Origin of the sequence: Cellulosilyticum sp. I15G10I2 (genome assembly GCF_900095725.1) — a bacterium.
In the GTDB taxonomy this organism is placed as follows: Bacteria; Bacillota; Clostridia; order Lachnospirales; family Cellulosilyticaceae; genus FMMP01.
The window spans coordinates 288358-346028 of the sequence record NZ_FMMP01000006.1 but is presented as its reverse complement, the minus strand read 5'-3'; the positions used below and the strand labels follow the sequence as shown (position 1 = coordinate 346028).

Sequence of the window (57671 nt, the reverse complement as noted above, 5' to 3'; positions counted from 1 at the left end):
TCTCATGTGCCTCTTTAGCTATTGTATAGGCCTTCCCTATCATTGACAAGTTATCCGAAGGGTGATATGAACGTATTCTCTTTATCAACTTATCATAAATTTCATCCAACATCGTCACCCCCTTATTATAGTAAACTTATAATTATTTTATATTATAGACATATTAATATAAAAATTCAATGGTAATATACATAATCTTATAGCATATATCATATTTTACCAAAAATTTCTTCAATCTTTTAATTTAAATAATAAATAAGCAAAGCAGTACTGCTTTGCTTATTTATTATTTAATATTTTAATAAAGATGCAATTTCATAGCCTTTTAAGACTTCTCTTCCTGGAAGTGCTTCAAGTTCAATTAAATAAACTATTTTTGCTATTTCTCCACCAAGTTGCTCAATAAGGTCAATCATCGCTTTTGTTGTTCCGCCTGTTGCTAAAAGATCATCTACAATGACTACCTTCTGTCCTTTTTTTATAGCATCTATATGCATTTCGATTGTTGATGTGCCATATTCTAAATCATAAGTTTGTGCGATATGTTCATAAGGTAATTTCCCCGGCTTTCTAACAGGCACAAAACCTTTATTCATCTTATAAGCAACTGGCACCCCAAATATAAAGCCTCTGGACTCAGGTCCTACTATTAAATCAAAATCCACATCTTGTAAAACTTCTGCAATACGATCTATTGATTCTTTTAAACCATTTGGATCCTGAAGCAGAGGGGTGATATCTCTAAATAATATACCTTCTGTCGGAAAATCTTTTATGTCACGAATAAGAGCATATAAATCCATTATAATTCCTCCTTGAAACCTCATTTTAGTTTATTTGTAGGATACTTCCAAAAAAATTTTGTAAATTTCTATACCTTAAAGAGTTTTCTAATCTTGTTTTATCTGAAGCTATAAGATCATAACTAATGCTATCATCCATAAATGTATATTCTAAAAGACCAAGTTCCTTAAATATCTCTAAGATTTGAAATAACTTATACTCGGTCATATTGTAAAAACTCAAACTTACAACAGCCTTATGTATAGTTATATATTCTAAAAGATGATTTTTCAAAAGCTTATACACTGCAATACAGTCCTTATGACTCGGAATCATCTTCGGCAACTGATTTTTATGATGTATAAATGCGTTATCATATACAGCCATAGTCTCGTCTATTGTATAATAATCCCATTCATAATAAACACAGTCCGGAGATGCTTGAAGTGGATTAACTAAAATAGTTACTTCACTATTTTTTAAACAATCTTTATTATAACATATTTTAAAACCTAAGTTAACATTTTTCGAGTTATTTTTAAACTTTCCATAAACTTTTCTAAGTCCTTCTTCAGTATAGACATTAATTATTTTTGCACGTTCCAAAGATGTGCTGTCTTTTATAAGCTTTACATGCGTGCCTTTTATTTTACCAGGATCTTTTAAGTAATAATATAGACTTGTATAGTATCTGCTCTTTAACATATCTTCCTCTGTTGATTGTATATCCTTTAATCTTAACTGTACACTTACTTTATTATTCCATACATTCTTAATAACCTCACAAGCAACAACAACCTCTTCTCCTATAGTTAGATACTCCTCAAGATAGCCCTTATAAAACCCAACAGCTTGGAGCGCATTATTGTCTTGTTCAACTGTTAGTCTTAAATGCTGATCACTTTGCCCCATAGTCTGGATATATTGAATCTTGCCTCTTACACAAAAAAGAGGCACCGGATTATAAGCCCCAAATGGCTCAAGTTTCTCAAGCATTTCACAAAAATCAAGTCCAACTTCTTTTGCACTTAACTCAAGATCTATTGCTATAGAAGGTATTAACATCTCCTCATCAATCAAATCATCAGCATATTGATTAATTAACTTGCGAAATATCTCTAGATTCTCTGCTTGTAAGGAAAGCCCCGCTGCCATTTCATGTCCCCCAAACCTTAATAAATACGCTTGAGTACCGTGGATAACTTCAAAAATATTAAAACCTTCTATACTTCTTGCCGATCCTGAAAGCACCCCATCTTCTTCTGTTAGTACAATTGTAGGACGATAATATTTAGACATAATCTTTGAGGCAACAATACCTATCACGCCATGATGCCATTCTTTTCCCACTACTATAACTATTTTTTCACGGGAAATGTCAATATTATTTTTAATATATTCCTCTGCTTGTTCAATGATACAAGCTTCCATATCCTGTCTTCTTTTATTTTCTTCATTTAATAGTCTGGCAAGAGATTTAGCACGCTCTTCATCTTCAGTTGTAAGAAGTTCTACACCTATTTTAGCGTCACTTAATCTTCCTACTGCATTTATTCTAGGAGCAATTTGATAGGCAATCATATTAGATGAAATCTTTTCTTTTATATCACCTTCACGGGTCACTTTAATAAGTTCACGAAGGCCTATATTGCGTGTATTTTGCATCGCCTCAAATCCAAGATAAGTAATCACGCGATTTTCATGAATAAGCGGTACAACGTCTGCAATCGTGCCTAAAGCAACAAGATCTATATATTCCCATATTTCCTCTTCAATATGATCATAAATAGCTAGTGCATGAATAAGTTTAAACGTTACGCCAACCCCAGCTAAAGCATCAAACGGATAAGTACTATCTTTGCGCTTAGGATTAATAATACAATATCCCTTTGGAAGATCATCCTGGCATTCATGATGATCCGTTATAATGACATCAATGCCTATTGTATTCGCAAATGCCAGTTCTTCTACTGCAGCTATTCCTGTATCCACAGTAATAATAAGATCAGCATACTCGCTTATTTTTGCAATGGCATCTTTATTAAGCCCGTAACCTTCTGTCTGTCTATTTGGAATATAGTACGATACGTCATACTGCGCTTTTTTTAAAAACATATATAAAATAGATGTACTTGTTATACCATCTACATCATAATCACCATAAATAACAATATGTTTATGATCTTGTCTGCACTGCACAATGCGCTCTACTGCCTTTGTCATATCATTTAATAAATAAGGAGAATGCAGTCCCTCTGATGTTGGATTCAAAAATTTCCGAATCTGATCCTCCCCACATATTCCTCTATTGTTTAGTATCTTCTCAATTAAATTTACACCTGTATAGTCTGAATCAATTTTCCATTTATAGGTGCTAGGCAACATATTCATTCACCTCCCTTGAAGTCTTTACTATTATAGCATACTTTATAATAATATTTGACGAATTATTTTGCAAATCACTATACACTAGGATTAGAACTATGCTATAATGTAGAAGTTATTTATTTTAATAGGAGTGTTGTCATGTCGGAAAAATTTCAAGTAGGTCAAATTATTGAAGGAACTGTGACAGGTATTAAGCCTTTCGGAGCGTTTGTTTCATTAGATGAAACAACACAAGGCCTAGTTCATATTTCACATATTACGCATGGATATTTAACCAATATTAATGATGCGATCAAAGTAGGTGAACAGGTCAAAGTTAAAATTTTATCCATCGATGGAGAAAAAGGTAAAATTTCTCTCTCCATTAAAGAAGCAAAAGAAAATAAGCCTACATCTTTTAAAACTCCAAAGAAAGAAAATACGCTTGAAGGTTTCGAAAATCTTATGAAAGATTTTCTTAAGGTTTCAAATGATCGTCAAGCTGATCTGAATAAGCGTCTAAATCGTTAATTTAAGGCACCATCCTATAGGATGGTGCCTTTTTGTTAAGTCTTATATTGCAACACCCATTTTTTTAATTTCTGACATATTTAATGGGATAATAGTATTATTTTCGCACATTTCTATATCTAGAGCATGTTTAAGAACGACTTGTTCTTCAAAAAAAGCTTGATATTTTTGTTCTTCTTCATAGTAATCAATGCGGTGAATATTCCCCTTCTCTATGATCTGTTTTTCTCTTGGATCATAAAGCAGATAGCAGACACCATATAATCCAACATCTTTAATGAGTCTCATGGCATAGCTTGTTTTAATATCAAAGCTAAAGCGCTCTTTTTCCCCATTCTCCTTATTGGCTAGCAGTAAATAACATCTCATTATTTCATCCTCCCTCTAGTTTCTAGACCCTTACCTTTTGTATTGCATAAAGGTTGTCTATAAAACTATATGTGAGGATGACTTAATGTATAACTAAATAAGTAGGATTATTTTTTTTCATCATATCCTATAATATCTTTGATGACTTCACCTGCAAGAATGAGTCCTGCTACCGCTGGCACAAATGCTACTGATCCAGGGATATGTCTTCGTTCGACGCAAGTTCTTTCTTTATTAGTGCAAATGCACTCAGTCTTACATCCTCCGCCAAGTTCTATGGGTTTAATAGGTTTTTCTTTAGAATAAACAACTTTTAATTTCTTGATATCTCTTTTTTTAAGTTCGTGTCTCATAACTTTAGCTAAAGGGCACATACTCGTTTTATAAATATCAGTTACTTCAAGTTGTGTAGGATCAAGCTTATTAGCTGCCCCCATAGCACTTATAATAGGAATTCCCATCGCTTGGCATCTTTGTATCATATCGATTTTAGAAGTCACCATATCGATGGCATCCACAACATACGAATAATCTGCACTTAATAACCTTCCTGCACTTTCAGCATTATAAAGTTCTCTAAAAGCAAGCACTTCTGCTTTAGGGTTAATTTCTAAAACCCTTTCTTTCATCACTTCAACTTTAGGCTTACCTACAGTTTTTCTTGTCGCATGGAGCTGTCTGTTAATGTTAGTCAGACACACATCATCGTCATCTACTAATATCAATCGTCCTACCCCGCTTCTTACAAGAGCTTCAACAGTATAAGTCCCTACCCCACCAATTCCAAATACAGCTACAGAACTTTGTTTTAATTGATTTAACCCCTCTGTACCTATAAGCATCTCAGTTCTCGAAAACGCATGTAACATTTTATATACTCCTTTTAAATTAGTATTAATATAACAAGTATGTTATTCTATTTCTCACATCGCATCAAATGCTATGTAGTCTAGGTCCTATTCTATAATATGGCGTATTAATCGTTTTTTATCCAATCAGTCTACAAAGCCTAATATACAACATGTTTTCAAATACTATAATATAGTAGAAACTCTTAATATAAGAATTAACTCAAATATAAAGCCGCATATTATTATAATGCATTTTATCACTTCATACAATAATATGTATTCATTTTTATACTTATTGCATATCACAAGCTTTGCTTGTCATACTGCCATAAATGAAAAGTTGAGAGCGTTTTTCTTTCAGCCTTATTGTCTTGCCAAACAATACATATTCTTTATAAAAAGGGTTATCTTAAATAGGTATATAATATCAATAACTAGAGGTATACCATGAATCAGAAAAATAACTTTATAACACTAATCCCCATTATTTCATTAACTCTCATTATACTAGTTTGTTTGCCACTCTCTGCGTCTTCAAGAACATTATCAAACACACTATTAACTTCCACGTCTTTTTCTGCAACTACTCATCAACAAACGATATCACGCTTTATTGATGAGATAAAAACAATACAAAACAGGACGCTTCAATTAATGCAACTTGCATTGGAAAATCCAATTAAGGATCTATCTGACTTTAAGCGAAATATTAACTTAGTTAATAACAGCGCCACTATTCTCCGCCGAGACATATTAGAGTACCAAAGAACAATACCAACTGATAGCATTGAATATAGGGATATATTACTTATCTTAAATGCTCTTAATTATAGTAAAAATGCACTATACTATCTGGACCTATTCTCTCAAACAACTCTTAGTTTTGAAAAATCTAAATTATTAGAGATTTTTTATCAATCTAGGCTACAAAGTATTGATGCACTAAATACAATTGAAAATTTAATTTTATAATACAAAAAAGTCGCTGCACAAGTGCAAACGACCTCCTAGCAAGCCTTATACAGACTTTATTTGTTCACTTATTTTGTGGTGGCAACTTAGTGGGTATAAACCTCACTTGTCACTTTTCACAAAAATCATGAGCCATCTGGGACTCGAACCCAGGACCCTCAGATTAAGAGTCTGATGCTCTACCAACTAAGCTAATGACCCTGATTAACAAAACTTACCTTTTAGACTACAAAAAATATTATATCACACTATTGTCTCTTGTCAACTCTATAAAGCTTATTTTTATTATTTTAAAAAATATAGCTTTTATTTCTAATACACTTTTACCATATTTTTTAAAATACAATTGTTAAAAATATAAAAACAAAATAGGCTATACCATTGTGCATATAATGATATAGCCTATTTAAATAAAAGATTAAGTTGTTTTAGGTTTTGTAGTTTTGTTACTATGTCTTTTAAGTTTTCTAAGCTCATACCACAAAGGACTAGCTATAAAGATTGAAGAATAGGTTCCTGCTGCAATTCCTATAATAAGTGGAAAAGCAAATTGCTTAACCGACTGCACACCTAAAATATACAGAAGTACAATCATAATCAATGTCGTAATAGATGTGTTAATAGAACGTGTTAAAGTCTGGTTAACACTTTCATCTATTATTTTAGCATCATCCGCATGCATTTTCCCTTTGTTCTCTCTAATACGGTCAAAAACAATAATCGTATCATTAATAGAATACCCTACAATAGTAAGCATACCTGCTATAAATGAGTTGTTAAGTGGAATACGAAATACCGCATAAACCGCGAGCATTATTAGAACATCATGTACCAATGCCGCAACTGCACTCATCCCAAATCTATAATCTTTAAAACGATAAGTGATGTATATTAATATCAGGATAATACCTACTACAACAGCCTGAAGTGCACCAAGTTTAATCTCATCGCTAATTGAAGCAGATACATCTGAATCCGCCAGTGGAATCTCATCTGATAAACTATACTTTTCTTTTATTGTATCAAATAATTTTTTTCGAGCGGCAACCTCAGCGCGTTTAGTTGTAATAATGACCCCTGTATCTCCTGCCGCTGTAATACGCGGCGCAGTATCACCAGTTATTTCTGTCACAATTTCAGCTAATTCATTTCTTAGCTCTGGTGTTAATTTGCGCTCCATATTAATTTGTACAATTGAACCACCAGTAAACTCTATATCTTGGTTAAAAGCACCTTTTTGTGTTATAGCATTATAACACATAGTAAGTAGCCCAATAAGTATAACTGCTGCTGATAAAATAAAGAACTTCTTTCTATTTTCAATAAACTTCATGATCTAGGCCCTCCTTACTCTGTTTTTTTAACAGCTGTATATAATGCTGGATTTTTTATTTTCATACCTACAAAAGATTTAAGAATAAGTCGTGTCACAACAAGTGCTGTAAACATTGAGATCACAATACCAATTCCTAAAGTCGTTGCAAAACTCTTAATAAGTCCTGTTCCAAAAATATAAAGTACAACAGCTGCAATAAGTGTCGTCACATTACCATCTAGAATAGCACTAAATGCCTTGCTAAAGCCAGCATCTACTGCTGCTGGTACACTACGGCCTAGAGTGAGTTCTTCTCTAATACGTCCAAAAATAATAACATTTGCATCTACTGCCATACCAACTGAAAGCAAAATCCCTGCAATCCCTGGTAAAGTCAGCGTTGCACCCATACCACTTAAAACTAAAATAACAAGTCCAATATAAAGAATAAGTGCGATATCTGCTGCAAGTCCACATATTCTGTACATAACAAGCATGAAAATGAGGATTAATATAAATCCAAACATTCCTGCCTTAAGGCTCGTATTAAGTGATTCCATACCTAATTTAGCACCTATACCACTAGAATTAATGGGTTCAAGCGTAAATGGCAGTGCCCCGGCATTAATACCATCAGCAAGATCTTTTGCAGCATCTGGCGTAAAGTTCCCTGTAATACTACCTTTACCATCTGCAATATGTGCCTGTATAGTAGCATAACTTAACAAAGATTCATCAAGCATAATAAAAATAGGATTTCCTATATTGTTCTTTGTAAACTCTGAGAATAGAGCTGTTCCTTCTTTATCCATTTCAACGCTAACTACTATTTCTGTCTGACTGGCTTGTGGTGTAGCCTTAACTACATTTTTACCTGTAACTATTTCATTGCCCTCTTGGTCTAAAAATCTAAGCATCCCTGCTGCTCCAATTTCTTCTATAGCCTTTTGAGGATCTGCTACACCTGGAATATCTACTCTTATCCTATCATTTCCTTCAAGAGAAACTTCAGCTTCCGTATAGCCTTTAGCATCTAATCTCTTTTGAATCATTGTACGAGCAGCTGTCATCTCATCTTCTGTAGGTCTTCTATCAAGTTTAGGCTCATAAACAATGTTAACCCCTCCTTGAAGATCTAATCCTAATTTTATCGACTTATTAGGAGATATTTGGCTTTCACTCGTATCAGTTTCAGCTTCTTCTGCTATTTCAGCTTGTCCCTCTTCACTTTCCTCTACTGCTTCTTCTGTTTCTACTTCTTCTGTTTCTACTTCTTCTGTTCTTTCAACTTGAGCTTTTTGTTGGCTCTTCCCTACATTCATAGATGCGTTATAGGCTGCATAACTAACTCCTCCTACTATAACTAACATCAGTATGAAAGAAAAAAGGCCTTTAAGCTTAGCGTTTTTGCCCTTCATTGTCTTTCCTCCTTAAACTCCTCTTTAAGCTTACAATAAGTTGATTATATAATTACTACAAAATATAGTCAATTAAAAAGAATAATTATATCATCTTTTCTTTTATTTTATCATATAAGTTGTTCAGCCCTCATGCCAATTGCACATTCCAGCCTTTTCTTTTGAAGATCACAGCCGATATCATAAACTGCATGAATATCGCCATGAAAATTATAGGAATTTGCAGCACACCCACCGCTACAATGGAGCTTTGCCCAACATTTTTTACATGCATCTTTGCTATATACATTACATTTTTCAAACTTGGCTCTAAGATCTAATGCGGTAACCCCGTCAGCAACATGTCCCATTTTAAACTCAGGCAAACCTACAAACTGATGGCATGGATACAAGTCCCCATTTGGTGTAACTGCTAAATACTCTGTTCCTGCCCCACATCCTGCAAGCCTTTTATGCACGCAAGGCCCATCTTCTAGATTGATCATAAAGTGAAAGAAATTAAAAGATTCACCTGATCTAGCAAGATTAAGCATATGTTTTGCTAGCACTTCATATTCACTGCATATTCTCTCTACATCAGCTTCTTGCAAGGCATAATGCATGCTAGTTGGTGCAACCACTGGTTCAATAGAAACTTCTTTAAAGCCTGCCTCAGTAATATGTTTAACATCTTCTGCAAAATCAAGATTATGATGGGTATAAGTCCCTCTTACATAATACTGTTTACCCTTTCTTTTTTCCACAAGCTTTTTAAATTTTGGCAGAATGATCTCATAACTTCCTTTGCCGTTAGGGGTCGGACGCATAAGGTCATTCACCTCTGGCCTGCCGTCTAAACTCAAAACAACATTGTACATATTCTCATTAAGATACTCTATAATCTCATCATTTAAGAGTACCCCATTTGTTGTCATAGTAAACCTAAAATGTTTTCCTGTTTCTTTTTCCCGAAGTCTTGCATACTCTACGACCCCTTTTACAACTTCAAAATTCATAAGGGGTTCACCACCAAAGAAATCTATTTCTATATTATTTCGGTGCTTAGAATTTTCAATAATAAAATCTACTGCCTTTTTTCCTACTTCAAGACTCATCATACCGCGTTCCCCATGATATTCTCCCTCTCCTGCAAAACAATACTTGCAAGCTAGGTTACAATCATGTGCTACATGAAGACAAAGCGCCTTAACCACAGGCTCTCTTTCTAAAAACGCAGGCACAAACTGCTCATAAGAATCTTTAGTATAGAGCATTTCATGATCTTTAAGCTCAGTCAATTCTTCTATAGCTTCTTCAATTTCTTTTTCACTAAAAATCTCTTTATATTTCTCTATGATAGCGTGCTTAGACAAAATAGGTAAGTCATCCACTATTTCATACGCTATATCATCTAGTATGTGAATACTTCCGCTATGTATATCCATAACAATATTAGAATTTTCGAATTTAAACTTATGGATCATGCCATCATCCTTTCTCTTTATAGATCACATTTACTATAGCAACATCCTTGTAAAGAAGGTATATTTTGCAAGTTATTTATACTTTTATACGCTTCTTTGCCAAAATAAAAGCAGCGACCAGAAGTCACTGCTGCATGCAAAATTATTTTTCGCAAGCTTGATTTCCTACAGTACAAGATGTTTTACAAGCTGATTGGCATGATGTTTGACATTCTCCGCATCCACCTTTTTTTGCACTGCATGGTAAATTTTTAGTGTTTAATGTTTTAATGTGTTTCATAGTGATATTCTCCCTCCTGATTACAAACCTGTTTTATTATAACATATGTTAATAGGTTTGCAAACAACTTAAAGAGCTATTTTCCATAATTCACTGAAATCATTCCCGCTATAGTACTGCTAATAAGAATAGTGAGTGCTATTGTGAAAATAACGGATGGTGCCAGTCCTTTGAGTTCTTTAACCATTGTACCTAATATTAGAAATAAAATAAAGTATAATACACCACCTAAAGCTCCCCACTTATAGCCATTTCTTGTATCTACTTTTGCAGTATCAAACCCTGCTAAAAAAGCCGATAAAATAATACCAATAAGTACAATCCAATTCTCAACAGCTGCCGAGGCATTTGTGTATGTAAGAACAATAGAACCTAATAGAATAAAAATTGCAGTTACAACATATGCCATTACATTTGCTTTAAGCATCGCCATAACTGCTTTTGGCATATCAAGCGTTTGTTTGCTTTTTGATTTATGTTTAACCATCTGCTTCCCCTCCTTTATCATTAAAGCTACTAATATTTTACGTGCATTTAAGCATAAGTATGATAAAATAATACTATAAAGGAGGAAAATCTATGAAACTAATTGATTTGCACGTTCATTCAAATATTTCTGATGGTACACTCTCTCCAACGGATCTTGCTATTTATGCAAAGGCTAAGGGATTAAGTGCCATAGCACTTACAGATCATGATACTATTTCTGGGATTGAAGCGTGTGCGCTTAAAGGATTAGAAATTGACCTTACAGTAGTCCCTGGCATAGAATTTTCAGCTGAATATAAATCCGGAGAAATTCACATTCTAGGTTATTATATTGATCACCATAGTGATATTCTTGAAGAAAAACTAAAATCTATTATACAGAACCGTGTACAAAGAAATGCTAAAATGGTCGAAAAACTTAACACCTTAGGACTTATTATTACGGAAGCTGATCTACTGGGTGATAATCCCCCTGAAACCATCTTAACACGTGCCCATGTTGCAACTGCGCTTTATAAAAAAGGTTATGTTAAAACCCGTAGTGAAGCTTTTGATAAATATATTGGGCATGACAAACCCGCCTACATACCGCGGGTTAGAGTAACGCCTGAAGAATGTATCAAAACCATTCATCTTGCTGGCGGACTTGCAGTCCTTGCACATCCAAATTTATATGGACTTACGTCTTTTGATAAAGAGCTTCTGTTAAAGGAACTTATTACACTAGGTTTAGATGGTGTAGAAACACACTATTCTACGCATACTAAAGAAGATGTCCAAGAGCTTTCAGCTTTATGTTTAAAATATAAATTATTGCCCACTGGGGGCAGTGATTTTCATGGTGAAAACAAACCTGGACTTGATATCGGCATAGGTTACGGGGATCTCAAAATTCCTTATGATATCCTAGATGCGATGCATAATAGACTAGGATCAGCACATAAATAAGGAGGTTTTTATGGTTAAAGATGTTGTGTTTGAACCGCACTATGACTTTTTTATAGATAAAACTGAGAAAAGAACTTTTTATAATATGGATTTTTTTCATATGCATAAAAAATATGAAATTTACTATCTTCTTGAAGGTTCACGAAAATATTTTATTGATGATTCCATTTACTTGGTAAACTCCGGAAACCTTGTTCTTATTGATGCTGATGCTGTACATAAAACAGCTAATATGGGGGATATTCCGCATAGTCGTATTGTCATCAACTTTAGTCAAAGCTTTATTGATGACTTTTCAATTCATCTTAAGTCTATGGATTTAACTTCTATTTTTAAAACAAAATTTACAGTTCTGCCGCTTTCTTTTAAGTATAAGCTTATTATTGAAGGTATATTAAATAGACTTGTAGAAGTGGGTATTGAAAAACCTGATGATCATAAAGTTTTGCTGCAACTTCTTCTATCGGAGCTTCTCATTATGACTAAAGAGTATATTGAAATACTTAAAGAAAAAGAATATGATTCTCATCAAATTGTTAATACTAAAGTTGATAAAATTTTAAAATATATAAGTGCAAATTATAGCGATGAGCTTACCCTAACTTCTATAGCTGAAAAATTTTATATAAGTCCTTTTTATTTAAGTAAAATATTTAAAAAATCGACTAACCTCTCTATCGTGGAGTATATCAACAGCTTAAGAATTAGGGAAGCAAAAGAACTACTTGAACGTTCCTCCGTAAAAATCGCTGATATAGCTGAGAAGGTTGGTTTTTCAAGTAGTTCTCACTTTAGTAGAACTTTTAAATTAGTTACAGGACTTTCGCCTCAACAATATAGAAAATACTACTCTACTAAATAATCTTCAATATTTTCTAGTTGTAAGGCTTCTCCTAATGGATTGACCAGACTAACATTATTAAGTCTTAATTTAAGTATATTTTTAAATATAAAGCCAGATCTCACAAGTTTATCCTGAAAACTTAACATTTCTGGATAATCTGCTTGAGCATCTTCCTTATAATTTATATGTATATTACTAAAAGAAAGACTCCTAATCTTTTCTTCTGGCAAACCATACATAAATCCTGCGCACACTTCAGTATTAATGCAATGAATATTTTCAAACGTAAGGGCTCCTATTAAAGGAGTTCTTTCATCTTTGGGTAACTTTTCTTTACTCCATACATATTCTGTTTTGCCATCACTATCACAAAAGTAGAATGAGTTAATCGTAAATGGCGTAAGGACTCCATCCATTTTTATATTTTTAACATAAATACTATCAACGATTGCAGTGCTGCCTCTTCCTCTTCTTGTTTTAATTCTAATACCTCTGTCTGTATTCATAAAAAAACATTTCTCTACGCATACATTTTTTACGCCGCCAGACATTTCACTGCCTATTACAACTGCTCCGTGGCCATATTTCATTAAACAATTTCTGATCTTGATATTTTCACTTGGTATAACAACTGACGGCCTTACTGCATATTTACCTGATTTAATAGCCACACAGTCATCTCCTAAAGAAAAGTTAACACCTAGAATCTCTACATCATTACACGATTCAGGATTAATGCCATCTGTATTAGGTGAATCTTTAGGGTTTTCTATAGAAATATTAATAAACTGTATTTGTTGACACCTAACTGGGTGAATCGTCCAAGATGGTGAATTTTTTATCTGGACACCTTTAACGATGACGTTCTTACAATTTACTAAATAAATTGTTCTAGGACGCCATGCACCTCTTTTAGTTTTACAATCCACCCACCAATCCCCAGCTCCTGCATTAGCATCAATTGTTCCTGTGCCTACTACTTGAACATTTTCTAGATCAATCCCTGTAATAAGACTTGCGTATGCCTCCGCTGGTTCCCCTTCCCAAAAAGACAGACAATAACTTTCATTTCTATCAGTATTGTGTACCTTGCTTGGTAAAATAGGATAGTCTTCTCTTTTGCAGTTCCCTAATAGTACAGCTCCCTCTTCTAAATCTAACGTTATATGACTTTTTAAAAAGATAGCAGTACATCTGTAAACTCCTTTTGGCACCACAACCCGTGCCCCCTTCGGAGCAACTGATATTGCAGCTTGTATTGCGCCGGTATCGCTATGCTCCCCATCTCCTACTGCTCCAAAATCTCTTATATTAAGTACTGCCGATTCAGAATGGGTACATAGTATTTGAACATTTTCAGATGTATTGTCCTCTGTAACTAACTTTATTTTATATTCTTGATTAGCCTTCAAATTAGAAATTGTAAATACATTGGTCGTCACTGAATACATCAGCAAATCATTCACATATAAATTATAGGTTTGGTCTGAGAAATAGCAAGACTCATTTTCTAATTCAATCGTAATCGTGGTAGCGGTTATATTGACTGCATGCCATTGCATAATAGTATCTCCTCTCTAACCTTTTATACCACTGCTTGAAATTCCCTCAATAAAATACTTTTGTGCTGAAAAGAAGACAAGAATAGATGGTAAAAGCCCAAGTAACGACATCGCAATAATCTTGTTCCAGTCAAAAGAGCCACCAGTTGCATCCATTGACATTTTTAAAGCAATAGTTAAAGGATACTTTTCAACTGAAGATATGAAGATCAATGGCCCCATAAAATCATTCATGGTCCATAAGAAAGTAAATAAGCCACAAGATATAATAGCTGGTTTTAATACAGGTACCAAGATGTATATTAACGTCTTAAGACTGCTGCACCCATCTATTTTTGCAGATTCATCTAAATCTTTTGGAATACCTCTAAAAAATTGCACTAACATAAATACAAAGAATACATCGGTTGCAAATAATGATGGTAGTACCAATGGTACATACGTATCTAACATACCAAATGTTTTCCACATCATATAGCTTGGAATTCTTAAAATAATATTAGGTAGTAGTAATGTACCTATTAAAATAGCAAAAAAGAGTTTTTTATATGGAAAATTAAATCTAGCAAAACCGTAAGCAGTAAGCGTTGCTGAAATGACTACGAAGATCGCTTTAGGAATAACTATTTTAAAAGTATTTAAGAAATAATGTCCCATTGTAAATTCAGTTGCTGTCTTCCACCCTTGTATATAGGGCGTAAAATCAAGTGACTTTGGTATAAAACCTATAGATGTAAAAATATCTGCATTACTTTTAAAAGAAGCTCCTACTAACCACACAATAGGGTAAAGCATAATAATCGCAACAAAAATAAGTATAATATACAAACATACTAGCTTAGTATTTCTTCTGAGTTCTCTCTTTCTTTGTCTTGCATACTCTGAATTCACGCCTGCATTCATTATGATTCACCTCCATTATCGTTGTAGAATACCCAATACTTAGAGCTTTTAAATGTAATTAATGTAAATACCATTATAATAATGAATAAAATCCATGACATAGCACTTGCATAACCCATGTTATAATATTTAAAAGTATTTTCATAAATCATCATAGGTAATAAATAAGTACCTTTCATTGGCCCTCCGCTTGTAATGAGGTATGGCGCAGTAAACTCTTGAAAAGCATGAACTAACTGCATAACAAAGTTAAAAAAGATAACAGGTGTTATAATAGGTAACGTTATATTAACAAAATTTCTCATTTTCGTCGAACCATCTACAGATGCTGCTTCATAAAGCTCGCCTGGAACTTCCTTAAGTGCAGCGAGGAAAATAACCATCGTAGATCCAAATTCCCATACTCTAAGAAGTACAATTGTAAACATAGCTGGTGTCGCTTGGCCAAACCAACTTACTGGTGCTATATTAACAACCCCCAGCACCTGATTAATAAGCCCATCAGTAGAGAATAAAAACTTCCATAAAATAGCTATAGCTACATTAGATCCTAAAATGGATGGGATATAGTACGCTGTTCTAAAATAGTTAATACCTTTAAGGTTCATATTGAGTATAGATGCAACAAATAGAGAAAACGCTAATTTTAAAGGTACAACAAAAATAACATATTTACCTGTAACAGTTAATGCTTTAATAAAATCTTTATCTGCAATCAGGCGTTGAAAATTTTCGAGGCCCACAAATATTGGTGCACTCATCAAATTATATTCTGTAAAACTTAAATAAAATGAAGCAACAATAGGATAAAGCGTAAATACCAAGAAGCCAATTAACCATGGCGCTATATAGGCTAGTCCAATCCATTTATCCTGTTTAAAACTTGCTTTTTGCACTTTTTTTACTGCATTGTCTTTTTCCACTTTCGGCCCTCCTCCTTTATATCATAGAGTAAGAGTATTCTTGTACTATACAAGAATACCCCTCTCTATCATAAATAGTTGTCTATTATTTTGTTAATTCTGCTAACTGTGCAGTTAATTTTTCATGCATTAATTTAGCTGTTTCTTCGATAGAAGATACTTTATAAGAAACACGATCGATTGCTTCAGTGTAAATTTCTTTCATTTTTGCATTTTCCATATAAGGACTAATAATAGTTGGGTTACTATTATTAATTTGCTCTGTTGATTCAAATGCTAAGCCTTCTAATTTGCCTGCTGCTTTTAAAGCTTCTAAAGCAGATGTACTTGTTGGAATACCTCTTGATGTACCCAATATCACTGCAGCTTCTGGGTCATTTAATAAGAAATTTAGAAGCATTGCTGATTCTTCTGGATATTTTGTATTTTTGTTAATTGAGAACATAAGAGAAGGTTTCATAAACCAGCCCGTCATTTTTGAATCTGGTAACATTGGAAGGTCACCAAGAACAAGTTCTTGACCTTTTTCAACTAATGGTTGCTCATATTTACCTACTGAACTACCCCATTCAAGTACCCCTGCTACTTTACCATCAATCCAGCTTGGCGTTTGGAAAAGTGGTGTTGTTCCTGCTTCATTTGTTCTTGCTTCAACGCCTCTAACTACTTTTTTATCTTCTAAAAGTTTATAAAATTCTAAGCCTTCTTTGATATCTTCCTCTGTAAACCCGAGTGTTCCATCTGCATTGATAAAATCTTTTCCTGTTTTTTGTTGCATATAGACAACGGCTAAATACCAAGTTGTGAATCCAGCACCATTGTCAAGGTCAAATGGGTAAAATCCCGCTTCATTGAATTTTTCTGCTGAAGCAATAAGTTCATCCCATGTTGATGGAATAGTTGCTCCAAACTTATCAAAGGTTGTCTTGTTATAGAAAGCACTTCTTCCTGTAGTAGATACTGGAACAGCATTTAAAATATTATTTCTCATACCAAAAGCTAATGCATTTTCAGAATAATTGTTAAGCTCAAGAATGCTGCTTAACTCATTGAGATCATAAAATCCAGAACCGTCTTTTGATAACCTAGCTAACCAGTCATAGTTAACTTGGATAATATCTGTTGCTGTATTGCCAGCAAGTTGTGTTGTTATCTTCTCTGGATGACCATCCCAGCCGCCATACTCTGATTTTACTTTTATATTTGGATTTAACTCCTCAAACTTTTTAATAGCGTCCAATGTAGCTGTATGTCTGTCATCTCCGCCCCACCAAGAAATTCTAAGTTCAACTTGCTCTTTGCTATCAGCTGGTGTTGCTGCTGGTGTATCAGTTTTTTGTTCTGCTGGAGCTGGTGCTGGTGCTGGCTTATTCCCCCCTGCACATCCAACCATTGAAGTTGCTAGTAAACATGTTGCCATTGACATTGCTAATACTTTTTTCATATTATACCTCCCAGATTATAAATAAATAATTTTAGATTACCAAACTACTATGTGCAAAAAACTCCTGAATATGTTCTAAACCCCCTTTAGGATATAATTTTCTTTGTATTCTATCCTAGCTTGATTAAATAAAAGTCTTGAATATCTCTAATAGTTGCTTATGATTTTCTTAACTGTTTATTTAACTTATGTCTAGATTTTATATGTTTTCTTAACAAATTGCCATACGAAAACTTGTTCTCTTTAAGACATTTTATACATATGTTGTTCTAATTTTATTAAATACGGTTGTAATATTTATTAATTGGAAAATATTATTGTATAATATAACTTGATAATCAGACTATTCCTAGAAGGAGGAAAAACAAATGATTGTTGCACAAGATGGCTCAGGCGATTATTATAGCGTACAAGAAGCTCTGACTAGTATTCCCACTCATAACACGCTCCCTGTTATTATCTACATTAAAAACGGCACTTATACTGAAAAACTCTATATCGAAACTCCCAATATCACACTTATCGGTGAAAATGTTCATAAAACAATTATAACTTATGATGATTCTGCCTTTAAACCTCACCCAAGCGGTTTTACTTTTGGAACCTTTAATTCTTATACGCTGTTTATTGGCGCCCCACATTTTAATGCATGCAATTTAACTTTTATAAACTCAGCAGGCCCTGGTGATAAAGTAGGTCAAGCAATAGCCGCCTACGTTGATGCAGATAAAATACACTTTAAAAACTGTCGCTTCATAGGTCATCAAGATACGCTCTTTACAGGGCCCTTACCGCCTAGCCCCCTTACACCAGGCTCATTTAGAGGTCCTCGTGAAAATGCACCTCTTTCGAAGGGTCGTCATTACTATGAAAATTGCTTTATTCAAGGTGATATTGATTTTATATTTGGCTCAGCTACTGCTTTTTTTGATCAGTGTGAAATCTTCTCAAATAATCTGGGGCAACAAGTTAATGGCTATATAACAGCTGCCTCTACACCAGTTGATCAAAAGTATGGTTATGTTTTTAGTAAATGTAAGCTGACAAGCAACTGCCCTAATCAGTCAGTTTATTTAGGAAGACCATGGCGACATCATGCTCACGTTGCTTTTCTTAACTGTGAAATGGGTGCACATATTATAGACGAAGGCTGGCATGATTGGGATAAGGCGGACAGTCATCAAACTGTACAATTTATGGAATACAACAACACTGGAGCTGGTGCTAGCAACCTGTCGCGTGTGCCATGGTCTAACCAACTAAGCGCAAAAGACGCCGAGACGTATTCCCGCGAGAAAGTTCTATCAGGAGATGATCATTGGCAGCCTTGGCTATACAAGTAAGCCTGCAAGACGAACTATCTTACTGCACACTAAAAGGATTTACCCTAATCTCTGTATTAGAAATTAAGGTAAATCCTTTACATTTTTAACATAGGCACATAATTAGGCTTAAGCTATATCTACGCCCATATTTATTAATTTTTCCCTAGTCTTTTTTGTATTTTCAAATACTATGCCTTTTATCCCCAGTTCAATAGCTGCTTCTATATTCTCCTTAAGATCATCAATAAATACTGTCTCCGCAGCTGCCAAATGGTATTTCTCAAGTAAACATGTATAAATGGAGGGTTCTGGCTTTAAAAGCTTTACTTCATAAGAAATAATCCTTCCTTTAACCTTTCCTAAAAAAGGAAATTTATTATAGATGTAGTGGAAGCCATCTTCTTGAAAATTTGAAAGCAGATAAACATCATAACCCTTAGCAATAAGCTCTCTAAGAAGTTCTGCGGTTCCGTCAATGGGTGTAAGCATTTGAGGCCATGTATGCATAATTTGCTGTATTCTTTCTGTATGTATAGGCGCCATAGTACAGTAAGCCCGAATAGCCTCATCCTGTGTAATCGTCCCGCGATCTAACTGCAGCCATAAATCATTTTTAAAGATCAGCTCATTTAAGATAATGCTTTCTTGTTGTGCCACTCCTAAATGCTCTAAAAATGCCATAGGCTGATAATCTAGTAATACTCTCCCTATATCAAAAACTATATTCTTTATCATATTCTTCTCCCTACTTTTTTAATGAGACCTTATAACACTCTTTTTTAACATTATTCTTTATTAACATATTTTAAAAGTTCTTTATCCTCTTTATAAAATAAATACATCACATTAAATGCTAACTGTTTATACTTCCCATTATCATTGATCCACGCTCTCGCATCATTTATTTTGCAAATTTCAATAAAAATTTCTCTTTTCTTATGTATTCTAATCATGCTGATTCTCTCTTTAAGTTTTCCGTGATATTTTGTGATACTTATATTGGTTTCTTTTATAAACTTATGAATCCATTTCTCCATATATTCTTTTTCTAATTGTACTAAAAACACATCAAATACTTCCACATCATTATATTTTTCTATAAACGCAGTTCTTAGTGCCAAAGCTAAATGAATATCACTTTCTTTTCCTTGCATAAAGTTATCTCCTAATTATGTAGTTTGTCTTTAAGGTCTCTATTAATATTACTCTTTTTTTATATAAATTTGTAGATTTACAGCGATAAACTCTATACTTTTTTTTGTTTTTCTATTATGATAAAAAGGATGTATTTTACGAATAAAGGAGAAAGAGGATGAGTATATTAACAGTTAAAAATGTAACTCATGGATTTGGTTCCCGTGCTATTTTAGAAGATGTTTCTTTTCGCCTGCTTAAAGGTGAGCATGTTGCGCTTGTTGGCGCTAACGGCGAAGGAAAGTCAACTTTTTTAAATATTATTACTGGAAAATTAATGCCTGACGAAGGCTCAATCGAATGGTCTAACCGCGTAACGGTTGGCTATCTTGATCAGCATGCAGTGCTTGAGCCTGGCAGCACCATGCGAGATAATTTAAGACTTGCCTTTAACCATATCTTTGAGCTCGAAAAAGAAATGCTTGCTATCTATGAAAAGATGGGAGATGCAAGTGATACCGAAATGACCAAAATGATGGAAGATGCAGCTGAGATTCAAAACATCTTAGATGCAAGTGGTTTTTATACTTTGGATTCAAAAATAGAAGAAATTGCTCAAGGCCTTGGACTTTCTGATATTGGCCTCGACCGCAAAGTAGATGAACTTAGTGGTGGCCAGCGTACAAAAGTACTGCTTACAAAACTTCTTTTACAAAATCCAACTATTTTGATACTTGATGAGCCTACAAACTATTTAGATGAAAATCACATTGAATGGCTCAAACGCTACCTGCAAAACTATGAAAATGCTTTTGTATTGGTGTCCCATGATATTCCATTTATTAATGCCGTATGTAATCTTATTTACCATGTTGTAAATTGTGAGCTTACACGTTATGTTGGTAATTATGATGAATTTGAGCGTTTATACGAACTTAAAAAACGTCAGCAGGAACAAGCCTATGAACGCCAGCAAAAAGAAATTGATAAACTCGAAGACTTTATTGCAAGAAATAAAGCCAGAGTTGCTACAACGGGTATGGCTAAAAGCCGTATGAAGCAACTTGAAAAAATGGATATTATCGAAAAGCCAAGGGAAAAGCCTAAACCAACCTTTAAATTCAAAGAAACAAAAGCACCCAGCCGTTTTCTCATTGAGGCTGACTCCCTCATTATAGGGTATGACGAACCACTTACCAGTCCGCTTTCGTTTAAAATAGAGCGTGGTAAAAAAATAGCCATTTGTGGTGTAAATGGACTTGGTAAATCTACATTACTTAAAACACTTCTGGGCATTATTAAACCTATTTCTGGCAAAGTAGAATTTGGTGAGAACGTTGCATACGGCTATTTTGAACAAGAGGATTCACGCAATAATTTAAATACAGCACTTGAAGAAATATGGAAAGAATATCCTTCTATGAACAATCATGAGGTACGTTCTGAACTTGCCAAATGTGGCCTTACTACAGAACACATTACAAGTCCTATGAAAGTTTTATCAGGTGGTGAAAATGCCAAAGTACGTCTTTGTAAAATCCTTATGAGAGAGCTTAATCTGTTAGTTCTAGATGAACCTACTAATCATTTAGATCCCGAAGCAAAAGATGAACTTGAAAAAGCGCTCCGAGAATTCAAAGGCACGATCATACTTGTTTCACACGAACCTTACTTTTACGAAAGTTTTATTACAGATGTATGGAATGTTGAAGATTGGACAACTAAAGTTATTTAATAAAAGCGAACTGTAAATTTTTTTAAACTTACAGTTCGCTTTTTTATGAGTTTAAAATTAATGAACTTTACCTCGCCTGAAAACAATAACTGAAAGTGCAATGATCCATGACATCCATACGTCTGCCGACAGTGTGATGATGTAGAAAACTTATCAAATTTGTGATTAGAGAGTGCCTCTATTTTTTAAAATACATTCTTAGTCATAACATATATTTTCCTTTCTAACACTAATAGCTACTCAATAAAAAAAGCAGTATAAGTTTCTTATACTACTTCGAAATTTATAACGCCTTTATCATCATAAGCGCTTGGTTATCATCTACTTCCAGTTGATCATTCTGTATATCCTGATCCATATAAAAAACGCCTTTACCGTTTGGAATATAGTCTCTTTTTGCATATAAGCACTGTGCAGCCTCATAAGACTCTGCAAGACCAACTCCAGCAGCACAATATGATGCTACCCGCGCAGCTCTTTTTTCTGCCTCATTGATCAACTGAGTTGCAATGCCTCGTTTTCTAAAACCTGATAGCACTCTAATATCTTTAATTTCTGGAATACCCCGCTCTTTAAAATCTTCATAATGACTTTCCCAAATAATTGTAATATATCCTACTATTTGGTTTTGATAATACGCAATAATAATATCTCTTAGTCCTAACTCTTGTTGTTTAAAGTAGGATTGATAGAGGCTAATGGGTTTGCTATATCCCTCTTGTGAAAAAACTTCTGCAATAAGCTCACAGTCCTGATTTTCCATATCCTTCAGTATAATATCCCCATCACTATCCATATCTTCCCTCCCAATATTTCTAAGCGCTATAAATCTTTTAGATGCACTAATATATAATGCTCTCTTTATATATTAGTGCTTTTTCATCTATTAATCAAGAATAAATACAATGTAATGATTGAAAAATTCGTACTAACCTGCTAGTACAAATTTTCGGATAACATGGGCTACCCCATCCTCTTGGTTATTTTTTGTAATATAATCAGCAGCTGCTTTCACTTCCTCAAAAGCATTACCCATTGCAACACCTAATCCTGCAAATTTAATCATATCAAGATCATTTCCTGCATCACCTATACAGATAATTTGTTCTTTTTTAATACCTAGGTGATCTGATAACGCCTTTATGCCTACTCCCTTGCTGGAGCGCTTATTTAAAAACTCTAAGAAATACGGTGCACTTCTTACAACAGTATATTTCTGATATAAATATTCAGGCAGCTTTTTAATCGCTTCCTCCAATACTTCAGGCTCATCAACCATCATAATTTTAATGATATCTTCTGACTGATCTACCATTTTATAGTCCATCTCAATAACCGGAATGCCATTAATAGTACCTTCTAACTCACTGTATTTACTCATTTTAGGCGTAATACATCCTTCATTTGAAAAAGCATGTATATTTACACCTATTTGACGTGCTATCTTATAGAGCTCAAAAAGATCTTCACCTTTTAAAATATGCTTTCTTATAACTTGTTTTGTTTTTGTATTTTGGACGATACTGCCGTTGAAGCTAAGTACATAATCCTCTTCTGAGAGCAAGTCTAATTCTTCTAAATATTTAGTAAGGCCCTCTATAGGTCTCCCAGAAGCCAAAACAACTTTTACACCTTTTTGCTGTGCATTAGAAATTGCTTTCTTAGTTGTATCTGAAATAGTTTTATCTTCTTTTAATAATGTGCCGTCCATATCTACTGCTATTAATTTATACACTGCTTTTCACCCCTACTCATTAGTCATTTATTATTATATCAGCTTTGGGGCAGTATTTAATATCTATGTTTATACTAAACTTTATATATAAATGTACTGTGTTTTGATAAAAAGTTACAACAATTTATCTCTACCTCGTACAAACTACTCGCTCATTCAATAATTTCCAGACTTTTATCTTTTGATCCCCCGTAATTATAAAATCAGCTCTCTGAGTAATAATGCCCTTACCTTTAAACTCTATAATAAGAATATCTTGATTTTTTCTGCTAAGCCAGCGATAACTTTTAATATTCTGCCACTCAATAAAAGTACGATTTCTGCTGCTTATAATACCCTTAGCATGTATGATCCAATTTGTATGCGGCAAGTATTGATTCAGATAATAAACCACCAAGTAACTCAGTATTAAAGCTAAAATAAGGTACTCATTATAGTAATTGATTAAGATACTTAAAAGTAAACTGGCCATTATTACAGCACCAAAAGCCTCCACGAGTAATCCTATATACCTTTCTGTATTTGAAATATTTATTTCAGGCCTTATGATAGCCTGCAAATGATACTTTTTATATTGTTTATTAATCTTAAAGGATGTCATTAAAATACTTACTATACATAAACCTAAAAGAATTACTATTATAACTTTAAACGCCATTATTATTCTCCCTTGTCTAAAATATTATTTTCTAATTATAGCATCTTTTAAGCTTGTATCACACAGTCTTCTATTAACTTGTTTTTTTATGTTATACTCTATTTAGTAAAATTTATAAGCATAGCTACTTACTCAAGGAGGTATATGATGTTTATTTGTATGGATAAAGTTAAGCTTGAAATGATAAACTATTTTAGAAAGGATCTCAAAAGAATTAATCACGCACTTAAAGTACATAGTATAGCACGTGCTATAGCTGTATCTCAAAATCTAGATGAGCCTACTCTAGCTATTGTTGAGACAGCTTCTTTATTGCATGATATTGGCATTAAAGAAGCTGAGTTAAAATATAATTCTTCAGCAGGAAGATATCAAGAACTCGAAGGTCCGCCTATAGCCAAGACCTTACTTCAAAATTTTGATCTAGAACTACTGCATTTAAATAGAATCCTGCATTTAATTGGTAACCATCATTCTTATTCTAAAATAGATGGCATTGACTTTCAAATTCTCATAGAAAGTGATTTTATCGTTAATATTGAAGAAGATTGCCTAGATAAAACGACCATCCTTATTGTAAAAGAAAAATATTTTAAAACAGATTTTGGTAAAACACTATTAACTCAAATGTTTTTATAAGCTATGATATATAGTATGAACTTCATAATATAAAACAGAGGGCATTTGCCCTCTGTTTTTATTCAATTTTAAATCGATTCATAGAGCCATTTAATTGGTCCATGGCCGCCGTAAACTTGTTAGAAACTTCAAACAATTGCTCAATAACAGCACGTTGTTCTTCACTAAGCGCATTAACCTCTTGTGTTGCAGCGACTGTATCTGAAGTGACAGCGCCTATTTTTTCTATCTTTGTAATTGTTTCCTCCTTGATTTGTTCCATATCACTTACTTTCACACTAACACTTTGAAGAGCTACATCCATATTTTTAAGTAATTCAATAATACTATAAAACGCTTGATCTGTATTCTTTACTGCCTGCTCCTGCTTTATTACTATATGTTTTGAGTTTTTTACCAAGTCTACTGCCTCTTTTGTTTTATCCTGAATTGTGTTTAATGTTTTACGAACATTCCTTGTTGATAGTTTTGATTGTTCAGCTAAGTTTCTTACTTCATTAGCAACAACTGCAAAACCTTTACCTACCTCTCCAGCTCTTGCTGCTTCAATGCTTGCATTGAGTGCTAACAAGTTAGTTTGTTCACTAATGCCATCTAATAATTTCATAACTTCTTCGATGTTTTTAGTAAGCGTACTAAGTTCAATAATACTTGATTCAATCTGAGAAGAGACCTGTATAGAAGAACTCATCGTGATATTAAGCTGCTGAATACTGTCATTTGTCTCTTTGATAATCTCCTTTGCATCTTGATTCTTGCTGACAATTTCATTTGTATTTTGCATAACCTCCTGTATACTGCCAGATAAAGTATACATAGCACTTGTACCTTCTTCAGCATTCTCCGCTTGATTAGTAGCCCCTACTGCTATATCTCCAATCGATAAAGATAATTGTTTAAAAGCTTCTACAGAATGCTGAGTCGCATCTTTTAACAAACTACTGTCCTCAACTGTATGTGCAATAACACTGCGTGTTTCCTCTAACAATTTGCGTATATTACTGATCATATGATTAAAGCTTATACAAAGCATACCAATTTCATCTTTACGATTTTCTTCCATTTTTACTGTAATATCCCCAAGCTCTGCCGCCTTCATCAGCTGCATCATCTTAATAATAGGTTTTGAAAAACTTTGTGATATCAATATCCCAAACCCAATTGCAACAAAAGTCGCTACTGCAATTAAAATAAATACGATCATATTTGTCATATCTAACTTACTGGTTAAAGAGCTCTCGGGAATTTCCGTAATGACTTTCCATCCATTACTTAAGGTTTTATAGTTGATAAGTGCAGCGTTCATTATATGTTCGCCTTCATCATCACTTAAAATATTCCAGATATTATCTTCCACTTGTTCTTGGTTTTCATCACTATTATGAATCATCTGTCCGTTTTCATCTGCTATGTATAAATTGGCACCTTCTAAAATATCGATATCCTTGATATTTCCTGTCAGCGACTCTTCTTTAATTTTTATTTGAAGTGTACCAATATCTTTTCCTGTATTTAAATCTCTAATATTTCTTAAATAGTAAATACTCCCAATGTCATCCCCTAAATTTTTTTTCCATATCCCCTTCGGCTCAGCACTTGCCATTTTATAGATTTCATCAAGATTTCCACTCGCTTTAGTATTTCCTCCAATAACAGCTCCACTACTATGAATAATGCGTATTTCCTCAATTTCATCTTCTACTGTACTTAAGGCTAATAATTTTCTTTCCATATCACGGGTGGCTGAGATTCTAGTAAGAATGTCCTCTGATTCATAACCTTTTAATCCCTCTCCTATAATTGGATCTATACATAATGAAACTGCCTTTTTCTCAATGCTTTTTAAATAATATTCTAAACTCATTCCCGCTTGATTAATAAGCTCTGCGGTAAAGTTTAAACAGGTTTCTCTTAATGTACTGCGAGACATTGTATAAGACACCATACTTACAGTAACTAGTGGAATGATTGCAAAAGCTACAAAACCTAATATCAATTTATAACGAATAGATAATACACCTTTAACTTGACTACGTTTTATGCCTCTTAACTGTTTTTTTTCTCTTTTCCCCTTCATACGCTACCCCTTTTCTTTAAGTAGTTGCTTGCCTGACTACTCCATGTAAATCTCTTGTAATTCCTCCTCTTATTTAATTACAAGCACCTTCTAAATCTTCTTATATATCTTATTATTCTAAAATATAAATCTATTATAGTATAGGGTATTCTATTTATCAATTGGACAATCCGACATATTTTCCTCTTATTTTCGAGCAATAATTTTTATGTACTTTTCTATGAAAATAGTCTGCAAAGCTATAAATAACAAAATAGAGCCCTATTCTTAAAAGCAAACTTATCACCTTTTTTTTAGGTAAATATATTGTTCACTTTTATAAGAATACTGACTCTATAGACATGCCTTTTATGTTAAATGCTTTAAACTTTCCCGCCCATAATCTCAAGTCCATGGTAAATGGTATCAATAATACTTTCAAAAGATTCTCTTACATCCCTCACTCCTTCAGGTAAATTAATAATAAGCGTATTACGTCTAATCCCCGATACCCCTCTTGAGAGCATCACATTCGGATTCTTTTGAAGTCCATAGTATCTAATGGCCTCACTAATACCTGGAGCTACTCTATCAATAACACCCAGAGTTGCCTCTGGCGTGACATCTCTTTTTCTAAATCCTGTTCCTCCTGTAGTAATGACTAAATCCACTTTAATATCATCGCATAATAATACAAGCGCTTCTTGTATGCGATCTACATCTCCAGGAATAACTATATAATATTTAATTTCAAACCCCCTGTCTTTGAGCATGAAATCTAATATTTTTCCACTTTCATCTTCTTTTTCTCCCTTTGCGCTTAAATCACTAGCAGTAATAATGCCCGCGGTAAAAATCCTTTTATGACTTTCTTTTTTTGAACTTTTTGTTTTTCCCATTTCATTTTCCTCCTTATTTTATTACTTCAAATTGTACATGTTTATTAAATGAATCAAAATAAATACAAAAAGGCGAGATACCTATAACTCATAAAGTTATTTGTATCTCGCCTTTGAGACTCCTATTTATAACTGACTACATAATTACTTATCATTTCATACGATGTATAAAAATAAAAAAGACGCTATCTATTTTTCATAGACTAGCACCTCGTCATTGAGATTTTTATACTTTATAACACTTTTTTTTGCATTTTACCATTATTTCTTCTAAAAGTCAATAGCTATGATTGGTTGTTATATGTAAAAGGCCCTTAGCTTTTAGCTTAAGTGCCTTTTACATTAAATACTTGCTAAATTATTTGTTCTATCTTCCTGTTAAGTATTTTAAATAAGGTGAATCAACTGGAAGTACTACAACTGTTTCATTATTGATGGTCGTTCTATAAGATTCAAGAGATCTATACATACTAAAAAATTCCGGATCCTTTGAATAAGCTTCATTATAGATGTTTGCTGCTTCCTTTTCCCCTTCTGCTACAATCGTTTTGGCATCTGCCTCAGCTCTTGCCAGCATTTCTGATACTGTTCTATCTGTTTCAGCCTTAATCTTAAGCGCCTCAGCATCACCTTGAGATAAATACTCCTGTGCCGTACTCTCTCTTTCAGAAATCATTCTTAAAAATACTGACTGCTCATTTGTATCCGGCAAATCTGCCCTTTTCATCTTTATATCTATGAGTTCAATGCCTGTATTGTTTTCTTTTAATATCAAATTAATACCTTCGCCTACAACTGCATCAATACTCAGTCTGCTGCCCTTTTCAGAGTTGATAATTTGATCAAAATTCATTTTACCAAGCTCAGTTCTGATGTTAGAGTAAATAATGTCTCCAAGCCTTCCCTCTGCACCATTTAAAGTTCTTAAGCTTTCAATCATTGCCGTAGGATCACTAATTTTCCAAATACCATAGTAATCAACCATAATTCTTTTTTTATCCAACGTATTAATTTCAGCAGGTGGTACATCATATACCAAAGCATACTTAGGTAATGAAGTTACACTTTGAATAAACGGTATCTTAAAATTCAATCCTGGCTTTTCAACTATTTTAATGATTTCACCAAATTGTCTTACGACTTTATACTCATTAATCTGAACAATATAAAGGTTATTCCATAAAAAAATCATACCCAAAATCAGTATAAATACTCCTATTGATAAAAATTTAGGGAATGGCTTTCTTATTTTTTGAGGTTGTTCATCTATGATGTCTCCATCTTTAAAAAAATCAGACATATTCATTAGTTGTTTCCTCCTTTTGCTGCTTCAATAGGTAAATACTTGACTGTGTTTCCGCTTGCACCTTCATCCATAATATAAAGTTTCACGCCCGGAAGCACCTGTTCGAGCGCTTCAATCATAAGTCTTTCTCTTGTAATATTTTTATTATTGACATAACCTGAATAAAGTGCATTAAAGGTGGCTACATTTCCTCTAGCTGCTTCAATTCTTTCAACTTTCTGCCCTTCTGCCTTAGAAATAACCGCTTCTTTCTGCCCCTCAGCTGTATTGAGTTTTTCGTTTTTATAGCGGGTAGCTTCATTGATTTTAGTTACCCTTTCTTCCCTTGCAGAAGTTACTTTTTTAAATGCGTTGCTTACCTCTTCATTAGGCAAATCTACATCCTGGAGATTGACATTAACAATTGAAATACCTATATCATAGTTTTCTACCAGTTGGCTTAAATTTTCTCTGACATCATTGATAATTCTAGCTCTTCCATCCGTTAATGCATCATCTACAGTCGAACTGCCAATAACGCCTCTTAAAGAAGCAGAAGTTGCATTGTATAAGATATTAATAGGATTTTCTGTGTGGTAAAGATATGCAACAGGGTCAACTACTCGCCACTGCACCTCTAAATCTGCTAAAATAATATTTTCATCTCCAGTAATCATTTTGGCTTCATTATCATGGGAAACAATCCCATTTTGCGTATCTTCATACCCAAAAGTAAGCGAGAATGTCTCTCTTGATAACTTTCTAACCTGCTGAATAGGATAAGGCAGTTTAAACCTTAATCCTGGACTAATAATATCTGCGCTAGGCTCACCAAATGTAATGAGTACCGCGTATTCTGTTTGATCTACTGTATAAATAGAACTAAATATTAAAAGGCCTCCCAGTAAACATGCCGCAATCACACTAAAACTTACCCATACTCTTTTCATCATTTACTCTTTTCCTCCTTTTTAAAATCCTTATCTCTTTCAAATGAGGTGTATCCACTATATCACTCATTCTTTATTAACTCAAATTCTATTATACCACTAATTCACCACTTTTTGAATCTTTTTACTAAAATGGTCGCTCACAATACCTTGTAACTTATAAAATTTAGGAGTGCATTAGTTTATAAAACTCAAATAAACAGTCCTCCTAGCACATTTAGGAGGACTGTTTATTTAACCTAATATAACTTCTACATAGTGGGTTTGATGATCCTTGAAAGTTGGAATAATATGGCCTTCTATCTTTTGACCATCTACTATTAATTGTTTAACCCCTTTGCACACATGATGCGGATTGCGAATAGTGATATCATAGCGATCCCCCTTATAGGCTCTTATTATATGATATCCCTCCCAATCTCTTGGAATACAAGGATCAATCTTTAAGCCTTTATAGTCAGGTTTAATACCTAATATCCATTGTGAAATCGTGATAAAGTTCCATGCTGCTGTCCCAGTAAGCCATGAGTTTTTAGCTTCACCATGTCTTATAGCATCCTTGCCAGCTATCATTTGTGAATATACATAGGGCTCTGTTTTATGGATCTCGCTGATTTCTTCAAGATATGCTGGTGCTATCTTTTTATAAATTTCAAAAGCTCTATCCCCTCGGCCAAGTACTGTTTCAGCACATGCTATCCATGGGTTGTTGTGGCAAAAGATTCCTGCATTTTCTTTGTAACCTTGCGGATAAGTAGAGATTTCTCCCATTTCTACATGATATTTCGTAAAAGCTGGGTTATTAAGGACAATACCATACTCTGTATCTAACCTTTCAATAACAGAATCAAGTGCTTTCTCTGCTAATCCATTTTCTATGCCTATCCCACCCATAACGCAGAAACCTTGCGGTTCAATAAAGATTTTTCCTTCTTCATTTTCGCGGCTTCCAATCTTATTGCCATAGAAGTCATACGCTCTTAGGAACCACTCTCCATCGCAGCCATGTGTTAAAACGATTTCTTTCATTTTATCAATATGCCCCTGTGCCCTCTTGGCTTCTTCTTGGTTGCCAATTTCTTTGCAAAGTTCTACATACTCGTTACCTATAAAAACAAACATACCAGCTATTAAAACGGACTCAGCTGTACCGCCTTCTTTATTTTCAGTCGTTTGAAATGATTCTCCTGGCGTTGTCGAGAAACAGTTGAGATTTAAACAGTCGTTCCAGTCTGCACGCCCTATAAGCGGCAGCCCATGTGGGCCAACATTATTTATAACATGGTCAAAAGATACCTTCAGATGATGAAATAATGTAGCCGTATTATTATTGTCACAATCAAACGGCACCATTTCATCTAAGATCTCTTTATCACCTGTCTCTTTGATATAAGCTGTCGTTCCAAGAATAAGCCATAATGGGTCATCATTAAAGCCACTTCCTATATCATTATTTCCTTTTTTAGTTAATGGCTGATATTGGTGATAACATCCCCCATCTTCAAACTGTGTTGAGGCAATATCAATAATTCTTTCTCTTGCTCTTTCTGGAATTTGATGTACAAAACCCAGAAGATCTTGATTTGAATCCCTAAAGCCCATACCACGGCCAATACCTGACTCAAAATAAGAGGCACTTCTTGACATATTAAAAGTAATCATGCATTGATAAGGATTCCACACATTGACCATACGATTAAGTTTTTCATCAGTACTATCTAATATATAATGGGACAATAAGCCATTCCAATAATTTTTAAGCTCAAGAAGTGCTTTTTCTACTGCCATATCACTCTTAAATCTTTCCATAATAACTTGAGCAGGCGCTTTATTAATAACCCCTTTTGATTCCCATTTTTCTTCTTCCTCATTTTCAACATAGCCTAAGACAAAAACATATGTCTTTTCTTCTCCTACAGCTAGATCAATATTAATTTGATGCGCCGCAATCGGTGACCAACCGCTTGCTACAGAATTTTTACATGTCCCATTTACAACACTATCTGGGGCTTCAAAACCATTATATAGTCCAACAAACGAATCTCTATCAGTATCAAACCCATCTACTTTCGCATTAACAGAGTAGAATGCATAGTGATTTCTTCTTTCTTTATACTCCGTTTTATGATAAATACTGCTTCCTTGTACTTCTACTTCTCCTGTACTAAAATTCCTTTGAAAATTGGTTGAATCATCATGTGCATCCCACAAACAAAATTCAACAAAAGAAAATAGTTGAATAGATTTATGAATATTTGATGTATTTTTTACTTTAATACTATGTATTTCTGCATTAACACCTAATGGAACAAATGCTGTTTGCTCTACATTAACGCCATTTCTTTCCCCTATAAATTTAGAATACCCAAGTCCATGTCGACATTCATAAAACGAAAGTTCTTTTTTAACAGGTTTCCATGTATGAGACCAAAAATCACCATTATCATTGATATAAAAATATCTTCCCCCATTATCAACTGGAACACTATTGTATCTAAATCGTGTAATTCTTCTTAGTTTAGCATCTTTATAAAAGCAGTATCCTCCGCTAGTGTTAGATATTAAACCAAAAAACGCCTCATTCCCAAGATAATTAATCCAGGGATAAGGCGTCTTAGGTGTAGTTATGACGTATTCCCTGTTAAGATCATCAAAATAGCCAAACTTCATAGACATATCTCCTTTATTCTTAAAATTTTATATTTTAACTTTAAACATTAATCATATTTTATGTTTAAGTGACTACGAAGTAAATGGATAAAATTGCTTGGGTTACATTAAATTCTTGCACTATTTATAAACTTAGTCTTTGCACCACATCGTAAATAATTCTTGCTGTTAATCCCCATATCACGCCTTCTTCAGTTTGGTAAACAAAGATAGTATTTCTGCCATTGCCCCAAGGTTTTATATAATGATCTCCTATACCTAGCGTCCTTCCTGGAAAAAGCATAATCTCTTTCCCTTGCTCATCAATATAAGAGGGATGTACTTTTACTTGTGTTTGATAAACTTGAGGGGGGGTATTTTTAAAAAAAGAAACAGGCAAAGTAAAAATACGCTCTACTTCATCAGTGTTGATGTCGAACTTATTGATATCAGTTTGCTCTGTAAGTCCTAAGTAAGGTTCTACTATAACACCTATAGGTGCAATAACAAGATCTAACGCGCCTATAATGGTAATCTGATCTGGTAAAACACCTATTTCTTCTGCTGTTTCCCGAAGTGCAGTATCCTGAGTATTCTTATCTAGACGCTTATCGTATTTACCTCCAGGAAAACAAATTTCGCCCCCCTGTCTAATCGTCTGACTTCTCTTTTGAAATACAAAATGATATTCCTCGTCAAGCACCATTAAAAGGACCAGTACTGCTGAATTCAAATAATCCTCACGACCATTAATTCCTGGAATAATAGGCAGTCTATGCTTTAGTTTAATGATATCGCTTTTATTCATAACCTAATAGCTCCTTCCTTAAAAGTTGTTATTAACTTCATTATCTTTAAAAACTCATTAAATTCATTATAATATACACTTAAGCCAAAAAAAAAGAGGCCTATACCTCTTTATTCTTGTATGTATCCATCATACGAAGCTTTTTATAATTTTATCATCGAAAATAAGATAGCTTGGGTTTGCCTCCTGCCATTTAGTTATACATTGGTAGAGTTTTGTTTTCATAAAATAATTATACTGATAAGCCAGTCTAAAACTTCCTTCTAAATTTCCTGGGAATAGATTTTTAGCATTATATTCCCCAAATACAGCTACAAGACCAACCGTAAGCAGCTCAATAAGATCATGTCCACAACAAACTTCCCACAAACTATTTTGCTTAGTAATAAGATTTTCTATGTCCTTAAGGATTTTTTGGGTATTTAACCCATTTTGTTTTTTAGAGTGTATAAGGACGCTATCAATGAGTTTTCGCATATCGATTTCTAATTCTTGGGCGTTTACAAATTTATCAAAGTCAAGATTACTGAACTTTAGGCCTAAATTATTTTGCAGTGAATACCATCTAAGATAGCCTATTTTGGCACCGCTTTCAAGCAAAATATGCTTAAGAGATTTTTTTTTACGTTCTTCAAACCTTAAATATTTGTTTCTATTAGCGTACTCTGCAAGGATATTCTCATAGGCCGGTGAGTTGATCAGCATACATTCTAAGTCATGAAAGTCGGTTAAAAATAAATTCTCATATTTGGGAAACTCTTTCTCTAGTCTCCAAAAATCTGCATCAACAATACCTATAATACCTTGTGCTTTTTCACGATTACATATTTCAATACATTGCGTAACATTACTTTTACTATCTGCTATAATAAGCTCACACATGTTCTCATCAACAAATTTACTATAGAGTCTATAATCTGTAATGCCTTCAACTAAGATAAATCCTTTACTTATTTTGCCGCTGCGCAACATCTTAATTTTTGTCAAAAGCCTTGCTGCATTAATATATTGCCTCATTAGCATTCCTCCAAGCCTGTAGTTAAATCCCATCTGCCGTTGATAATATCTGGTGAGTGTGTTGCAATAATAATTTTTACATCTGTTAAATCTGATATAGCCTGCATATCTTCTAAAAACTGCTGCTGCCATGCAATATGCAGTGAAATTTCTGGTTCATCGATTAAAATTAGTGAATTAGCCTGGGATTTAAAAAGCAGCTCAAATATAAGTATAAGCTCATTTTGCTCTCCTGAAGAAAGCTTATCTGGACTAAGCATACTTTTGTTAGGCAGTTCAAAGATAAATCCCTTTTGTTTATTAAACTGCATCGTTTTATAATTAAACCTTTTGTTAATAATTTCTCTCATCAAGTTCATCTTGGTTTCTATGTTATCAAAGACGTCCAGTTTAGTCTGGCTGTCTTTGATATACAACTTTAATACCTTCAGAGTATGACTATCTATTTCTTCTAAGTTGTTTATTGCTTTAAGCACGCCGCCTGACAAGAGCCCTATCTTTTCTAACTTCAAGCGTCTTTGTTCTAGCGCTTGAAGCTGATTATTAATTGTTTCTAAACTGATATCATCTTCATGCTCTTGACTTGTAATTTCGGCTATAAGTCTTGCCGGAAATGTACGATCAAGTTCTTGTGCTATTTCTGCTGACTGAGCAAGGGTTGTATCTATTCTATCGGCTAATTCTTTTGAATAGACCAGCACAGAAGGCATCATATTTTTTCTTCTACCTATGATACGTCCTTCACTTAAATTTTGTGTATCTACAAGTCTGTTTGCATGTATAAAATGAACAGGCATAGCTTGTCTAACAGCATCAAGGCTCATCGCAAGCTCACTATTTACAAAAAGTTGTTCTCCATATCCTTGAATAACTTCATCATAACTTACTTTTTCATTCGTCTTTGTATCATACCAGGCTGTTTGTGCAATTCGCTTAAGGAAAGGTAGATTATTTTCAATATAATGGATAGGTAGTGAATTATCTAACACCCCACTAGCATTTAAGCGATCAGAAACTATATACTCTGTAAATACCTCGTCTTTTTTAACAATATATTTAATAACTGCTTCCTCTTTACTCTCTTTAATCACTTGAATAGTTGTAAAATTATCAAATTCTATGCTAAAGCAGCTAAAAGGAATCACACTGATTTCAAATAACTTACAATTAATGATATCACTTATAAGCTTAAGCAGTGTTGTTTTGCCGTACCCATTGGGTGCATGAATAATTTTAATATTCTCATCTACGCTAAACGGAATCTCATAATCATGTAAACCATATAGCCCTTCTACTTTAATTCTTGTTATTTGCATCTCTTTTCACCCCTTATCTAAAACTGCCTGCTTTATAATGTATACTCCATAACCCCATCTTTTGCTTTAAATCCTATTTTTTCATACACGTATTTACCAGCTTCTGTCGCAACAAGATTAATTTTGTTACATCCTGTAGTCTTTAAATACCGGATGATCTCATGGATTAAACAGGCTGCATATCCTTTTCTTCTTGAAGCCGGCGTAACATAAATGTTCATAATAAAAGCTTCCTGCCCCGTTGGATTTGCATAAGTCGGTGGCTTCTGAAATAGATTTAAACCGCTTGTAGCCACAATCTCTCCGTCCTCCTCTATAACCCATACCAAAAACTCTCCATCCAGATTTTCTTCTAAATAAGAAACGATATTCTTTTCTATTTCCGAAATGTCTTCATCTTCTTGTATATGATTTGCTTCTCTTATAAGCGCCATTCTTAGTTTAACTAAAGCCTTAATATCCTTTAATTGGGCTTTTCTTATCATGTTATCCTCCCTATTGATGCTTGAGATTGTCTTTTGCAACAGGTTGCTACATTTTAATGAACTTATGTATTTCTTAAACATTATTATAACACGCCTTATTATAATGCTCTAGGGCTAGGTACTTAATCCTATAGAATAAACACCTAGCCCATGGCCTTATTTATTTACCTAATGCTGCTTATTTTCTTAATCCATAACCTCCATAAACAGGTTTGGTTTCGGCTATTGTAATAAAAGCTGTATGATCATAATTTTTGATAAGTTCAATAATCTCAGGTGCATGTTTTCTTTTTACAACAAGCATCAGAATGTTTTTAGTCGTTTCTTCTTTGCCACTTCCGTTCATCAGCGTTGTACCTAAGTTTTTTTCCTGTAAATATCTCGCAAGTTCCGGCCCTTTGTCTTGTCCTACAATAACAGTAATGGTTGTAGTACCAAGACCTATCTTAGATTCTATAACTGAGCCTAGATAATTACCTGCTGAAAACCCTAGAGCAAAAGCCACAATCTTATAAGGATCAGCTGCAATATTTGTTAATACTGTACTTACAAGTGCAACCCAAATTAACACCTCAAAAAAACCAATGATGGAGCCTGCTATTCTTTCTCCTTTTGTAATCATAATAGTTCTTAATATCGCCAAGGTTACCTCCGTAACTTTAGCAACAAATATAATCAGATAAAGTCCTATTCCTGCAGTAAAAAAAGCAATCATTCTTCTTACCCCCTATTTTTAACATTACTTTGCTATGTCCTAAGTATACCATAACCTTAAATAACTGTAAGCTTATAATAGATAATAAGACTAAATTAAGTATAAATTTTTGTACTCCCACTAGTCTTTGCCGCAACAAAATTTTCACCTATAAAATGACTTTATTTATTGTGTTAATCACCACTTGCAGCACTTTTCTAGAAGAAACTCTAATTTACCCTGGTTTTTCTTGCAAAAAAAAGACCCAAAGGCCTAATAAACCTTTGGGTTATTCTTTTAATTAGCGAAAGTTGTATTTTTAACTTTCCATTTTTCAAGTGCAATACCTAGCCATAAACTATATATTCCAATAGTAATTATACAAAGAAATAACCATTTTATCCAGTTACCAAATAACCCAATAGCACTCCCTGTAAATTTTAGTCTTCTTCCTTCAATTACTGTATGATTAACCTTCCAACCATATACCATACAAAGCGCCCAAGGATAACAGATACCAAGGGTAACCGTCGTAACCAGCCCACCTAATAGGCTCCATCCAATTAATTGTAAAAGGCCCCCATCAAAATATGAATTGCTTTCTGAAACATATGTATTACCTTGCGATACTTCAGTATTAACTACACTATTCACAAAACGCCCCTCCTATACAATATTATTTCCCCACCTCATTATAAACACTTTCCAGAATTTACGCAATATTTATTTCGCATTATACCTCTATACTTTTTTTATTTATATACATCACCTCTTCCAGTTATTTAAAAGTTCTTCAATCATATGTACTTGCTCATTCTTTAAAATAAAATAAACTTCCTTTGTTATATCTCTTCCAAACAGTGATTTTCGTTTTAATTTTATCCATAATTTCGAAGTTCCCTCTTCTTCCATCATTGTAGCCCATTCATGTCCAATATAACTCTTAGCTGAATAAATATATTCATTAGTAATAATAACATACTCACATATGCTTTTCTTACTAAAAGCTCGATAAGCCCAATACCCTACTACCACTATCCCAAAGATAGCAATAATGACTTTTTGAAATGCATCTTCATTTTGTGGTATATATATAATAGAAAAGCCTACAGTCATTACTATTGTCAACAATATGACTTCATTCATTTGCAATTTTGAAGTTAAATATATGTTTCCTTTACTTCTTAATTTATTAATATCCTGAACTATCCTAAAAATATAAAGACATATCGTGGCTATTAATCCAATATTAAGTATTAAGTTTAAAAATAGAAACATTTCTCTCCTCCTTTAGACATTTATAGTATTAATAATACTATATTCCTTCTGTATCACTTTCTTTGTAAAAACTGGTTACTATAGTATAGCCTAATAAAATCTTAAATAAAGGCATATAAATATTTAACCCCCTAACCATAAAACTACCTATCGTAATCTGAAGCCCTATACTTATAGGAACTACAGATGCAAAAACAAGACACGGAAATCCAATAATAATAAATTTGCTAATATTGATCTTCCACTTACCTGTTTTTCTTTTTTCCCTTATAAGATAATCTAATCCAATAAGTATTCCAAAACCTACATATAGTGCTACATCGATATAAAGAATCCAAAACCCAGGCACTTGCATAGTTCGAGCAATAAGTTTTTGCACATAACTATTAAAATTATCTAACGTTATGCTTCCTACAAATATAAAACAAGATGCAACCAAAATAAAGATTATATAGTTTAACCACTTCTTTTTCATGATTTATATGCCTCCTTTATTTGTAAAACAGCCTGAACAAATGTTACCGCTATAATAACTTTTAAGAAGGCTCTTAAAGTAACAAAGACCATATAATACGCGTTACTCTTAGCAGTATTGTATAATCTGTCTCCAGGCAGTATTCTATCCTCCTCTTTAACCAAAAACTCATTGGTGAATTCGTTATTATCCAGTAAGTGAATTTCGTCACTATTAATTAACCATTGAAATTCTTCAAATGGTATGTGCTCTAATATTTCAGATAGATAGCTCCCATAAGAATTTGGAATTTCAAAACACACCCCCATATTATTCATTATGATTGTCCTCCTAACTTAAAAATAAGTTGCACTGTCTTATAATTATTTGCCCCTAACATTGATTAACCATCTCCTTAAAAACATTTATGGCTAATTAAAAATGCTATCTATCTGTTCACGCCAATAATCGACAATCCATTTGTTATATTTATCATAAACATATCTCAATTTATCTGGAGAATTTGAAAATACAATGCAACCCTATCATCATACATATTAAATATAATATCTTTTTTAGTGTTGATAAAGTAAATACTTTGTCCTATAGAAGGCTCTCTCCCTTGTTCATAATTTGCAATGCCTTTTAATATTTCTTTATATGGAACTTCTGACAAACGCCCATACCATAACATAACTTTATATTCATGATTAATAGTTATATCATTCCCCTCTTCATCAATATCTTCATCTGGTTCATATAAAATTTCTTCTTCAAGCGTTTTACCATTTAGTAATTGATATAAATATTCAGGTGTTGTATCACCAAACATAATATCTCTATCTACTTCCCAATCTTTAATATAAATATATATAAAATCATTCATATTAAATAAGTCCTCAAATATTGAGATTACTCGATAACTTACTTGATGTATTCTTTCATCTGAGCCATTTTCATAAGGCTCTCCTAATTCGTATCTTACATATATATCACTATTAAGATCGGGGAAATCTTTTTCCAAGTATTTAAACAATTCTTTCTTCACTAAGTTTGCCTCCAAGATGCTATAAAGTATTAAACCATTGTTATTATGATTTCATTTACTTAGTGATAACCCTCATAATCCCTTCTCTTTTGTAACTTCATATAAAAAGGTTGAGGCTATCCTAAGCTCTCACTAACCTTGTAAATCAATCCAAAATCTAATATCTTTAATAGAACTAAAATTCATTCGTTCATATTTTTTAAATCCAAACTCAATTTCAAGGTATGAGGTTAAGTCTTCCCCATAATATATTATATCTGTTTGATAAACTGAAAATATTGGGTTACCAGCTTCATTTGGTTCCGAAGGTATATATCTATGTGAACATATGGGTATTAATTTAGGAACTTTCTTAAACTCTTCTTTACATATATTGAACGCGTCTTCAAGACTATCTGGCTTTTCTCCCCAGCCATCATACCAAAAAACATTATTCTCAATATCAAATAGCATTCCTTCAAGCGGCCAATCTATTCTGGCATAAATAGAGGCTATATTTTCTTTACTTGTATCTCTCCAGTTAACAAAATTATGTGAGAGTGGGAGGGCTGAGCTTAAAAAGTCTTTCAAATCTGGAGGAAAGGTAATATTATATCTCTCTTGGACTTCATCAATTTCTTCTGGGGTCAGCCCTTTAGCAAATAAGATACCTTTCCTCTTCAGTTTATCTATTATCTTAGTATCGTTCATAGTCATTCTCCATAAATATTTATTATATTAGTATTGCTCTATACTTTCCATGACATTCTGTTTATAGAAGTCATTAATGCTTATGATCATAAGGTGTTCCACCGCTCCAGAATTTTATTAATTCAGTCCAATATTGTTTGGTTTCAATCTTAAGGTATTGACTGATCAAATCCAACTGACATTTATTATACAGCAAGTTATTTTGAAAATCCTCAAACAGACCTGCTATAACTGCTTCTTGAACAAACGGATCTCCATGCTGAAGTAAATATTCAATTTTATCAAAAACAGCTGGAAGCTCGTCGACTTGATTAAGCTTAACTAACTTTGCTAAATGTCTTGCGAACTCCGATAAGTCTGTGTATAGGATAGTCTCACTCTCCCTATCCCAAATATTTTTTAACTGCTTCTCCCATTTCCCTTTGAAAGACGGACATATACTTATTAAGAGTTCCATTACGCACTCTTTCTGTACCATTATATTTTCCTTTCATTTATCTACTTTTGTAAGGTGTTTCCTTGCAATTTTATCGTAATTTTCCTTTTTTTCGAAAGATGTGGGGTTTTTGGCAACGCGTTCTAAATCTTCCTTTATTAAGGATAATTGCTTATCCGTTAACAAAGGAAGCATGAAATAATAAAATGAATACTCCCTCAGCCCATCTGGTTTTTGAATTAAGTCTTTTAAAAATGGTATTATTAAAGTGTCAAATTTAACTAAAACCTTTACCAGCTCTTTTGCAACAGGCCAGTTAATATCTTCTACCCACTCAAAAATTTGTTGAAGATAGGGTTGAATGCTTACTTCATCTGCATTCCTAATTTTCTCGACTGCCTCAAAATCAAACTTATGCTTTGGTATATAATAATCATTATTCATACGTCTCTCCCTATAAAGCCTTTATGTTCCCACTTAATTTTATTGATATAGTATCGCTGAATTTCTTATAATTATTCTGCACATTACATTAAAGGGTTCGCCCGGCTAACCCTTTAAATAGCTACTTCTATCTTCTATTACTTCATTACTGTTATCCCCATAAAATGATCACCTGTAAATTTAACCTGCTCCTGACCATTATATATGATAACAGTTTGCATGCTTTGGGTTCCGCAACCACTGCTCCCTTTATCTCCATTACTAAGTACCATATCTTTATTAAAATCCACTTGTATTTTGGAAGTTGACTTTGGTTCCACTTGAATAAGCTTGGGCCTTTCTTTTCCACTTTCATAGCCTATAAGCTCCTTAGCCGAAAATTGACCTAATAATTCATCACCCGGTATGTATTTCACATAGAAACTTCTGTTTGTATTACTATAATTCTTAAATTCTAAGAACCCACTTGCTTTTAATACCTTGTCTCCCTCTTACTCATACTCAAATTTACTTTTATCATATACAAACTGTATCGCCTTCAAACCTAGCTGCAAACTTTTATTAATTTCAACATATTTATTGCTCCCTGTAACCAAGATGACTCTTGTCCTCAATACAATCCATTTTCCTTTATTACGTGTTTTAGGGTATTCGTTATATAAATATTCAGCCATACCCATAAATCCAAGACAAATAAGAACCATTCCATATAGTAATGTCAAGTGAAAACCTGTATCCCCATGACTCCATGCACTTAGCCCTATTTTCTTAAGTATTAAATCACCAATAGGTGCGTAGTAGGGAGTACTAATTAAAAAGAATAATGCTAATGACGCCAGTGCTATAGACCCTATTCCTAAAATCTTCTTTTTCAATCAATATAGGCCCCTTAGTATTTCACTTATTATCTTCATAACCTATCTATCTCTGTTAATCATTAATTATATTCTTATCAATATAATTAATGAGGTCTTGTACTAACGATCTCTCTTCACTTGTTTGTATCTTATACATAAAACTTGTATTACCACTTTCATATCTGCTATTTTGAAGGTCATTTCCTGGCGTAATATGTATATGCAGAGGTCTTGCACCATATTTATCAACCACAACTCCATCAATCCAAATCACGCCCCCATGCGTATATATACTTGCTGAATAATCACTGCTACGTCTACACACATATTGATTCAACAGTTCTGTTAATTCATCTATTTGTTCTTGCTCATTTATCTCTATTTCATACTGGTCATAAGGGAGAAGGCTATTATTTGAGTTTGCATCAACTTGTATCCGCATATTTTCTATCTTTACATTCTGTGGTATGACAGGTTGAGGATAATTAAACCATATATTTATCCCACTAGCACATATACCTCCTACAATTGTATATAGATTAATAGTTCTTTTAAGATACTGTATAATATTAGCCTTAGCTCTATATTGAGGTATAATATATTTAATAATCTTAATTGATAAACAGCTTAACCAAACTATTATACATAACGCAACTGCAACATATAGCAAATTAATTAATAGAAGTGCTAAGTTATACATAAGCTCTTGAAACCATATTGGCATTGTTTTCCATAACACTATGTTCACCTTCTTTTTATTTCGCATTATATCTTTATGTTATTTTCATTTACATTTATCACTTCTTCCAGGTATTTAAAAGTTCTTCAATCATATGTACTTGCTCATTCTTTAAAATAAAATAAACTTCCTTCACTTTTTCTTTTCCAAACAGTGATTTTCTTGCTACTTTTATCCATAACTTTCTGGTGCCTTCTTCTTGCACCAAGCTGCTCCATTCATAACCTCTAAAATCCTTGACTGAATAAATATACTCATGCGTAATAATAACATTCTCACATAATCTTTGTATGCTAAAAGCTCGATAAACCCAATAACCTCCTACTATAACTCCAGAAATAACAATGATACTTTTTTCTACTATACCATTACCTTCTGCGGTATAAATCATAGAAAAGCTTAAAATTGTTATTACTACCATTATCATAGCTCCATTTAGTCCTCTTGTGGTCGTAAGATATACCGTCCCATTATTCTTTAATTTTTTTATATCCATCCCTATACTAAAAATATATACCGCTATTACAGTTATTAATCCACAATAAAGTACTATATCTAACTCCTGAACCATATATTATCCTCCCCAGTTTAAACAAGTTTTGCTTCACCTGCACTACTTTCTTTGTAAAAGCTTGTTGCTACAACATATCCCAACCACTTCTTTTTCATTACTTATATTCCCCCTTAATTAATAAAACAGTTTGAACAAAAGTCACTGCGATAAATCTTCCAGGGTATAATACAATCTGAAGCCCAAAAAGAGATCTGTTAATATTGTCAGAGAACCTAAAGGGATTATTAATTAATCCTCCTGACCAGCCCATATTAGAATAATCAGGCTTAGGCATAATAAAATATCCCAAAACGCAATATATTACAAGTAAGATTATAAACGCTATCGCCGACCCAATACTTAATTCTGGTAACACCGTAATCCTAAATACAAATCCAATGATAGCTATTGATATAACCACCTTAGTAATTAATACCCCTATCTTAGGTCTTTCTGGCTTTTTCCCATTAGTGTTAATTTCTCCAACAGGTCCTGGATTAGATTTTTCAAATAATAACTCTAATACCCCCATAGCTTACTCCTTCATGTATTTTCACTTCTATAAGTATAACTTAAAATTCAGATAATTGTAAGTTCTTGTTCAAAACATCCAGTTGATTTCTTTAATTTTGCACTTCTTAACTTTCACTTATAAATGAAACATAAACTTGCCAATAATCTAGGTGGGGGGAGGATAGTATCTTTAGACGCGACTTGGATACATGTGACGGAGCGGAGAAAGATAGCTATTATCCCCCCGCCGGACGTTCGCCAATATCCCCCCTCTCCCCAAAATACACAAAAAAACGACCACGTTTCTATTTTTATTAAAATAAAGTCGTGATCGTTCCTATTTTTTTAAATCTTTTAAAATCTCTTCACAAGCCCTGTAGCCTCATGGAAATTATTGTATACACTTTAAAACTCCGCTGACCCAGTAGTTCTTGGAAAAGGCACCACATCTCTGATATTGGTCATACCTGTTAAATACATAATAAGCCTTTCAAAACCAAGCCCAAAACCAGCATGTCTTGTACCGCCAAACCTTCTAAGATCCAAATACCACCAATAATCTTCTTCATTGAGCCCAAGTTCTTTCATTCTTGCTACAAGAACTTCCAGTCTTTCTTCTCTTTGACTTCCGCCTATAAGCTCACCTATCCCTGGGACAAGAAGATCCATCGCTGCTACTGTTTTATTATCTTCATTCATTCTCATGTAGAATGCTTTAATCTCTTTAGGATAGTCTATTACAAAAACTGGTTTTTTAAAGTGCTCCTCAGTTAAATAGCGCTCATGCTCGGTCTGAAGGTCACATCCCCAGAATACCGGGTATTCAAACTTCTTATCAGAAGCTTGAAGTATAGCAATGGCCTCTGTATAAGTTACTTTACCAAAATCAGCCCCTACTATCGCCGTAAGCCTGTCCAATATGCCTTTATCAACAAATTGGTTAAAAAATTGCATCTCTTCTTTTGCATTTTCTAAAACATAACTAATCACAAACTTTACCATGTCTTCTGCAAGTTTCATATCATCCCCAAGATCTGCAAATGCTATTTCCGGTTCGATCATCCAAAACTCTGCCGCATGTCTTGGTGTATTCGATTTTTCTGCTCTAAAAGTAGGCCCGAAGGTATAAACATCTCTAAAAGCCATGGCAAAGGTCTCTGCTGAAAGCTGACCTGAAACAGTAAGACTTGCCATTTTACCAAAGAAATCTTCTTTAAAGTTAACTTCTCCTGCTTCATTTTTAGGTGGGTCTATTGGATCTAGCGTTGTCACTCTAAACATCTCCCCTGCACCTTCACAGTCACTTGCAGTAATAATTGGCGTATGGGCATAAACAAAGTTTCTTTCTTGGAAAAACTTATGCACTGCATAAGCTGCCAGCGAGCGTACTCTAAACACCGCTGCAAATGTATTTGTTCGTGGTCTAAGATACGCTATTTGTCTTAAAAATTCAAAGGAATGTCTTTTCTTTTGAAGAGGATACTCTGGTGGGCATTCTCCTTCTATAACTACTTCTGTAGCTTTAAGTTCAAAAGGTTGTTTTTGATTAGGGGTAATAACAAAATTTCCTGTAACAATAATTGCAGCACCTACTCCTAGTTTTGCAATTTGTTTAAAATTAGGAAGATTATCTGCAAATACAATTTGTAATGTTTTAAAGAAGGTTCCATCATTGACTTCAATAAATCCAAATGTCTTTGAATCTCTTACTGTTCTTACCCAGCCAGCTACGGTAACAGCGTTTGTCTGATACGCCTCTGGTGCATTATAAAGTGCTCTAATTGATATTGTCTCCATACTATCTGCTCCTTTTATTTCGTTATACTCTTCTACTTTAGTCACATTCATAAACATAGATAAACTATTTGCTTAACACCAAAAAAAACTCCGCCCCCATCTAAAGGGACGAAGTTCACTCCGCGTTACCACCCTAGTTGATCTCCTTATCAAAGGCTATCCACCTTAAGTAAGATATAACGGTCTTAACCCGGCTAAGCCTACTCAAATCTTCTTTCGGTCAGCAACTCCAAGAGGTTTTTCACTCACTGTTTTGTTGTTAGTATCTCACCCTCACTAACTCTCTGAAAACCTACACAATGGCTACTCTTCTTATCATCGTCAGTAACTATTTTACTGCTTAAAATTATAGGGATTTTATAAGCACTTGTCAAGCCTTAACCTAGTTCTTTTATCCATTCATTTTTCAATGCCACTTTGAAAGAAAGGTATAGTATTCATTATTATAGATTTTTATACTAATCTCTCATAAGTATATTTATATAAATGATTAAATATTTATATTCATTTGTCTCATGACTTCATAAATACAAATCGAGGCAGCAATAGATGCATTGAGCGATTCACTTCCTCCGGGCATAGGAATCATCATTTTATAATCTGCCATTTGTTTAACAGTCTCTGAAACACCATTTCCTTCATTCCCTATTACAATAGTCATCTTTTTTTCGAAACGGATGTCATAAATAGGCTGAGCTTCTTCTAAAGCCGTAACATAAAGGGGTATTTTTGCTTGTTTTAAATGTGTGATATAATCTTCCGCTTCATAATCAATATATATAGGTAGATGAAATAAAGAACCCATTGTAGCACGTACTACTTTAGGACTATATAAATCTACTGATCCTTTTGTAATAAATATTGCCTTAACACCAAATGCATGCGCTGTTCTTATAATCGTTCCTAAATTACCTGGATCTTGAATATTTTCTAACAGCAAATACATTCCCCGTTTATCAAAGTTTTGATCTGTCAACTTTGTCACTGGCATTTCTACTACTGCCATAGCTCCTTGTGGCGTTGTCGTATCACTTATAGCTTTATAGACTTCCTCTGTTACAACAAGACATTTTTTTTCTTCTAAAGCAGGTGTTTTGGGCAGAGCTAATTCAGGTGTAGTGATTAAATATCTCACTTGATAATTTGCAGGTATTTCTTGAATAGATCTAATCCCTTCGACTATAAATAGATTTTCTTTCCTTCGTACTGTTTTTTTCTTTTGAAGCTGTAAAATACTTTTAATAATAGGGTTTTGCATACTGGAAACACTATTATTTTGCATGACGTTTAGCTTCTAATGCTTGAAGGGCTTTATTATCTCCTACTACCACAAGTATATCTTCTGGAGATAAAACATAATCTGGTTCTGGAGATACATTTATTCCGCCTTTATGTTCAACCGCAATAATATTAATACCGTATTTACCACGTACATTCAAATCTTTTATTGTACTATTGCTCCATTCCGGAAGAATAGCCATTTCCATAATGCTATAATCTGGTGAAAGCTCTATATAGTCGATAATACTTCCCGCAATAAGATTTGCAGCAATACGTTTACCCATTTCATGCTCTGGCAAAATAATACGATCTGCTCCAAGTTTTTGCAGGACTTTTTGATGAACCTCTGTACTAGCCTTAGCTACCACATAAGGAAGTCCTATTTCTTTAAGTAATAAAGTAATCATAATACTTGATTGAATGTCTTTACCTATTGCTACAATACCTACATCAAAATTACGAATACCGAGTGACCTCAGCGTATCCATATCTATCGCATCTGCTTGTACCGCATGGGTTACAAATGCAGATATTTCTTGTACTTTTTCTTCTGATGTATCTACTGCCATAACTTCATATCCAGCCTCTGAAAGAGTCAGAGCAACACTGGCACCAAATCTTCCTAGACCAAATACAACAAATTGTTTTGCTTTCACTTTTTTATCCTCCTTAAACTTTAACCAACTAATACGCGTTCTTCTGCATATTGAATAGTTCCTTTGTCTTTGCTTTGTTTAATCATAAGTGCTACAGCCATTGTTATAGGTCCAAGTCTTCCTATAAACATCGTGACTATAATAATAAGTTTTCCTATAAAAGTAAGATTAGATGTAATTCCAAGAGAAAGCCCTACTGTGCCAAATGCAGATATGACCTCAAATACCAGTTCCATAAAACTTGCACTTTCTGTAAACGAAAGTACCATAAGTACACTGATCACAACACCTATAGCAATCATAATAATTGCCATTGACCTTGCAATAATTTGAAAAGGAATTTTCTTTTTAAATATAACTGTATGTTGTTTCCCTCTAATCGTACATATTGCACATAGCATGAGTACGCCAGCAGTAACGGTCTTTATACCACCAGCTGTTCCTGCTGGTGAACCTCCAATAAACATCATGAGCATCGTCATGATTTTAGAAGCTGTCGTAAGTTCACTTGTCGTAATCGTATTAAACCCAGCAGTACGTGGTGTAACTGATAGAAACATTGCCGCATAAATTTTTTCTTTAAAAGATAAATCACCTAACGTATTCATATTATTTAACTCTGCAACAAAGAAAAACACAAAACCAATTATAAGCAGAGCTAAAGTAATAACCCATACTAATTTAGTATGCAAAGTAAGCTTATAAAAAGCTTGTTTCCAAGTAAAGTTTTCTGAAGACTTTAGCTTAAGCTTGATTGTCTTATAAGTATCCAGCCAAACACTAAAACCTAATCCCCCTAGGACAATCAGTCCCATAACTGTAAAGTTAAGCATAGTATTACCTACATAAGGTGTTAAACTATTATCTCCTACAATATCAAACCCTGCATTACAAAATGCAGATATCGAATGGAATACAGCATAGCCCATACCCTTTAAAAAACCATGTTCAGGAACAAATACAACGGCCAATAATAACGCCCCTATGGCTTCAACTAAGAATGTACCTATAATAATATTTTTTGTAAATCTTACAATGCCTGCTGTTTTATCCTGGTTGAGCGCCTCTTGCATAATCAGTCTATTTTTTAAAGAAATACGTTTTCTTGCAACAAGAAATAACGCACTTACTAATGTCATAAATCCAAGTCCTCCGATTTGAATGCATATCAGAATTACAACTTTACCAAAAGTTGACCAATAAGCCAAGGTATTAACTACTGCAAGACCTGTTACACAAACAGCCGAAGTGGCCGTAAAAAAAGCATTAATAAAAGATGTGCTTTCTCCTGCATTACTGCTTATAGGTAACATTAATAAAATAGTTCCAACAAGTATAACAACTAAAAATCCTATCACTAATATTTGTGAAGGATCAAGATGTTTTGAAATGACCAGCGCTTGTCTTGTCTTCAAAAATCCTGGTGTGTTTTGCGTTTTCATTTTTTCTCTCCTTGATGTTAAAGTAATCATTAGTCTATTTTAAACTATCTATTATAAAATTTCTAGAGAAATTAATGTTATATATAAAACTTTTATATTATTTTTTTGAAAAGCTATTTTCTAAAAACAGATGGTAGTCACTCATGAGTAACTACCACCTGTAATTAACCTTCTATCGCTCCATTATATACATAACCTTTTTCACTGTCAACTGTTATAATAACGGAGTTCCTTACACTTTCAACGATATTACTTGCCCCTATAATAACAGGAATATCTAATGTTTGACCTACTATCACTGCATGGTTGCTTTCTTCTGGTGTACTGTCTTCCACAATAATAGCACTGGCTTTTTTCATATAAGGAAGATACTGATTATTTGTTTTACTTGCAACCAATATATCTCCTTTTTTAAAACACTTATCTGCTTCTGCCAACACTTTAATCACACTAGCTTTTCCCGTTACAGACTTTTTTCCATAGCCCTTCCCTTTTGCTAAGACATCTCCTACATATTGCACTTTCATAATATTAGTTGTACCCGCAAAACCTACTGGCACCCCTGCTGATAATACAATAATGTCTCCTTGCTTAACAAATTTCATTTGTTCAATTTCTTGAACTGCCTTCGCAAACACATCGTCTGTTGAGTCTTTTTCATTATATTCAATAAGTAAAGGCGTGCAGCCCCATACAAGACTTAGTTGTCTTTGAACTCTCTCACTTGTTGTACATGCCATAATTGGGCAACTTGGTTTAAACTTTGACACGGATCTTGCCGTATAGCCTGACTTAGTGATCGTAACAATACTTGCTGCACCTAACTCTCTTGCAGTATTACAAGTTGAATGGCTCACTGCATTGGTCATACTTACGCCATATGAAGCTTGTCTTAGGTGCTGCTTATGATTTTCTTTTTCTGCCTCAGCTGTTCTTGCAATACGATCCATCATCTGAATAGATTCTAGAGGATAATCACCTTTAGCCGTTTCACCTGAAAGCATAATGACAGATGTTCCATCAAATATCGCATTTGCAACATCACTTGCTTCTGCTCTTGTAGGTCTTGGATTTCTAATCATTGAATCTAACATTTGTGTAGCTGTTATAACAGGTTTTCCAACATGGTTCGCTTTTTTAATCAAAAGCTTTTGTACAACCGGTACTTGTTCCGCAGGTATCTCAACACCAAGATCTCCTCTTGCTACCATAATGGCATCTGCAACTTCAAGGATCTCATCAATATTTTCAACACCTTCTCTATTTTCTATTTTAGCAATAATTTGAATATCACTGCCACCATTTTCTTCAAGCACTTGGCGAATTTTCATAACATCAGCCGCTGTTCGAATAAAAGAAGCTGCAATATAATCAAAGCCTGTTTCTGCTCCAAATTTTATATCTGATAAATCTTTTTCTGTTAAAGCTGGCAGATTAACCGAAACATCCGGTATATTAATGCCTTTTCTTGAACCTAACATGCCGCCATTTTCTACGGAACATTCTATTTCTGTAGATGTAAGGTTATTAACCTTTAGCTCAATAAGGCCATCATCTATAAGAATTCTGCTTCCTTTTTGTAAATCGGCTGGCAGACCTTTATAAGTCACACTTACTCTTGTATGATCTCCTTCTATCTCTTCAGTTGTAAGGATAAAAGTCTCTCCAAGATTTAACCGGTAGTCTTCATCATTTTTCATAACACCTGTTCGTATTTCAGGTCCTTTAGTATCTAGTATCAGTGGGATAGGTTTATTGAGCTCTGTTCTTACCTGAATAACTTTTTTGACTGTTTCTCCATGAATTTCATGATTATCATGCGAAAAATTAATACGTATACCATCAATGCCTGCTAATATAATTTTTCTTATGCTTTCAACGTCTCTTGTTTTAGGTCCTAAAGTACCAATAATTTTAGTTTTACGCATCATTTCTACTCCCTTAATTGGCTTTTATACAAGTAAATTGCTTACCTCATACATATATTCATCAATATCTTTTTGCATCGCTAATGCTTCATTAATATCATAATCTACATACTGTCCTTTAACATAGGCAACTACTCTTTTAGCCTTCCCTTCACAAAGCAGGTCTACGGCTTTTGCACCCATCATTGAGGCATGGATACGATCAACTGCACTTGGAGAGCCCCCTCTTTGAAGGTGTCCAAGTATTGTTGCTCTTGACTCAATACCCGTTATTTGCTGAATCTTTTTAGCAAGTTTTTCCGAACCTCCTATACCTTCTGCAATGATAATAATGAAATTCTTCTTACCAACATTTTTATTTTCTAGAATAATTTTAATGATTTCTTCATCAGACATTCTAGGTTTTTCAGGAATAAGCACGAGCTCTGCCCCTGAACTAATGCCACACCATAGTGCGATATACCCTGCATTTCTTCCCATAACCTCAACTATAGAGCATCTTTCATGGGAAGTTGATGTATCACGTATTTTATTAATAGCATCCATAGCGGTATTAACTGCTGTATCAAACCCAATTGTATAGTCTGTACAAGCTATATCAAGGTCAATTGTACCTGGTACACCAATGGTGTTAATGCCTAAATTAGCGAGTTTCTCAGCACCTTGAAAAGATCCGTCTCCGCCAATAACAACTAAACCATCTATGCCAAATACTTTACACATATCTGCGCCTCTTTGCTGCCCTTCTGGCTTAAGAAACTCTAGACAACGTGCTGTTTGAAGAATAGTTCCTCCTCGTTGAACCGTATCTGATACGCTTCTAGCTGTAAGCTCACGTACATCTCCTGATAAAAGACCATTATAACCCTTTTGTATGCCCATAACTTTTATGCCTCTTGCAATACCTACTCTTACAACTGCACGTATGGCTGCATTCATTCCTGGAGCGTCTCCTCCACTTGTTAATACACCTATTGTACCTACTTTATTACTCATCAAAATAACCCCCTATGGTTGTTTTTAATTATTTGTATCCTATTATTTTGGCTTCATAATAGTTCATACAAACTATTTAATCATGTAGATTAGGTTTTTCATCTTCTCTTTCAATCTTCTTTATTTTACTTAAATCTCTTTTAAATAGCAATATTTTCTTTTTATTGATGGATCACAATAGCTTTTTCACCTAATAAATTTACTAATTCTTGCATAAGTTTATCAGTAATATGGACATTATATCTATCTGGAAACGGTTTTCGTACGCCATCTTCTACATTCTCTACTATAATTTTAGTTTTCCCTCTATATTTATTAAATATGTGTACTAATTTTTCTCTGATTTCCCTTGTACGCATTGTCTCATCTAAACGTAATAGTATCGTATTACGCAAAACAGGATTTAAAATATCTTCAAGTGTTGTTATCTCATCAGCAAGAATAACAGCCGTTGTTTCTTCTTTAATTGATATTCTGCCTTTAGCTATAAAGACACTTTCTTCATCATACTGACTAAATTGATCATAAAGTGTAGGAAATATGATAACTTCCATTGTTCCCAGTGTATCTTCAAGCGTAAGAAAAGCCATTTTTTTATTTGTTTTTGTGAAAATAATACGTTTATCAACTAAGATACCGCCTGCAATAACTCTCTGACCATCTGCAACCCCATCTTCCTCGTCTTCCTTATATTCTAAGTCACTGCTTTTAATAGAAATATATCGTTCAAGTAAATCTCTTACTTTATCTAAAGGGTGCCCGCTTAAATAGATCCCTAATACTTCTTTTTCATAGTTTAATAAGTCTTTCATGTCAAATTCATCGATAAGCGGCAAATGATCTTTATCTTCTAGCTTGTCTTCACTATTTAAAGCAAACAGATCTATTTGTCCTGCAACATTATTCTTTTTACTAAGGGAGATGCCATTTGCTATTTGTTTATAGACCGCCATATATTGACTGCGTTTCCCCCCAAATGAGTCAAAAGCCCCTGCTAGTATAAGGCTTTCTATACTTCTTTTATTAGTATCTTTAGCCTCCATGCGATTATAAAAATCTGTAAGACTCTTAAATTCCCCTTGTTTTTCTCGTTCTTCAACAATACGGTCAATAACGTTTTTCCCTACATTCTTAATCGCTGCAAGTCCGTAGATTATCGCATTATCTTTTGCATCAAAGTATGCAAAACCACTATTAATATCAGGTGCCTTTACCATGATGTTCATCCGCTTGCAGCTGTCAATATAGTTTGTTATTTTATGGGAAGCATCCATTACCGACGTCATAAGTGCCGCCATAAATTCAACTTTATAATACGTTTTTAAATAAGCTGTCTGATAAGCAACGATGGCATAGGCTGCTGCATGTGATTTATTAAATGCATATTTTGCAAAATCCACCATATCCTCAAATATTTTTTCTGCTACTTCTTTAGGAATACCTCTTTTAATACAACCGGGTACACTCTCACCATCCCCATATAAAAAGATCTCTTGCTCTTTTTGCATCACATCTGATTTCTTTTTACTCATAGCACGTCTTAAGAGGTCACTTCTTCCTAAACTATATCCAGCAAGATCTCTTACGATTTGCATAACTTGCTCTTGATAAACAATACACCCATAAGTATTTTTAAGAATAGGTTCGAGACTAGGGTGAGTATAGGTAATACTAGAAGCATCTTTTTTTCCTGCTACATATTTAGGAATAAAATCCATAGGCCCTGGTCGGTATAGGGATATTCCAGCTATAATATCTTCCATACTCGTCGGTGCAAGCTCCTTCATAAAGCTTTTCATCCCTGCACTTTCAAGTTGGAAAATACCATCTGTGCTTCCTGATGCTATAAGTTCATAGACTTCCTTATCCTCTTCATCAATTTTTTCTATGTCTAAATGGATATGATGATTTTTCTTAATAAGCTTGACTGCATTATCGATAACAGTAAGGGTTCTAAGTCCTAAAAAGTCCATTTTTAACAGTCCTAATTCTTCAAGGGTCGTCATTGGAAATTGTGTTGTAATGGCGCCGTCACTTGCATTAAGCGGTACATATTCTACAACAGGTTTTTTTGAAATCACTACCCCCGCAGCATGCATGGACGAATGTCTTGGCAGCCCTTCTAATTTTCTGGAAGTATCTAAAAGATATTTAACTGCTTCATCAGTTTGATAAAGTTCTCGTAATTCTTCATTCATTTCAAGTGCTCTATCAATTGTAATTTTAAGTTCATTTGGAATCATTTTTGCTATGCGGTCAACCTCTTGATAAGGCATATTAACAGCCCGTCCCACATCTCTTATAGCCGCTCTTGCAGCCATAGTCCCGAAAGTAATAATCTGTGCTACACGATCTTCACCATATTTTTCAATAACGTAGTCTATAACCTCTTGTCTTCTTTCATAGCAAAAGTCGATATCAATATCTGGCATGCTTACGCGTTCTGGATTTAGAAACCGTTCAAAAAGAAGATTATATTTAATAGGATCAATATTTGTGATCTCCAGCGTATAAGCCACTATACTGCCAGCAGCCGAACCTCTTCCTGGACCTACGGGAATATCATGGGTCTTAGCATAGCTTATAAAGTCTCCTACTATTAAAAAGTAATCTACAAATCCCATTTGAATAATAATATCAAGCTCATACTCTAATCGATCCTTTAAAAGCTCGGTTACGGGCTGATACCTATTTTTGAGTCCCTCGTAGCATATTTTTCTTAAGTAGTCTTCTGGGGTGACATTGTCTGGCACATCAAAGCTCGGTAATTTAAGCTCATGAAAATCAAAAGTTACATTGCAGCGCTCAGCGATTTGAGCTGTATTTATTAATGCCTCTTTCGCATAAGGAAAAAGTCTTTGCATTTCCTCTATGCTTTTAAGATAATACTGTCCACCCTCATAAATCATGCGATCTGTATCCTGCATTGTTTTACCTGTTTGAATACATAAAAGCACTTCATGGGGATTGGCATCTTCAGCTCTAATATAATGTACATCATTGGTAACTACCATCTTTAGGTTTAATTCATCTGCAAGTCTTAGGGTCTGTTGGTTAACTTTTTGCTGCTCTTTCATCCCATGATCTTGCAGCTCTAAGAAAAAATGATCTTCTCCCATAATATTTCTTAAAAGCATCGCTGTTTCTTTTGCCGCTTCGTATTCATCCCGGAGAAGTTTGCGGCTTACAGGTCCCGCAAGACATGCCCCTAAGGCAATCAGACCCTCATGATGCTCTTTTAATAAATTAAAATCTATACGAGGCTTACGATAAAATCCTTCTGTAAAGCCTAATGAAACCATTTTAATTAGATTTTGATACCCTATGTTGTTTTCTGCTAAAAGTACAAGATGATAAGAACTTAAGTCCATAGGTTCTTTATCAAAGCGCGTTCTGGAAGCTAAATAAACTTCACATCCAATAATAGGCTTAATATTTCTTTTATGTGCTGCTTTATAAAAATCAACAACCCCATACATAGCCCCATGATCTGTAATGGCAAGAGCATTCATTTCAAGTTCCTTCGCCCGATCTAGGAGGTCATTTATTTTGGCTGAGCCATCTAAAAGGCTGTATTCTGTATGCACATGTAAATGAACAAATTCATTTGTCATAGACTATTTAGCTCCTTTCTCCTAAATGTTTAATGAAGTATCCTCTCTAAAATACCTCTATTTTCTAAAAAGCAGTAAGAAAGTTGCTTCCTTACTGCTTTTATATAGAGAAACAACATATAAGGCCACGTTATTCATTACTATAATGTTGTTTTTCAGAATGATTTCACATCACATATTACTGTGCATAACTAAAATTTAAAGCTGTGAAATCTATATACACTTTTATAGTGCTAATTTAAGTATTTCATACACATCGTCTGCTGTAAGTTTTTTAAAATTCCCAACTGTTCCTCTTCCAAGAACAGTTTTATCTGCCATTTCTTGAAGTCTATCTTCATGAATATCTATATCTGATAATCTCACTGGAAGGCCGAGCTTAACATAAAAAGATTCTAATCTTCTTATACCTTCTTCAATAATCATCTCTTTTTGATCCATAGCAAAGTCTACATTCATTACTCTGGTTGCAAACTGCACGAATCTATCTTGATTTTCGTTATAAACGTATTTCATCCAAGCAGGAAAAACAATTGAAAGCCCTGCCCCGTGTGCTATATCATAAATGCCGCTTATTTCGTGTTCAATATCATGAGATGCCCAATCTCCAATTCTACCTGTATTCAAAAGGTTATTATGTGCAATCGTTCCTGCCCACATGATTTCTGCACGGTAATCATAATTTTGAGGCTCTAATAGAGCAAGCGGCGCATAACTGAACATTGTCTTTAGGGTGGCTTCTATCATACGATCTGTAAAATCCACATGGTCAACTTGGGTAAAATATCTTTCCATTAAATGGGCAATAATATCTGACGCACCGCAAGCTGTTTGATAGTCTGGCAAATAACATGTGGTCTCTGGATTAAGTATTGCAAATTTTGGAATCATAAGATGTGTACCATAATATCTTTTTAATTCGCCTTCTTCTTTAGTCACAACTGAGCTGTCTGATGACTCTGAACCTGCAGCCGGAATAGTCAATATAACCCCTATTGGAAGTGCTTCTTTTGCCTGCATCCCATTCATATAGAAATCCCATACATCGCCTTCATACGGCACCCCTACAGCTATCGCTTTAGCGGAGTCAATAGTACTGCCACCGCCAACAGCTAAAATAAAGTCAACTTGGTGTTCGCGGCAAAGCTTAATACCTTCTTGAATAAGAGAAAGTTTAGGATTAGGCATAACACCGCCGAGTTCAATAAATTCAATCCCTTGGGCTTTTAGGGCATTAACTACCTTATCATATACACCTATCTTTTTAATCGTTCCTCCACCATAATGTAAAAGTACTTTTTTACCATACTTTGCCACTTCAACACTTACTTCTTGCTCTGTATTACGTCCAAAGATAATCTTAGCTGGATTATAATAAGTGAAATTAATCATTCATTTCTCTCCTTTTATATTTACTTATATTATTATAGAGAAACAATATATAACTTTAAGTTATTCATTACGATTATGTTGTTACTCAGTATGATTTCACATCACGTATTATTATGATAACTAAAATTTAAAGATGTGAAATGTATATTGTTTTCTCCCTTACAACAATATACATATTATACACCTAAACAAAGAATTTGTATGTATAGAAATTAAAAGATATCAGTCTGTTGACTGATATCTTTTGGGCTAATCTCTTAGTTTGGCTTCACAGTTTGTTTCAAGTCCGGTCAGGATTTTTTTCATAACTTTTTGAACTTCTTCATCTGTTAAAGTTCTGTCTTCTGCTCTAAAAATGAGTTTATAAGCTACTGATTTATAGCCCTCTTCTATTTGTTTACCTTGATAAACATCGAAAAGTTTTACATTTTCAAGCAGTTTACTGCCACGTTCTTTAATCGTTTTTTCAATAGTACCTACTAATATCTCTTCTTTAACAAGCATCGCAATATCTCTTGTGGTAGATGGATATTTAGGAAGTGGTTTAAAAGTAATATCTTGATTAATATTTTCAAGCAATGCACTAAGATCTATTTCTGCAACATAAGTTTTAACATCTAATTCATAATTTTTTGCGGTTTGTGGATGTATCTCTCCAAAGAACCCTGTCTCTTTACCGCCTATTACAAGGCTTGCACATCTTCCT

The 57671-nt window shown here is 33.9% G+C and carries 57 protein-coding genes, 1 tRNA gene, 1 pseudogene and 1 other annotated feature (2 of these 60 only partly in view); of the genes and pseudogenes, 7 read left to right on the top strand and 52 right to left on the bottom strand.

Translation table 11 applies throughout. The features are described 5' to 3' along the window. From BN3326_RS01605 to recJ, 3 genes are all read right to left on the bottom strand, one after another. Nucleotides 1-112 carry the beginning of a RelA/SpoT family protein gene (locus tag BN3326_RS01605; protein WP_069997369.1) on the bottom strand. It extends 2120 nt beyond the left edge of the window, so only the first 112 of its 2232 coding nucleotides appear in the window; its start codon is at nt 110-112; the stop codon falls past the left edge of the window. 178 nt (nt 113-290) lie between these two features. Beyond that, the gene (locus BN3326_RS01600; protein WP_442857196.1) at nt 291-806 is read right to left on the bottom strand and encodes an adenine phosphoribosyltransferase; all 516 of its coding nucleotides are present in this window, start codon (nt 804-806) and stop codon (nt 291-293) included. A gap of 22 nt (nt 807-828) precedes the next feature. Then, a complete protein-coding gene (recJ, locus tag BN3326_RS01595; protein WP_069997367.1) occupies nt 829-3168 on the bottom strand; it encodes a single-stranded-DNA-specific exonuclease RecJ in 2340 nt (779 codons plus the stop codon). Nucleotides 3169-3309: 141 nt separating this feature from the next. Here recJ and BN3326_RS01590 point away from each other — a divergent pair, with 141 nt between their 5' ends. After that, the gene (locus tag BN3326_RS01590) at nt 3310-3681 is read left to right on the top strand and encodes a CvfD/Ygs/GSP13 family RNA-binding post-transcriptional regulator (RefSeq protein ID WP_069997366.1); all 372 of its coding nucleotides are present in this window, start codon (nt 3310-3312) and stop codon (nt 3679-3681) included. A 42-nt stretch (nt 3682-3723) separates the two neighbouring features. Here the strand turns inward: BN3326_RS01590 and BN3326_RS01585 are convergent, their stop codons facing one another. Further along, nucleotides 3724-4050 carry a hypothetical protein gene (locus BN3326_RS01585; RefSeq protein WP_069997365.1) on the bottom strand — a complete coding sequence of 109 codons (327 nt, stop codon included), beginning with the start codon at nt 4048-4050 and terminating at the stop codon, nt 3724-3726. A gap of 107 nt (nt 4051-4157) precedes the next feature. Then, entirely contained in the window at nt 4158-4919 is a 762-nt protein-coding gene (locus BN3326_RS01580) for a tRNA threonylcarbamoyladenosine dehydratase (protein ID WP_069997364.1), read from the bottom strand. A 429-nt stretch (nt 4920-5348) separates the two neighbouring features. On the opposite strand from BN3326_RS01580, the gene BN3326_RS21595 reads away from it, so the two are divergent. Beyond that, nucleotides 5349-5873, top strand: a complete 525-nt coding sequence (locus tag BN3326_RS21595; RefSeq protein ID WP_141722826.1) for a hypothetical protein — start codon at nt 5349-5351, stop codon at nt 5871-5873. Nucleotides 5874-6001: 128 nt separating this feature from the next. On the opposite strand, the gene BN3326_RS01570 is transcribed toward BN3326_RS21595, so the two are convergent. The 6 genes from BN3326_RS01570 to BN3326_RS01545 all read right to left on the bottom strand — a co-directional run bounded on the left by BN3326_RS01570 (nt 6002) and on the right by BN3326_RS01545 (nt 10836). Then, nucleotides 6002-6074, bottom strand: a tRNA-Lys gene (locus BN3326_RS01570). Nucleotides 6075-6291: 217 nt separating this feature from the next. Then, entirely contained in the window at nt 6292-7206 is a 915-nt protein-coding gene (gene secF / locus BN3326_RS01565) for a protein translocase subunit SecF (protein ID WP_083258453.1), read from the bottom strand. A gap of 14 nt (nt 7207-7220) precedes the next feature. After that, nucleotides 7221-8606: a protein translocase subunit SecD gene (secD, locus tag BN3326_RS01560; RefSeq protein WP_069997361.1), complete on the bottom strand. Its 1386-nt coding sequence runs from the start codon at nt 8604-8606 to the stop codon at nt 7221-7223. 110 nt (nt 8607-8716) lie between these two features. After that, entirely contained in the window at nt 8717-10069 is a 1353-nt protein-coding gene (gene scfB / locus BN3326_RS01555; RefSeq protein ID WP_069997360.1) for a thioether cross-link-forming SCIFF peptide maturase, read from the bottom strand. A gap of 142 nt (nt 10070-10211) precedes the next feature. Next, nucleotides 10212-10349, bottom strand: a complete 138-nt coding sequence (gene scfA / locus BN3326_RS01550) for a six-cysteine ranthipeptide SCIFF (RefSeq protein WP_069997359.1) — start codon at nt 10347-10349, stop codon at nt 10212-10214. 76 nt (nt 10350-10425) lie between these two features. After that, nucleotides 10426-10836, bottom strand: coding sequence for a TIGR04086 family membrane protein (locus BN3326_RS01545; protein ID WP_069997358.1), 411 nt, complete (start codon nt 10834-10836; stop codon nt 10426-10428). 92 nt (nt 10837-10928) lie between these two features. Between BN3326_RS01545 and BN3326_RS01540 the strand changes: the two genes are divergently transcribed. Together BN3326_RS01540 and BN3326_RS01535 are read left to right on the top strand one after the other, a co-directional pair. Further along, a complete protein-coding gene (locus BN3326_RS01540; RefSeq protein WP_069997357.1) occupies nt 10929-11786 on the top strand; it encodes a PHP domain-containing protein in 858 nt (285 codons plus the stop codon). 10 nt (nt 11787-11796) lie between these two features. Beyond that, on the top strand, nt 11797-12648 hold the full coding sequence (locus tag BN3326_RS01535) for an AraC family transcriptional regulator (RefSeq protein WP_069997356.1): 852 nt from the start codon (nt 11797-11799) through the stop codon (nt 12646-12648). Here BN3326_RS01535 and BN3326_RS01530 read toward each other — a convergent pair. From BN3326_RS01530 to BN3326_RS01515, 4 genes are all read right to left on the bottom strand, one after another. Beyond that, nucleotides 12633-14192, bottom strand: a complete 1560-nt coding sequence (locus tag BN3326_RS01530; protein ID WP_069997355.1) for a glycoside hydrolase family 28 protein — start codon at nt 14190-14192, stop codon at nt 12633-12635. The two genes, BN3326_RS01535 and BN3326_RS01530, sit on opposite strands and share 16 nt — an antisense overlap. A gap of 15 nt (nt 14193-14207) precedes the next feature. Then, nucleotides 14208-15095 (bottom strand): carbohydrate ABC transporter permease, encoded by an 888-nt coding sequence (locus tag BN3326_RS01525; protein WP_069997354.1) that lies wholly within the window; start codon nt 15093-15095, stop codon nt 14208-14210. Beyond that, the gene (locus tag BN3326_RS01520) at nt 15095-16018 is read right to left on the bottom strand and encodes a carbohydrate ABC transporter permease (RefSeq protein ID WP_242875918.1); all 924 of its coding nucleotides are present in this window, start codon (nt 16016-16018) and stop codon (nt 15095-15097) included. Before BN3326_RS01520 ends, BN3326_RS01525 begins: the two co-directional genes overlap by 1 nt. An 85-nt stretch (nt 16019-16103) precedes the next feature. Beyond that, nucleotides 16104-17462, bottom strand: a complete 1359-nt coding sequence (locus tag BN3326_RS01515; protein ID WP_069997353.1) for an ABC transporter substrate-binding protein — start codon at nt 17460-17462, stop codon at nt 16104-16106. 368 nt (nt 17463-17830) lie between these two features. Here BN3326_RS01515 and BN3326_RS01510 point away from each other — a divergent pair, with 368 nt between their 5' ends. Then, complete coding sequence (locus tag BN3326_RS01510; protein WP_069997352.1) at nt 17831-18805, top strand: pectinesterase family protein; 975 nt, start codon at nt 17831-17833, stop codon at nt 18803-18805. Nucleotides 18806-18913: 108 nt separating this feature from the next. Here the strand turns inward: BN3326_RS01510 and BN3326_RS01505 are convergent, their stop codons facing one another. Together BN3326_RS01505 and BN3326_RS01500 are read right to left on the bottom strand one after the other, a co-directional pair. Next, the gene (locus BN3326_RS01505) at nt 18914-19522 is read right to left on the bottom strand and encodes an HAD family hydrolase (protein WP_069997351.1); all 609 of its coding nucleotides are present in this window, start codon (nt 19520-19522) and stop codon (nt 18914-18916) included. A 50-nt stretch (nt 19523-19572) separates the two neighbouring features. Further along, the gene (locus BN3326_RS01500; protein ID WP_069997350.1) at nt 19573-19941 is read right to left on the bottom strand and encodes a hypothetical protein; all 369 of its coding nucleotides are present in this window, start codon (nt 19939-19941) and stop codon (nt 19573-19575) included. A 158-nt stretch (nt 19942-20099) separates the two neighbouring features. Here BN3326_RS01500 and BN3326_RS01495 point away from each other — a divergent pair, with 158 nt between their 5' ends. Continuing rightward, complete coding sequence (locus BN3326_RS01495) at nt 20100-21656, top strand: ABC-F family ATP-binding cassette domain-containing protein (protein ID WP_069997349.1); 1557 nt, start codon at nt 20100-20102, stop codon at nt 21654-21656. 283 nt (nt 21657-21939) lie between these two features. Here BN3326_RS01495 and BN3326_RS01490 read toward each other — a convergent pair whose 3' ends face one another. The 3 genes from BN3326_RS01490 to BN3326_RS01480 form a co-directional block, all read right to left on the bottom strand. Beyond that, nucleotides 21940-22452: a GNAT family N-acetyltransferase gene (locus BN3326_RS01490; RefSeq protein WP_069997348.1), complete on the bottom strand. Its 513-nt coding sequence runs from the start codon at nt 22450-22452 to the stop codon at nt 21940-21942. Nucleotides 22453-22584: 132 nt separating this feature from the next. Then, the gene (gene yidA, locus BN3326_RS01485; RefSeq protein ID WP_069997347.1) at nt 22585-23391 is read right to left on the bottom strand and encodes a sugar-phosphatase; all 807 of its coding nucleotides are present in this window, start codon (nt 23389-23391) and stop codon (nt 22585-22587) included. Between the two features lie 130 nt (nt 23392-23521). Beyond that, the gene (locus BN3326_RS01480; protein ID WP_069997346.1) at nt 23522-24049 is read right to left on the bottom strand and encodes a hypothetical protein; all 528 of its coding nucleotides are present in this window, start codon (nt 24047-24049) and stop codon (nt 23522-23524) included. A 147-nt stretch (nt 24050-24196) separates the two neighbouring features. Between BN3326_RS01480 and BN3326_RS01475 the strand changes: the two genes are divergently transcribed. After that, nucleotides 24197-24688, top strand: coding sequence for an HD domain-containing protein (locus tag BN3326_RS01475; RefSeq protein WP_069997345.1), 492 nt, complete (start codon nt 24197-24199; stop codon nt 24686-24688). A 58-nt stretch (nt 24689-24746) separates the two neighbouring features. Here BN3326_RS01475 and BN3326_RS01470 read toward each other — a convergent pair whose 3' ends face one another. The 32 genes and pseudogenes from BN3326_RS01470 to pheT all read right to left on the bottom strand — a co-directional run. Beyond that, complete coding sequence (locus tag BN3326_RS01470; RefSeq protein ID WP_069997344.1) at nt 24747-26765, bottom strand: methyl-accepting chemotaxis protein; 2019 nt, start codon at nt 26763-26765, stop codon at nt 24747-24749. 362 nt (nt 26766-27127) lie between these two features. After that, entirely contained in the window at nt 27128-27643 is a 516-nt protein-coding gene (locus BN3326_RS01465) for a MogA/MoaB family molybdenum cofactor biosynthesis protein (protein WP_083258451.1), read from the bottom strand. 367 nt (nt 27644-28010) lie between these two features. Further along, entirely contained in the window at nt 28011-28949 is a 939-nt protein-coding gene (gene hflC / locus BN3326_RS01460) for a protease modulator HflC (RefSeq protein ID WP_207646297.1), read from the bottom strand. Continuing rightward, nucleotides 28949-29881, bottom strand: coding sequence for an FtsH protease activity modulator HflK (gene hflK, locus BN3326_RS01455; RefSeq protein WP_069997343.1), 933 nt, complete (start codon nt 29879-29881; stop codon nt 28949-28951). Before hflK ends, hflC begins: the two co-directional genes overlap by 1 nt. A 231-nt stretch (nt 29882-30112) precedes the next feature. After that, nucleotides 30113-32548, bottom strand: a complete 2436-nt coding sequence (locus BN3326_RS01450) for a glycoside hydrolase family 94 protein (protein WP_069997342.1) — start codon at nt 32546-32548, stop codon at nt 30113-30115. A gap of 124 nt (nt 32549-32672) precedes the next feature. Then, the gene (locus BN3326_RS01445) at nt 32673-33335 is read right to left on the bottom strand and encodes an NUDIX hydrolase (RefSeq protein WP_069997341.1); all 663 of its coding nucleotides are present in this window, start codon (nt 33333-33335) and stop codon (nt 32673-32675) included. A 129-nt stretch (nt 33336-33464) separates the two neighbouring features. Beyond that, a complete protein-coding gene (locus tag BN3326_RS01440) occupies nt 33465-34352 on the bottom strand; it encodes a DUF4435 domain-containing protein (protein WP_069997340.1) in 888 nt (295 codons plus the stop codon). Next, complete coding sequence (locus tag BN3326_RS01435) at nt 34352-35668, bottom strand: AAA family ATPase (RefSeq protein ID WP_069997339.1); 1317 nt, start codon at nt 35666-35668, stop codon at nt 34352-34354. Before BN3326_RS01435 ends, BN3326_RS01440 begins: the two co-directional genes overlap by 1 nt. A 32-nt stretch (nt 35669-35700) precedes the next feature. After that, on the bottom strand, nt 35701-36153 hold the full coding sequence (locus BN3326_RS01430) for a GNAT family N-acetyltransferase (RefSeq protein ID WP_069997338.1): 453 nt from the start codon (nt 36151-36153) through the stop codon (nt 35701-35703). A gap of 178 nt (nt 36154-36331) precedes the next feature. Then, nucleotides 36332-36868 carry a DUF2179 domain-containing protein gene (locus tag BN3326_RS01425; protein WP_069997337.1) on the bottom strand — a complete coding sequence of 179 codons (537 nt, stop codon included), beginning with the start codon at nt 36866-36868 and terminating at the stop codon, nt 36332-36334. A gap of 276 nt (nt 36869-37144) precedes the next feature. Next, nucleotides 37145-37501, bottom strand: a complete 357-nt coding sequence (locus BN3326_RS01420) for a YjgN family protein (protein ID WP_069997336.1) — start codon at nt 37499-37501, stop codon at nt 37145-37147. A 111-nt stretch (nt 37502-37612) separates the two neighbouring features. Next, nucleotides 37613-38125, bottom strand: a complete 513-nt coding sequence (locus tag BN3326_RS01415; protein WP_069997335.1) for a hypothetical protein — start codon at nt 38123-38125, stop codon at nt 37613-37615. 37 nt (nt 38126-38162) lie between these two features. Continuing rightward, nucleotides 38163-38600 carry a hypothetical protein gene (locus BN3326_RS01410; protein ID WP_069997334.1) on the bottom strand — a complete coding sequence of 146 codons (438 nt, stop codon included), beginning with the start codon at nt 38598-38600 and terminating at the stop codon, nt 38163-38165. Beyond that, a complete protein-coding gene (locus tag BN3326_RS01405) occupies nt 38597-38917 on the bottom strand; it encodes a DUF2691 family protein (RefSeq protein ID WP_069997333.1) in 321 nt (106 codons plus the stop codon). Before BN3326_RS01405 ends, BN3326_RS01410 begins: the two co-directional genes overlap by 4 nt. A gap of 93 nt (nt 38918-39010) precedes the next feature. After that, nucleotides 39011-39627, bottom strand: a pseudogene (locus BN3326_RS01400) (DUF3885 domain-containing protein). Nucleotides 39628-39759: 132 nt separating this feature from the next. Further along, a complete protein-coding gene (locus tag BN3326_RS01395) occupies nt 39760-40317 on the bottom strand; it encodes an SMI1/KNR4 family protein (protein ID WP_069997332.1) in 558 nt (185 codons plus the stop codon). 73 nt (nt 40318-40390) lie between these two features. Continuing rightward, on the bottom strand, nt 40391-40795 hold the full coding sequence (locus BN3326_RS01390; RefSeq protein WP_069997331.1) for a DUF7674 family protein: 405 nt from the start codon (nt 40793-40795) through the stop codon (nt 40391-40393). 12 nt (nt 40796-40807) lie between these two features. Then, nucleotides 40808-41197: a DUF5071 domain-containing protein gene (locus tag BN3326_RS01385; RefSeq protein ID WP_069997330.1), complete on the bottom strand. Its 390-nt coding sequence runs from the start codon at nt 41195-41197 to the stop codon at nt 40808-40810. Between the two features lie 137 nt (nt 41198-41334). Next, the gene (locus tag BN3326_RS01380) at nt 41335-41613 is read right to left on the bottom strand and encodes a hypothetical protein (RefSeq protein ID WP_069997329.1); all 279 of its coding nucleotides are present in this window, start codon (nt 41611-41613) and stop codon (nt 41335-41337) included. A gap of 75 nt (nt 41614-41688) precedes the next feature. After that, on the bottom strand, nt 41689-42072 hold the full coding sequence (locus tag BN3326_RS01375; protein ID WP_069997328.1) for a hypothetical protein: 384 nt from the start codon (nt 42070-42072) through the stop codon (nt 41689-41691). Nucleotides 42073-42127: 55 nt separating this feature from the next. After that, a complete protein-coding gene (locus BN3326_RS01370) occupies nt 42128-42793 on the bottom strand; it encodes a hypothetical protein (protein WP_069997327.1) in 666 nt (221 codons plus the stop codon). A 58-nt stretch (nt 42794-42851) separates the two neighbouring features. Then, nucleotides 42852-43364: a hypothetical protein gene (locus BN3326_RS01365; RefSeq protein WP_069997326.1), complete on the bottom strand. Its 513-nt coding sequence runs from the start codon at nt 43362-43364 to the stop codon at nt 42852-42854. Nucleotides 43365-43461: 97 nt separating this feature from the next. Further along, nucleotides 43462-43878: a hypothetical protein gene (locus BN3326_RS01360; RefSeq protein WP_069997325.1), complete on the bottom strand. Its 417-nt coding sequence runs from the start codon at nt 43876-43878 to the stop codon at nt 43462-43464. A gap of 386 nt (nt 43879-44264) precedes the next feature. After that, on the bottom strand, nt 44265-45656 hold the full coding sequence (gene asnS / locus BN3326_RS01355) for an asparagine--tRNA ligase (RefSeq protein ID WP_069997324.1): 1392 nt from the start codon (nt 45654-45656) through the stop codon (nt 44265-44267). A gap of 101 nt (nt 45657-45757) precedes the next feature. Then, nucleotides 45758-45984: a binding site (T-box leader), on the bottom strand. Nucleotides 45985-46146: 162 nt separating this feature from the next. After that, complete coding sequence (locus tag BN3326_RS01350) at nt 46147-46938, bottom strand: TrmH family RNA methyltransferase (protein ID WP_069997323.1); 792 nt, start codon at nt 46936-46938, stop codon at nt 46147-46149. After that, nucleotides 46928-47593 carry a potassium channel family protein gene (locus BN3326_RS01345; protein ID WP_069997322.1) on the bottom strand — a complete coding sequence of 222 codons (666 nt, stop codon included), beginning with the start codon at nt 47591-47593 and terminating at the stop codon, nt 46928-46930. Before BN3326_RS01345 ends, BN3326_RS01350 begins: the two co-directional genes overlap by 11 nt. A 20-nt stretch (nt 47594-47613) precedes the next feature. Continuing rightward, nucleotides 47614-49035 carry a TrkH family potassium uptake protein gene (locus BN3326_RS01340; protein ID WP_069997321.1) on the bottom strand — a complete coding sequence of 474 codons (1422 nt, stop codon included), beginning with the start codon at nt 49033-49035 and terminating at the stop codon, nt 47614-47616. A 164-nt stretch (nt 49036-49199) separates the two neighbouring features. Next, nucleotides 49200-50963 carry a pyruvate kinase gene (gene pyk / locus BN3326_RS01335; RefSeq protein ID WP_069997320.1) on the bottom strand — a complete coding sequence of 588 codons (1764 nt, stop codon included), beginning with the start codon at nt 50961-50963 and terminating at the stop codon, nt 49200-49202. Between the two features lie 24 nt (nt 50964-50987). Then, nucleotides 50988-51959, bottom strand: coding sequence for a 6-phosphofructokinase (pfkA, locus tag BN3326_RS01330; RefSeq protein ID WP_069997319.1), 972 nt, complete (start codon nt 51957-51959; stop codon nt 50988-50990). 161 nt (nt 51960-52120) lie between these two features. Next, nucleotides 52121-55573, bottom strand: a complete 3453-nt coding sequence (locus BN3326_RS01325) for a DNA polymerase III subunit alpha (RefSeq protein ID WP_069997318.1) — start codon at nt 55571-55573, stop codon at nt 52121-52123. A gap of 225 nt (nt 55574-55798) precedes the next feature. Beyond that, a complete protein-coding gene (locus BN3326_RS01320; protein ID WP_069997317.1) occupies nt 55799-56965 on the bottom strand; it encodes an iron-containing alcohol dehydrogenase in 1167 nt (388 codons plus the stop codon). 249 nt (nt 56966-57214) lie between these two features. Next, a protein-coding gene (gene pheT, locus BN3326_RS01315) for a phenylalanine--tRNA ligase subunit beta (RefSeq protein WP_069997316.1) crosses the window boundary here: on the bottom strand, nt 57215-57671 show its final stretch. It continues 1931 nt past the right edge of the window; 457 of the gene's 2388 nt are visible here — the last part of the coding sequence; its start codon lies beyond the right edge, outside the window; its stop codon occupies nt 57215-57217.

What these genes read in the sequence shown, in the direction of transcription:
- recJ (WP_069997367.1), bottom strand. Translation starts at nt 3,168, where the DNA reads ATGTTGCCTAGCACCTATAAATGGAAAATTGATTCAGACTATACAGGT.
- BN3326_RS01590 (WP_069997366.1), top strand. Translation starts at nt 3,310, where the DNA reads ATGTCGGAAAAATTTCAAGTAGGTCAAATTATTGAAGGAACTGTGACA.
- BN3326_RS01585 (WP_069997365.1), bottom strand. Translation starts at nt 4,050, where the DNA reads ATGAGATGTTATTTACTGCTAGCCAATAAGGAGAATGGGGAAAAAGAG.
- BN3326_RS01580 (WP_069997364.1), bottom strand. Translation starts at nt 4,919, where the DNA reads ATGTTACATGCGTTTTCGAGAACTGAGATGCTTATAGGTACAGAGGGG.
- BN3326_RS21595 (WP_141722826.1), top strand. Translation starts at nt 5,349, where the DNA reads ATGAATCAGAAAAATAACTTTATAACACTAATCCCCATTATTTCATTA.
- secF (WP_083258453.1), bottom strand. Translation starts at nt 7,206, where the DNA reads ATGAAGTTTATTGAAAATAGAAAGAAGTTCTTTATTTTATCAGCAGCA.
- secD (WP_069997361.1), bottom strand. Translation starts at nt 8,606, where the DNA reads ATGAAGGGCAAAAACGCTAAGCTTAAAGGCCTTTTTTCTTTCATACTG.
- scfB (WP_069997360.1), bottom strand. Translation starts at nt 10,069, where the DNA reads ATGATCCATAAGTTTAAATTCGAAAATTCTAATATTGTTATGGATATA.
- scfA (WP_069997359.1), bottom strand. Translation starts at nt 10,349, where the DNA reads ATGAAACACATTAAAACATTAAACACTAAAAATTTACCATGCAGTGCA.
- BN3326_RS01545 (WP_069997358.1), bottom strand. Translation starts at nt 10,836, where the DNA reads ATGGTTAAACATAAATCAAAAAGCAAACAAACGCTTGATATGCCAAAA.
- BN3326_RS01540 (WP_069997357.1), top strand. Translation starts at nt 10,929, where the DNA reads ATGAAACTAATTGATTTGCACGTTCATTCAAATATTTCTGATGGTACA.
- BN3326_RS01535 (WP_069997356.1), top strand. Translation starts at nt 11,797, where the DNA reads ATGGTTAAAGATGTTGTGTTTGAACCGCACTATGACTTTTTTATAGAT.
- BN3326_RS01530 (WP_069997355.1), bottom strand. Translation starts at nt 14,192, where the DNA reads ATGCAATGGCATGCAGTCAATATAACCGCTACCACGATTACGATTGAA.
- BN3326_RS01525 (WP_069997354.1), bottom strand. Translation starts at nt 15,095, where the DNA reads ATGAATGCAGGCGTGAATTCAGAGTATGCAAGACAAAGAAAGAGAGAA.
- BN3326_RS01515 (WP_069997353.1), bottom strand. Translation starts at nt 17,462, where the DNA reads ATGAAAAAAGTATTAGCAATGTCAATGGCAACATGTTTACTAGCAACT.
- BN3326_RS01510 (WP_069997352.1), top strand. Translation starts at nt 17,831, where the DNA reads ATGATTGTTGCACAAGATGGCTCAGGCGATTATTATAGCGTACAAGAA.
- BN3326_RS01505 (WP_069997351.1), bottom strand. Translation starts at nt 19,522, where the DNA reads ATGATAAAGAATATAGTTTTTGATATAGGGAGAGTATTACTAGATTAT.
- BN3326_RS01500 (WP_069997350.1), bottom strand. Translation starts at nt 19,941, where the DNA reads ATGCAAGGAAAAGAAAGTGATATTCATTTAGCTTTGGCACTAAGAACT.
- BN3326_RS01495 (WP_069997349.1), top strand. Translation starts at nt 20,100, where the DNA reads ATGAGTATATTAACAGTTAAAAATGTAACTCATGGATTTGGTTCCCGT.
- BN3326_RS01490 (WP_069997348.1), bottom strand. Translation starts at nt 22,452, where the DNA reads ATGGATAGTGATGGGGATATTATACTGAAGGATATGGAAAATCAGGAC.
- BN3326_RS01480 (WP_069997346.1), bottom strand. Translation starts at nt 24,049, where the DNA reads ATGGCGTTTAAAGTTATAATAGTAATTCTTTTAGGTTTATGTATAGTA.
- BN3326_RS01475 (WP_069997345.1), top strand. Translation starts at nt 24,197, where the DNA reads ATGTTTATTTGTATGGATAAAGTTAAGCTTGAAATGATAAACTATTTT.
- BN3326_RS01470 (WP_069997344.1), bottom strand. Translation starts at nt 26,765, where the DNA reads ATGAAGGGGAAAAGAGAAAAAAAACAGTTAAGAGGCATAAAACGTAGT.
- BN3326_RS01465 (WP_083258451.1), bottom strand. Translation starts at nt 27,643, where the DNA reads ATGGGAAAAACAAAAAGTTCAAAAAAAGAAAGTCATAAAAGGATTTTT.
- hflC (WP_207646297.1), bottom strand. Translation starts at nt 28,949, where the DNA reads ATGAATATGTCTGATTTTTTTAAAGATGGAGACATCATAGATGAACAA.
- hflK (WP_069997343.1), bottom strand. Translation starts at nt 29,881, where the DNA reads ATGATGAAAAGAGTATGGGTAAGTTTTAGTGTGATTGCGGCATGTTTA.
- BN3326_RS01450 (WP_069997342.1), bottom strand. Translation starts at nt 32,548, where the DNA reads ATGAAGTTTGGCTATTTTGATGATCTTAACAGGGAATACGTCATAACT.
- BN3326_RS01445 (WP_069997341.1), bottom strand. Translation starts at nt 33,335, where the DNA reads ATGAATAAAAGCGATATCATTAAACTAAAGCATAGACTGCCTATTATT.
- BN3326_RS01440 (WP_069997340.1), bottom strand. Translation starts at nt 34,352, where the DNA reads ATGAGGCAATATATTAATGCAGCAAGGCTTTTGACAAAAATTAAGATG.
- BN3326_RS01435 (WP_069997339.1), bottom strand. Translation starts at nt 35,668, where the DNA reads ATGCAAATAACAAGAATTAAAGTAGAAGGGCTATATGGTTTACATGAT.
- BN3326_RS01430 (WP_069997338.1), bottom strand. Translation starts at nt 36,153, where the DNA reads ATGATAAGAAAAGCCCAATTAAAGGATATTAAGGCTTTAGTTAAACTA.
- BN3326_RS01425 (WP_069997337.1), bottom strand. Translation starts at nt 36,868, where the DNA reads ATGATTGCTTTTTTTACTGCAGGAATAGGACTTTATCTGATTATATTT.
- BN3326_RS01415 (WP_069997335.1), bottom strand. Translation starts at nt 38,125, where the DNA reads ATGTTTCTATTTTTAAACTTAATACTTAATATTGGATTAATAGCCACG.
- BN3326_RS01410 (WP_069997334.1), bottom strand. Translation starts at nt 38,600, where the DNA reads ATGAAAAAGAAGTGGTTAAACTATATAATCTTTATTTTGGTTGCATCT.
- BN3326_RS01405 (WP_069997333.1), bottom strand. Translation starts at nt 38,917, where the DNA reads ATGAATAATATGGGGGTGTGTTTTGAAATTCCAAATTCTTATGGGAGC.
- BN3326_RS01395 (WP_069997332.1), bottom strand. Translation starts at nt 40,317, where the DNA reads ATGAACGATACTAAGATAATAGATAAACTGAAGAGGAAAGGTATCTTA.
- BN3326_RS01390 (WP_069997331.1), bottom strand. Translation starts at nt 40,795, where the DNA reads ATGGTACAGAAAGAGTGCGTAATGGAACTCTTAATAAGTATATGTCCG.
- BN3326_RS01385 (WP_069997330.1), bottom strand. Translation starts at nt 41,197, where the DNA reads ATGAATAATGATTATTATATACCAAAGCATAAGTTTGATTTTGAGGCA.
- BN3326_RS01365 (WP_069997326.1), bottom strand. Translation starts at nt 43,364, where the DNA reads ATGGTTCAGGAGTTAGATATAGTACTTTATTGTGGATTAATAACTGTA.
- BN3326_RS01360 (WP_069997325.1), bottom strand. Translation starts at nt 43,878, where the DNA reads ATGGGGGTATTAGAGTTATTATTTGAAAAATCTAATCCAGGACCTGTT.
- asnS (WP_069997324.1), bottom strand. Translation starts at nt 45,656, where the DNA reads ATGGAGACAATATCAATTAGAGCACTTTATAATGCACCAGAGGCGTAT.
- BN3326_RS01350 (WP_069997323.1), bottom strand. Translation starts at nt 46,938, where the DNA reads ATGCAAAATAATAGTGTTTCCAGTATGCAAAACCCTATTATTAAAAGT.
- BN3326_RS01340 (WP_069997321.1), bottom strand. Translation starts at nt 49,035, where the DNA reads ATGAAAACGCAAAACACACCAGGATTTTTGAAGACAAGACAAGCGCTG.
- pyk (WP_069997320.1), bottom strand. Translation starts at nt 50,963, where the DNA reads ATGCGTAAAACTAAAATTATTGGTACTTTAGGACCTAAAACAAGAGAC.
- pfkA (WP_069997319.1), bottom strand. Translation starts at nt 51,959, where the DNA reads ATGAGTAATAAAGTAGGTACAATAGGTGTATTAACAAGTGGAGGAGAC.
- BN3326_RS01325 (WP_069997318.1), bottom strand. Translation starts at nt 55,573, where the DNA reads ATGACAAATGAATTTGTTCATTTACATGTGCATACAGAATACAGCCTT.
- BN3326_RS01320 (WP_069997317.1), bottom strand. Translation starts at nt 56,965, where the DNA reads ATGATTAATTTCACTTATTATAATCCAGCTAAGATTATCTTTGGACGT.